This window comes from Neoaquamicrobium sediminum, assembly GCF_040970315.1.
In the GTDB taxonomy this organism is placed as follows: domain Bacteria; phylum Pseudomonadota; class Alphaproteobacteria; order Rhizobiales; family Rhizobiaceae; genus Aerobium; species Aerobium sediminum.
Map to the genome: position 1 here is coordinate 199,224 of NZ_JAZHFV010000006.1, position 55,360 is coordinate 254,583.

58 protein-coding genes and 1 pseudogene (1 of these 59 running past the window's edge) are annotated in these 55,360 nt (G+C 63.7%); 28 read left to right on the forward strand and 31 right to left on the reverse strand.

What is annotated here, in order from left to right; translation table 11 throughout:
* The 4 genes from V1479_RS17695 to V1479_RS17710 form a co-directional block, all read left to right on the forward strand.
* A protein-coding gene (locus V1479_RS17695) for an adenine phosphoribosyltransferase (protein ID WP_368804108.1) crosses the window boundary here: on the forward strand, positions 1–445 show its 3' portion. 101 nt of this gene lie to the left of the window's left edge; 445 of the gene's 546 nt are visible here — the last part of the coding sequence; its start codon lies off the left edge, out of view; its stop codon occupies positions 443–445.
* A 99-nt stretch (positions 446–544) separates the two neighbouring features.
* On the forward strand, positions 545–1,027 hold the full coding sequence (locus tag V1479_RS17700) for a DM13 domain-containing protein (RefSeq protein WP_368804109.1): 483 nt from the start codon (positions 545–547) through the stop codon (positions 1,025–1,027).
* A 157-nt stretch (positions 1,028–1,184) separates the two neighbouring features.
* Entirely contained in the window at positions 1,185–1,649 is a 465-nt protein-coding gene (locus tag V1479_RS17705; RefSeq protein WP_368804110.1) for an Rrf2 family transcriptional regulator, read from the forward strand.
* Positions 1,639–2,532 carry an NAD(P)/FAD-dependent oxidoreductase gene (locus tag V1479_RS17710; protein WP_368804111.1) on the forward strand — a complete coding sequence of 298 codons (894 nt, stop codon included), beginning with the start codon at positions 1,639–1,641 and terminating at the stop codon, positions 2,530–2,532. The genes V1479_RS17705 and V1479_RS17710 overlap by 11 nt, the downstream gene beginning before the upstream one ends.
* Here the strand turns inward: V1479_RS17710 and V1479_RS17715 are convergent.
* From V1479_RS17715 to V1479_RS17745, 7 genes are all read right to left on the reverse strand, one after another.
* Positions 2,529–2,999, reverse strand: a complete 471-nt coding sequence (locus tag V1479_RS17715; RefSeq protein WP_368804112.1) for a MaoC family dehydratase — start codon at positions 2,997–2,999, stop codon at positions 2,529–2,531. The genes V1479_RS17710 and V1479_RS17715 overlap by 4 nt on opposite strands.
* Positions 2,996–3,463, reverse strand: coding sequence for a MaoC family dehydratase (locus V1479_RS17720; protein ID WP_368804113.1), 468 nt, complete (start codon positions 3,461–3,463; stop codon positions 2,996–2,998). The genes V1479_RS17715 and V1479_RS17720 overlap by 4 nt, the downstream gene beginning before the upstream one ends.
* A 141-nt stretch (positions 3,464–3,604) precedes the next feature.
* Positions 3,605–5,212 carry a peroxidase family protein gene (locus V1479_RS17725; protein ID WP_368804114.1) on the reverse strand — a complete coding sequence of 536 codons (1,608 nt, stop codon included), beginning with the start codon at positions 5,210–5,212 and terminating at the stop codon, positions 3,605–3,607.
* Between the two features lie 294 nt (positions 5,213–5,506).
* Positions 5,507–6,610 carry a redox-regulated ATPase YchF gene (gene ychF / locus V1479_RS17730; protein ID WP_368804115.1) on the reverse strand — a complete coding sequence of 368 codons (1,104 nt, stop codon included), beginning with the start codon at positions 6,608–6,610 and terminating at the stop codon, positions 5,507–5,509.
* Positions 6,611–6,687: 77 nt separating this feature from the next.
* On the reverse strand, positions 6,688–7,284 hold the full coding sequence (locus tag V1479_RS17735; RefSeq protein ID WP_173192717.1) for an exopolysaccharide biosynthesis protein: 597 nt from the start codon (positions 7,282–7,284) through the stop codon (positions 6,688–6,690).
* 50 nt (positions 7,285–7,334) lie between these two features.
* Entirely contained in the window at positions 7,335–8,051 is a 717-nt protein-coding gene (gene pth / locus V1479_RS17740; protein WP_368804116.1) for an aminoacyl-tRNA hydrolase, read from the reverse strand.
* 23 nt (positions 8,052–8,074) lie between these two features.
* Complete coding sequence (locus V1479_RS17745) at positions 8,075–8,713, reverse strand: 50S ribosomal protein L25/general stress protein Ctc (protein WP_368804117.1); 639 nt, start codon at positions 8,711–8,713, stop codon at positions 8,075–8,077.
* 245 nt (positions 8,714–8,958) lie between these two features.
* On the opposite strand from V1479_RS17745, the gene V1479_RS17750 reads away from it, so the two are divergent.
* Positions 8,959–9,387 carry a YybH family protein gene (locus V1479_RS17750; protein ID WP_368804118.1) on the forward strand — a complete coding sequence of 143 codons (429 nt, stop codon included), beginning with the start codon at positions 8,959–8,961 and terminating at the stop codon, positions 9,385–9,387.
* Positions 9,388–9,399: 12 nt separating this feature from the next.
* On the opposite strand, the gene V1479_RS17755 is transcribed toward V1479_RS17750, so the two are convergent.
* Entirely contained in the window at positions 9,400–10,620 is a 1,221-nt protein-coding gene (locus tag V1479_RS17755) for an MFS transporter (RefSeq protein ID WP_368804119.1), read from the reverse strand.
* Between the two features lie 144 nt (positions 10,621–10,764).
* Between V1479_RS17755 and V1479_RS17760 the strand changes: the two genes are divergently transcribed.
* Positions 10,765–11,553 (forward strand): AraC family transcriptional regulator, encoded by a 789-nt coding sequence (locus V1479_RS17760; protein ID WP_173192707.1) that lies wholly within the window; start codon positions 10,765–10,767, stop codon positions 11,551–11,553.
* A gap of 94 nt (positions 11,554–11,647) precedes the next feature.
* Here the strand turns inward: V1479_RS17760 and V1479_RS17765 are convergent, their stop codons facing one another.
* Complete coding sequence (locus V1479_RS17765; RefSeq protein WP_368804120.1) at positions 11,648–11,872, reverse strand: hypothetical protein; 225 nt, start codon at positions 11,870–11,872, stop codon at positions 11,648–11,650.
* Positions 11,873–11,981: 109 nt separating this feature from the next.
* Here V1479_RS17765 and V1479_RS17770 point away from each other — a divergent pair, with 109 nt between their 5' ends.
* The 3 genes from V1479_RS17770 (at position 11,982) to chrA (ending at position 16,158) form a co-directional block, all read left to right on the forward strand.
* A complete protein-coding gene (locus V1479_RS17770) occupies positions 11,982–12,851 on the forward strand; it encodes a LysR family transcriptional regulator (protein ID WP_438620741.1) in 870 nt (289 codons plus the stop codon).
* A gap of 127 nt (positions 12,852–12,978) precedes the next feature.
* Positions 12,979–14,592, forward strand: coding sequence for an ABC-F family ATP-binding cassette domain-containing protein (locus tag V1479_RS17775; RefSeq protein WP_368804122.1), 1,614 nt, complete (start codon positions 12,979–12,981; stop codon positions 14,590–14,592).
* A 228-nt stretch (positions 14,593–14,820) separates the two neighbouring features.
* Positions 14,821–16,158 (forward strand): chromate efflux transporter, encoded by a 1,338-nt coding sequence (chrA, locus tag V1479_RS17780; RefSeq protein ID WP_368804123.1) that lies wholly within the window; start codon positions 14,821–14,823, stop codon positions 16,156–16,158.
* Between the two features lie 2 nt (positions 16,159–16,160).
* Here chrA and V1479_RS17785 read toward each other — a convergent pair whose 3' ends face one another.
* The 6 genes from V1479_RS17785 to lgt form a co-directional block, all read right to left on the reverse strand.
* Positions 16,161–17,093, reverse strand: a complete 933-nt coding sequence (locus V1479_RS17785; RefSeq protein ID WP_368804124.1) for a ribose-phosphate pyrophosphokinase — start codon at positions 17,091–17,093, stop codon at positions 16,161–16,163.
* A gap of 112 nt (positions 17,094–17,205) precedes the next feature.
* Entirely contained in the window at positions 17,206–17,787 is a 582-nt protein-coding gene (locus V1479_RS17790; RefSeq protein WP_368804125.1) for a hypothetical protein, read from the reverse strand.
* Positions 17,788–17,848: 61 nt separating this feature from the next.
* The gene (locus V1479_RS17795; protein WP_173192696.1) at positions 17,849–19,000 is read right to left on the reverse strand and encodes a M24 family metallopeptidase; all 1,152 of its coding nucleotides are present in this window, start codon (positions 18,998–19,000) and stop codon (positions 17,849–17,851) included.
* Positions 19,000–19,794 carry a peptidoglycan editing factor PgeF gene (pgeF, locus tag V1479_RS17800; protein ID WP_368804126.1) on the reverse strand — a complete coding sequence of 265 codons (795 nt, stop codon included), beginning with the start codon at positions 19,792–19,794 and terminating at the stop codon, positions 19,000–19,002. The genes V1479_RS17795 and pgeF overlap by 1 nt, the downstream gene beginning before the upstream one ends.
* A gap of 100 nt (positions 19,795–19,894) precedes the next feature.
* Positions 19,895–20,983, reverse strand: coding sequence for a class I SAM-dependent methyltransferase (locus V1479_RS17805; RefSeq protein ID WP_368804127.1), 1,089 nt, complete (start codon positions 20,981–20,983; stop codon positions 19,895–19,897).
* A complete protein-coding gene (gene lgt, locus V1479_RS17810) occupies positions 20,980–21,825 on the reverse strand; it encodes a prolipoprotein diacylglyceryl transferase (protein ID WP_368804128.1) in 846 nt (281 codons plus the stop codon). Before lgt ends, V1479_RS17805 begins: the two co-directional genes overlap by 4 nt.
* A gap of 147 nt (positions 21,826–21,972) precedes the next feature.
* Here lgt and V1479_RS17815 point away from each other — a divergent pair, with 147 nt between their 5' ends.
* The 4 genes from V1479_RS17815 (at position 21,973) to V1479_RS17830 (ending at position 24,098) form a co-directional block, all read left to right on the forward strand.
* The gene (locus V1479_RS17815) at positions 21,973–22,281 is read left to right on the forward strand and encodes an accessory factor UbiK family protein (protein ID WP_368804129.1); all 309 of its coding nucleotides are present in this window, start codon (positions 21,973–21,975) and stop codon (positions 22,279–22,281) included.
* A gap of 342 nt (positions 22,282–22,623) precedes the next feature.
* A complete protein-coding gene (locus V1479_RS17820) occupies positions 22,624–23,124 on the forward strand; it encodes a type III secretion system chaperone family protein (protein ID WP_173192689.1) in 501 nt (166 codons plus the stop codon).
* Between the two features lie 11 nt (positions 23,125–23,135).
* Positions 23,136–23,495, forward strand: coding sequence for a tRNA-binding protein (locus tag V1479_RS17825; RefSeq protein WP_368804130.1), 360 nt, complete (start codon positions 23,136–23,138; stop codon positions 23,493–23,495).
* Positions 23,496–23,513: 18 nt separating this feature from the next.
* Positions 23,514–24,098, forward strand: a complete 585-nt coding sequence (locus V1479_RS17830) for an AAA family ATPase (RefSeq protein WP_368804131.1) — start codon at positions 23,514–23,516, stop codon at positions 24,096–24,098.
* Positions 24,099–24,106: 8 nt separating this feature from the next.
* Here the strand turns inward: V1479_RS17830 and V1479_RS17835 are convergent, their stop codons facing one another.
* Genes V1479_RS17835 through V1479_RS17850 form a run of 4 tightly spaced genes read right to left on the reverse strand, consistent with a single transcriptional unit; the run spans position 24,107 to position 27,531 of the window.
* Positions 24,107–24,808, reverse strand: coding sequence for a GntR family transcriptional regulator (locus V1479_RS17835; protein ID WP_368804132.1), 702 nt, complete (start codon positions 24,806–24,808; stop codon positions 24,107–24,109).
* Positions 24,809–24,845: 37 nt separating this feature from the next.
* Complete coding sequence (locus V1479_RS17840) at positions 24,846–25,697, reverse strand: ABC transporter permease (protein WP_368804133.1); 852 nt, start codon at positions 25,695–25,697, stop codon at positions 24,846–24,848.
* Positions 25,694–26,506 (reverse strand): ABC transporter ATP-binding protein, encoded by an 813-nt coding sequence (locus tag V1479_RS17845; RefSeq protein ID WP_368804134.1) that lies wholly within the window; start codon positions 26,504–26,506, stop codon positions 25,694–25,696. The genes V1479_RS17840 and V1479_RS17845 overlap by 4 nt, the downstream gene beginning before the upstream one ends.
* Positions 26,503–27,531, reverse strand: a complete 1,029-nt coding sequence (locus V1479_RS17850; protein ID WP_368804135.1) for an ABC transporter substrate-binding protein — start codon at positions 27,529–27,531, stop codon at positions 26,503–26,505. Before V1479_RS17850 ends, V1479_RS17845 begins: the two co-directional genes overlap by 4 nt.
* 156 nt (positions 27,532–27,687) lie before the next feature.
* On the opposite strand from V1479_RS17850, the gene V1479_RS17855 reads away from it, so the two are divergent.
* A complete protein-coding gene (locus V1479_RS17855; protein ID WP_368804136.1) occupies positions 27,688–28,383 on the forward strand; it encodes a fumarylacetoacetate hydrolase family protein in 696 nt (231 codons plus the stop codon).
* Positions 28,384–28,389: 6 nt separating this feature from the next.
* On the opposite strand, the gene V1479_RS17860 is transcribed toward V1479_RS17855, so the two are convergent.
* Genes V1479_RS17860 through V1479_RS17870 form a run of 3 tightly spaced genes read right to left on the reverse strand, consistent with a single transcriptional unit; the run spans position 28,390 to position 31,129 of the window.
* Positions 28,390–29,802 (reverse strand): ATP-binding protein, encoded by a 1,413-nt coding sequence (locus V1479_RS17860; protein ID WP_368804137.1) that lies wholly within the window; start codon positions 29,800–29,802, stop codon positions 28,390–28,392.
* Positions 29,803–29,849: 47 nt separating this feature from the next.
* Positions 29,850–30,554 (reverse strand): response regulator, encoded by a 705-nt coding sequence (locus V1479_RS17865; RefSeq protein ID WP_368804138.1) that lies wholly within the window; start codon positions 30,552–30,554, stop codon positions 29,850–29,852.
* Positions 30,555–30,595: 41 nt separating this feature from the next.
* Positions 30,596–31,129: a MarR family winged helix-turn-helix transcriptional regulator gene (locus V1479_RS17870; RefSeq protein WP_173192674.1), complete on the reverse strand. Its 534-nt coding sequence runs from the start codon at positions 31,127–31,129 to the stop codon at positions 30,596–30,598.
* Positions 31,130–31,376: 247 nt separating this feature from the next.
* Between V1479_RS17870 and V1479_RS17875 the strand changes: the two genes are divergently transcribed.
* From V1479_RS17875 to V1479_RS17885, 3 genes are all read left to right on the forward strand, one after another.
* The gene (locus V1479_RS17875; protein ID WP_173192672.1) at positions 31,377–32,270 is read left to right on the forward strand and encodes a branched-chain amino acid aminotransferase; all 894 of its coding nucleotides are present in this window, start codon (positions 31,377–31,379) and stop codon (positions 32,268–32,270) included.
* 113 nt (positions 32,271–32,383) lie between these two features.
* On the forward strand, positions 32,384–32,659 hold the full coding sequence (locus V1479_RS17880; protein ID WP_368804139.1) for a hypothetical protein: 276 nt from the start codon (positions 32,384–32,386) through the stop codon (positions 32,657–32,659).
* Positions 32,660–32,755: 96 nt separating this feature from the next.
* The gene (locus V1479_RS17885; protein WP_368804140.1) at positions 32,756–33,397 is read left to right on the forward strand and encodes an MBL fold metallo-hydrolase; all 642 of its coding nucleotides are present in this window, start codon (positions 32,756–32,758) and stop codon (positions 33,395–33,397) included.
* Positions 33,398–33,429: 32 nt separating this feature from the next.
* On the opposite strand, the gene V1479_RS17890 is transcribed toward V1479_RS17885, so the two are convergent.
* The 5 genes from V1479_RS17890 to V1479_RS17910 form a co-directional block, all read right to left on the reverse strand.
* The gene (locus V1479_RS17890; protein WP_368804141.1) at positions 33,430–33,855 is read right to left on the reverse strand and encodes a BA14K family protein; all 426 of its coding nucleotides are present in this window, start codon (positions 33,853–33,855) and stop codon (positions 33,430–33,432) included.
* Between the two features lie 171 nt (positions 33,856–34,026).
* The gene (locus V1479_RS17895) at positions 34,027–34,239 is read right to left on the reverse strand and encodes a cold-shock protein (protein WP_173192664.1); all 213 of its coding nucleotides are present in this window, start codon (positions 34,237–34,239) and stop codon (positions 34,027–34,029) included.
* Positions 34,240–34,587: 348 nt separating this feature from the next.
* Positions 34,588–35,442, reverse strand: a complete 855-nt coding sequence (locus V1479_RS17900) for a hypothetical protein (RefSeq protein ID WP_368804142.1) — start codon at positions 35,440–35,442, stop codon at positions 34,588–34,590.
* Positions 35,443–35,533: 91 nt separating this feature from the next.
* The gene (locus V1479_RS17905) at positions 35,534–35,785 is read right to left on the reverse strand and encodes an acyl carrier protein (RefSeq protein ID WP_173192660.1); all 252 of its coding nucleotides are present in this window, start codon (positions 35,783–35,785) and stop codon (positions 35,534–35,536) included.
* Positions 35,782–37,395, reverse strand: a complete 1,614-nt coding sequence (locus V1479_RS17910; protein WP_368804143.1) for an AMP-binding protein — start codon at positions 37,393–37,395, stop codon at positions 35,782–35,784. Before V1479_RS17910 ends, V1479_RS17905 begins: the two co-directional genes overlap by 4 nt.
* 193 nt (positions 37,396–37,588) lie before the next feature.
* Between V1479_RS17910 and V1479_RS17915 the strand changes: the two genes are divergently transcribed.
* Entirely contained in the window at positions 37,589–38,329 is a 741-nt protein-coding gene (locus V1479_RS17915; protein WP_368804144.1) for an NIPSNAP family protein, read from the forward strand.
* Here V1479_RS17915 and V1479_RS17920 read toward each other — a convergent pair.
* Positions 38,326–39,129, reverse strand: a complete 804-nt coding sequence (locus V1479_RS17920; RefSeq protein WP_368804145.1) for a DUF2189 domain-containing protein — start codon at positions 39,127–39,129, stop codon at positions 38,326–38,328. The genes V1479_RS17915 and V1479_RS17920 overlap by 4 nt on opposite strands.
* Before the next feature lie 208 nt (positions 39,130–39,337).
* On the opposite strand from V1479_RS17920, the gene V1479_RS17925 reads away from it, so the two are divergent.
* The 6 genes and pseudogenes from V1479_RS17925 to V1479_RS17950 all read left to right on the forward strand — a co-directional run.
* A complete protein-coding gene (locus V1479_RS17925; RefSeq protein ID WP_368804146.1) occupies positions 39,338–40,441 on the forward strand; it encodes a hypothetical protein in 1,104 nt (367 codons plus the stop codon).
* A 172-nt stretch (positions 40,442–40,613) separates the two neighbouring features.
* Positions 40,614–40,826 (forward strand): cold-shock protein, encoded by a 213-nt coding sequence (locus V1479_RS17930; protein WP_148916006.1) that lies wholly within the window; start codon positions 40,614–40,616, stop codon positions 40,824–40,826.
* Positions 40,827–41,027: 201 nt separating this feature from the next.
* Positions 41,028–42,599 (forward strand): ABC transporter substrate-binding protein, encoded by a 1,572-nt coding sequence (locus V1479_RS17935; RefSeq protein ID WP_368804147.1) that lies wholly within the window; start codon positions 41,028–41,030, stop codon positions 42,597–42,599.
* 150 nt (positions 42,600–42,749) lie between these two features.
* Positions 42,750–45,623, forward strand: a complete 2,874-nt coding sequence (uvrB, locus tag V1479_RS17940; protein WP_368804148.1) for an excinuclease ABC subunit UvrB — start codon at positions 42,750–42,752, stop codon at positions 45,621–45,623.
* Positions 45,624–45,739: 116 nt separating this feature from the next.
* Positions 45,740–46,159 carry a VOC family protein gene (locus V1479_RS17945; RefSeq protein ID WP_368804149.1) on the forward strand — a complete coding sequence of 140 codons (420 nt, stop codon included), beginning with the start codon at positions 45,740–45,742 and terminating at the stop codon, positions 46,157–46,159.
* Positions 46,160–46,566: 407 nt separating this feature from the next.
* Positions 46,567–48,083: pseudogene (locus tag V1479_RS17950) on the forward strand (ABC-F family ATP-binding cassette domain-containing protein); the annotation flags it as partial.
* 126 nt (positions 48,084–48,209) lie between these two features.
* Here the strand turns inward: V1479_RS17950 and V1479_RS17955 are convergent.
* A complete protein-coding gene (locus V1479_RS17955) occupies positions 48,210–48,446 on the reverse strand; it encodes a hypothetical protein (protein ID WP_368804150.1) in 237 nt (78 codons plus the stop codon).
* Between the two features lie 359 nt (positions 48,447–48,805).
* On the opposite strand from V1479_RS17955, the gene V1479_RS17960 reads away from it, so the two are divergent.
* The 4 genes from V1479_RS17960 to V1479_RS17975 all read left to right on the forward strand — a co-directional run bounded on the left by V1479_RS17960 (position 48,806) and on the right by V1479_RS17975 (position 52,910).
* Positions 48,806–49,648 (forward strand): EamA family transporter, encoded by an 843-nt coding sequence (locus V1479_RS17960; protein WP_368804151.1) that lies wholly within the window; start codon positions 48,806–48,808, stop codon positions 49,646–49,648.
* 89 nt (positions 49,649–49,737) lie between these two features.
* Positions 49,738–50,958: an NAD-dependent epimerase/dehydratase family protein gene (locus V1479_RS17965; protein WP_368804152.1), complete on the forward strand. Its 1,221-nt coding sequence runs from the start codon at positions 49,738–49,740 to the stop codon at positions 50,956–50,958.
* A gap of 216 nt (positions 50,959–51,174) precedes the next feature.
* Entirely contained in the window at positions 51,175–51,987 is an 813-nt protein-coding gene (locus V1479_RS17970) for a glycosyltransferase (protein WP_173192637.1), read from the forward strand.
* A 2-nt stretch (positions 51,988–51,989) separates the two neighbouring features.
* Positions 51,990–52,910, forward strand: coding sequence for an NAD-dependent epimerase/dehydratase family protein (locus V1479_RS17975; protein ID WP_368804153.1), 921 nt, complete (start codon positions 51,990–51,992; stop codon positions 52,908–52,910).
* A 65-nt stretch (positions 52,911–52,975) separates the two neighbouring features.
* Here V1479_RS17975 and V1479_RS17980 read toward each other — a convergent pair whose 3' ends face one another.
* Positions 52,976–54,187, reverse strand: coding sequence for a mandelate racemase/muconate lactonizing enzyme family protein (locus tag V1479_RS17980; RefSeq protein WP_368804154.1), 1,212 nt, complete (start codon positions 54,185–54,187; stop codon positions 52,976–52,978).
* A gap of 12 nt (positions 54,188–54,199) precedes the next feature.
* Positions 54,200–55,288 carry a Zn-dependent alcohol dehydrogenase gene (locus V1479_RS17985; protein ID WP_368804155.1) on the reverse strand — a complete coding sequence of 363 codons (1,089 nt, stop codon included), beginning with the start codon at positions 55,286–55,288 and terminating at the stop codon, positions 54,200–54,202.
* Positions 55,289–55,360 lie beyond the last annotated feature (72 nt).

Consider the following 55,360-nt stretch of genomic DNA (forward strand, 5'->3'; position numbering starts at 1 on the left):
CAATGCGCGCGCCTTCCGCCGCGCGGTGGATGAGCTCGTGCATCCTTGGGCCGGCTCCAAGATCGACAAGATCGCCGGTATCGAGGCGCGCGGCTTCATCCTCGGCGGGGCGATCGCGCATCAATTGTCGGCCGGCTTCATCCCCATTCGCAAGAAGGGCAAGCTGCCGCACGAGACCGTACGGGTCGCCTATTCGCTGGAATACGGGCTGGACGAAATGGAGATGCACAAGGACGCGGTCTCCGCCGGCGAGAAAGTCATCCTCGTCGACGACCTGATCGCGACCGGTGGTACGGCTGAGGGCGCCGTCAAGCTCATCAGCCAGATGGGCGGCGAGATCGTTGCCGCCTGTTTCGTGATCGACCTGCCGGACCTCGGGGGCCGAGCCAAGCTCGAAGCGCTCGGGGTCGATGTTCGCACCCTGATCGCGTTCGAGGGTGACTAAGTCATTCCAAGTGGTCCCATTCCAGGGGGCGTGAGGGAATGCAGGTTTGACAACGCTCCGGGCTCCCATAACCTGCCCTTGACCAAAGGGGGGAGTGGTATGCGCTGGCTTCTGGCATTTCTTTTCGGGGCGGTTTTCGGCGCTGCCGGTGGCGTGGCGCTAGGGTTCTTTCTGTTTCCGTTCGTATTTCCCCCGCCGCAGGCGACCGAAACCTTGCAGGCGTCCAACGACAGCCGGCTGGTGGCAAAGGGAACGTTCATCCACGCCAATCCGAGCGACCCGATCCATTATGGAAGCGGCGGCGTTTCGGTTTATTCTGACACCGTATTTCTCAACGAGGATTTCGAGGTCGGGCCGGGGCCGAAGTATCACGTCTATCTGGTGCCAAAGGCCTCGATCCGTTCCTCCGCCGACGTGGAGGACACGATGTTCGTCGATCTTGGCCAGTTGCGTGCCTTCCAGGGCAGTCAGAATTACACGATCCCGGCCGGTGTCGATCTCAGTCTCTACCAAAGCGTCGTGATCTGGTGCGAGCACTTCTCGGTGCTGATCTCGCCGGCAGATCTCGATTTCGAAACCTGACGCGAGAGGCACGCTTCCGTCTGCCCATGGCGGTGGCTCGATGGCACACACCGCCGCGTTGCGAACGAAAGCGGGTTCCAGTGGACATTCGCGTGGCCTGGATGTGCACGCAGCGGCGCTATTGACTTGTATCGCATCGTGTAACATATGAAGTTACATGAAGCGTGACAGCAAACTTTCAGGCGTTCTGCACGTGCTGCTCCACATGGCCGAGCAGCCACGGCCGATCACATCCGAGGTACTGGCGACTGCCATGTGTACCAACCCAGTCGTAATCCGCCGGATCATGGCGGGGCTGCGGGATGAGGGCTATGTGCGCGCCGAGAAGGGGCATGGCGGCGGCTGGACGCTCGCCTGCGACCTGGAGAAGGTGACGCTTCGCGACGTCTACGACGCACTCGGAAGCCCCGTTCTGCTGGCCATGGGCAATCGGTCGGAATCGCCCGGATGTCTCGTCGAGCAGGCGGTGAATGCCGCACTCGACCAGACATTCCGGGATGCCGAGGCCTTGTTGCTTGCTCGCCTGGGCGAGGTGACGCTGGCAAGCTTGAGCGCCGATTTCCACAAACGCCTCGCCGCGCGAGGCGGAAAACACGATCTGGAGACTGCTCATGCATCATGATGCGATCATCGTCGGCGGCAGCTTCGCCGGCCTCTCGGCGGCTATGTACCTGGCACGCGCGCGCCGTTCCGTATGCATCGTCGATGCCGGCGCGCCGCGCAACCGCTTTGCCGAACACTCGCACGGCTTCTTCGCGCAGGACGGCAGCGCGCCTGGCGCGATTCTCGATACGGCACGCGCACAGGTCGCGGCTTATCCAACCGTTACCTTCGTCAAAGGAAAGGTGGCAAGCGCGCAGGCACAAGGGGATGGCTTCGGCGTGAAGCTGGAGGACGGCCAAGCGCTGGAAAGCGAGCGACTGGTGCTTGCCTATGGGCTGTCGGACGAACTGCCCGAGATTCCCGGCCTAAAGCAACGCTGGGGTCGCTCTGTGCTTCATTGTCCTTATTGCCACGGCTACGAATATGCGGGCCAGCGTCTCGGCGTGCTGGCGACCATGCCGGTATCGGTGCATCAGGCGATGCTGATCGCGGAATGGGGGCCAACCACTATCTTCGTCAACGACGTGCTGGAGCCGGAGCCCGAGGTGCTGGCCGAACTCGACCGGCGCGGCGTGGCAGTCGAGCGCGGCGCAGTCACCGCCTTGCACGGAGAGGGTGACGCCCTGTCGGCTGTCGAGCTTTCCGGCGGCCGCATGCGGGACGTCGATGCGCTTTTCGTCGGCCTGCGCTCGCATATGAACAGCGACATCGCCGGCCAACTCGGCTGCGCTATGGATGAGGCACCATTCGGCCAGATCATCCGCACGGACGGAATGCAGATGACCAGCGTGCCGAACGTCTTTGCCGCAGGCGACATCGCGCGGGGCGCGCACAGCATCGCTTTTGCTTCGGCCGATGGGGTGATGGCAGGCGTTGCCACCCACCGATCGCTGGTTTTCTAGGCGGCCTTAACGAGGACGGCACTCTCGAATTCCAGCACCTTGTCGCCGGTTGAATCGAATGCCTCGCAGGCGATCGTCAGCAGGCGCCATCCGGGCCGCGAGGCGAGGGCGCGATGGGCGAGCGCCCGGCGCGTGAAGGTGACGGTTTCGCCGGCATAGACGGGCTTCAGCCATTTGAGGTTCTGAAAACCGGGCGAGGGGCCGAATTGCGGGGCCTCGCCGGGTCCGTTCCAGGGCTGCTCGCCTGCGTCCTCGCGTCTCTTGAGGTTGTACTTCATCCAGGTCGCGGCCGTGTGCCAGCCCGACGCGCAGAGCCCGCCGAAGACGCTGTGTTTGGCTTCGTCCTCGTCCATGTGGAAGCGCTGCGGATCATATTTGGCGGCAAACGCCTTGATCTCATCGGCCTCGAAGGTGTGAGAGCCGAGCGTGATCGTCTCGCCGATGCGGAAATAGGCGTCGAGGGTCATGCCGCTTCTCCCGCAACGCGCCTAAGGAACATGCCGGTGTTCTGCAGTTCCAGCACGACCTCGCCGCGCTGGTTGACGAGTTCGTGGCGCACCGTGACGAGACCGAGATTGGGTCGCGAGGACGAGGCACGCTTTGCCGTGACCGTGCTCGTGCCGGTAAGTGTGTCGCCCGCCAGCACGGGCTTCTTCCAGCGTACGTAGTCGATGCCGGGCGAGCCCTGCGAGGTCGAGTCGAGCAGGAAGCCGTCGCACATCAGCCTCATGAACATGCAGCAGGTATGCCAGCCCGATGCCGCAAGCCCGCCGAGGATGCTCGCTTTGCCCGCTTCTTCGTCGAGATGCATCGGTTGGGCGTCGAATTCGCTCGCGAACTCGACGATCTCTTCGGCTGTGACGTGTTTCTGCCCGAGGTCGATCGTCGCCCCTTCGGCGAAATCCTCGAATGCCCAACGCTTCCCAGTCATCGGCAAATCCTGTTCATGCTTGAACAAGACTAATGCCGCCGCGCACCGCAAAAGGCAATTCCCCAAGGCATCATTTGGGTTCGGCCAGTGCCGGCGCGGCGGGGAAGCCGCGCCGGCGATCTTCAACTGCAAGCCCGCCGATCAGTCGCCAAGCGGATTGATGTCGTCGACGAGGCGCAGCAGATCGACCATGGTGAAGTCGTTCGCCTGGGCAGACGGCAGCGTCGGCTTCCAGTTGGCGCGTTGCCACAGATAGGAGGCGTGGTCGCCGTGGACGAGCCCGACGAACACCTCGGATATGATGGTCGCGCCCACGGGCCCGAGACGCTTTCCGTCATGCCGAACCTTGGCTTCCTTGAGGATGTAGTACCAGAGGGGCGTCGCCGTATGCATGCCGTGCTGTTTGGCTACGGCACCGTCGGTCGAACCACCAGAATCGGACGCGATCTCATCAGGTGTCAGCGGGTTCTTGATCCTCATCGCGGCGGCGACATCCTGGCCGGAAGGAAGACCAAGGGTAACGCCGCGCTTCAGGTTGCGGAAGGCGAGTATGGCGCTCAGGCTGTTTTCATCCTCCCCAGGCAGTTTGGCCAGGGCCGGCACGAGGTATGGATCGATCTTGCGCGACGGCGTCGTCGCTACCGGTGCGCCGCCGCTGTCACCAAGTTTGAAGAACCGCCGCCAGTCGATGATCCAGTTCGATGGCAGCGTCGACACCGGCAGCGGTCCCGTTGGTGGTACGGGTGCGAGATCACCGACGATCTGGCCTGACAGGCCGGAGAAGCCAAAGAAGAGATCGAAATCCGCGCCGGTGAAGATGCGGTTGTGCGGATAGCGCTGGCGTACCATCGAGTGCCCAAGGCGGTATGCGGCCGCGGAGAATTCGACCGGCATGTATGGCACGCGTTTGAAGCGGTAGAATTTGCGCCCGTCGTGCAGGATCTTGGCGACGATCCCGTCGCCACAGAGCCGTTCGACGAAATCGTGCAGGATCATCCACTGGTAATGCCAGGTGACCATCCTGCGCGCTTCCATGAACACATTATCCGGCGGGTTGGCGCCGCCGGCGACGATGTCGCAGACCTTGTTGTGGAACTTCAGGAACGCCAGGTGCGTCTGGGCCACCAGCAGGTTCTCGTCATTGCGATGGTCGCCGATCAGGGCGCGTCCCTCAGGATTGCGCGGCAGGTCGTTGCGGAATGCCCCTTCGCCGGTGTCGAAATTCTTGCCGATCAGGAATTTCGGCCCCGGCTTGTTCCTGTTGTCAGGATTGCGCGCATAAAGGTGCGGGCTTCCATCCGGCCCGAGCCCGTAGATGGCGTCGAGGTCGAGGCTCGGCGTGCGGAAGTTCTCGATGCCGAGAGGGTCTTTCTCCTTGTCGCCCAGCGAGGTCATGTCCAGGCTGATGTCGTGATCGACGAACTGGCCGAGATAGGTGAAGCCGGAGGGGATGTCGTCATTGTTCCCGTCGGGCGAACCCGGCGAGGAGTCGACCATCGCCCTTGCCAGGTCTTCCAGCTTCGCGTCGGAAACGCGCAAGGGTTCGAGTTTCGGGAACATCCGGCCAAACATGCCGGGGTCCTTGTGGCCCGACAGGGTATCGAGCAGCTCCCGGGTCGGATGACGACCCGCCTGGCCGTGGCCGGGCGTGGTCTTCACCGCATTTGCCTTCATCTTGAGCGAGCCGACAAGTTCGGTTGTCAGGCTCGACATGGTCTTCCTGGGTATCGTCTTGGTCTTCAGCGACATAGCCAAACTCCGTTGGCTGGAGCGCGCTACAGGCGTGCTCGGCTAACCCCCATTGCCCCCGTGGGCCGATGGCGTCGCAAAAGAATAGCGGACCGGAACGCGCTGTTCCGTCCGTCCCCGTTTACCCACCCTGTCCGTGTTTCCCTTGACTCCGCATCGGAGCCATCACGGTCCCGCGATGATATTGCCGGCCGTTGCCGGCGCAACGGCTTCCTGTTGCGTCCGGCATCATCCAAACGGAGTAGCCATTACCTCTAAGGAGGTAGTTGGGAGCGGATCAGCCGGGCTCGATGTTCAGGTGTTGAACTTGAACAGCAGCACGTCGCCGTCCTGCACGACGTACTCCTTGCCTTCGTCGCGGGCCTTGCCGGCTTCCTTGGCCGCTGTTTCGCCGCCGAGCGTGACGTAGTCGTTGAAGGCAATTGTCTGGGCGCGGATGAAGCCGCGCTCGAAGTCGGTGTGGATGACACCGGCAGCCTGCGGGGCCTTCGAACCCTTCTCCACGGTCCAGGCGCGGGTCTCCTTCGGACCGGCGGTGAAATAGGTGATGAGATTGAGCAGGTCGTAGCCGGCGCGGATCAGCCGGTCGAGGCCGGGTTCTTCCAGGCCTATGGCCTCGAGATATTCCTTTGCCTCCTCGTCGGCGAGCTGTGCGACCTCCGCTTCGATCGCCGCGGAGATGACGACCGTCTTCGCGCCCTGTTTCTCGGCCATCGCCTCGACAGCGCTGGTGTGCTCGTTGCCGCCGGCCGCGTCGCTTTCGGCGACGTTGCAAACGTACAGCACCGGCTTGGAGGTCAGCAGGTTCAGGCCCTGCAGGATCTTGAGGTCCTCGGCCGCGATGCCATCGAGCATCATGCGTACGGGCTTGCCGTCCTGAAGCAGCGCGAGCGACTGTTCCATCACCGGCAGGACCGTCATTGCTTCCTTCTCCTTGCCGGTGGCGCGCTTGCGCACCTGCACGATGCGGCGCTCGAGGCTTTCGAGATCGGCGAGCATCAACTCCGTCTCGACGGTCTCGGCGTCTGCGACCGGATCGATGCGGCCCTCGACATGGGTGATGTCGTCATCCTCGAAGCAGCGCAGCACATGCACGATGGCGTCGACCTCGCGGATGTTGGCCAGGAACTGATTGCCCAGCCCTTCGCCCTTCGAGGCGCCGCGCACCAGACCGGCAATGTCCACGAATGATATGCGGGTGGGGATGATCTCCTTGGACTTGGCGATCCCGGCGATCTGCTGCAACCGGCTGTCGGGCACAGCGACCTCGCCGGTGTTCGGCTCGATCGTGCAGAAGGGATAGTTTGCGGCCTGTGCCGCGGCCGTCTTGGTCAGTGCGTTGAACAGCGTCGACTTGCCGACGTTGGGCAACCCAACGATGCCGCATTTGAAACCCATGATGTGGTCCTATCGGGAAAGCAGAATTTGCACAGGGCTATGGGCGAAACGGTCGATGATCGTCAACCCCCGAAGGTCTAGCCAGTCGAGACAACGCCCAACGCGAGCGATGCCGCGCCACCAAGCACGAGCAGCCCCATCACTACAAGCAGCCCGTCGCGCGCGAGCATCGCCAGCGCAAACAGCGAAATCGTCGCCGCGATTATGGTGGATGACATCGGCACCAGTTCCAGCACCGGAATGACCATTGACAGCAGCAAACAGACGAGCGCCCACACGCGCGCCATGGGTGGATCGACCAGCATTGTCAGCCGCTTCCGTGTCAGGCGATCGATATAGCGGGCGGGCCGCTCTATACGGCCGATGACACGCTCCAGGCGCTGCTGCTCGATGGTGCGGTTGAGGATGAAGGCCGGCAGCCACAGCCTGTCTCGGCCAATGACCATCTGGATCGCCACCAGTGCGACGATCGTCCCGCAGAACGTCGACAGGCCGATGATTGCGCTGGCAGGGGTCACGATAATCAGGGCAGGCGCCAGAATGAGTGGCGGGAACGCGTCGTCGCCGATGCGGTGGACGATTTCGCGCACCGACACACGTTCCTCCGCAGCGCCGGCTTCCTCGACGCATTCGAGCACGTCCTCGACCGATTCGGGTTCGCAATCGTCCTTCATGATGTCAACAGACGCCTGGCAGTGCCGATTGGTTCCGGCGAAAGCCCGATTCAGCCCTTGTCGCCGAAAAGCTTCTTGAGCATCGCCGCCATCGGGCCGGTCTCGGGAACCTGCATGGCATTCGGCCGGGGACGTGCCTGCCGGATATGGCTCTTGCCGGGCGCGGCGGGCCGCTCGGCCTTGGGGGCCGGCTCTTCCTTGCCCTGTACGGCAAGGCTGGTCTTGTTCATGAAGCCGTTGTTGTCGCCGGCAACGAGCTTGTCCGCATTGTCGGCAATGGCCTCCAGCAGCGGCTCCAGCCACTCCCGATCCGACTTTGCGAAGTCGCCGAGTACGTGGTGGGTCACCATCTCCTTGACGCCGGGATGGCCGATGCCGATACGCATGCGGCGATATTCCTTGCCGCAATGGGCGTCGATGGAGCGGATGCCGTTGTGGCCGCCGGCGCCGCCGCCGGTCTTGATGCGCACCTTGCCGGGCGCAAGGTCGAGTTCGTCATACATGACCAGCAGGTCGGCCGGCGAAAGCTTGTGAAAGCGCATGGCCTCGCCGACCGACTGGCCGGATAGGTTCATGAAGGTCTGCGGCTTGATGAGAAGCACCTTCTGGCCGGCAATGCGGCCTTCGGCGATTAACCCCTGGAATTTCTTCGACCAAGGGGCGAAGGAATGGCGGCGGGCGATTTCGTCCGCCGCCATGAAGCCGACATTGTGCCGGTTGTCTTCGTATTTCGGGCCGGGATTGCCCAAACCAGCGATGAGCAGCATGGCGGGTGCTCCCGGCGCGGCGACTATTCCTCGTCGCCCTCTTCTTCGTTTTCGTCCTCGACCTCAGCCGCCTCTTCGTCGGCCTCGGACTTGAGGCTTGCCGGCGCGGCGATGGTCGCGATGGTGAAGTCGCGGTCGGTGATCGTCGGCTTCACGTCCTTCGGCAGGTTGACCGAGGAGATGTGGATCGAATCGCCCAGGTCGGTGCCTGCCAGATCGACCTCGATGAAGTCGGGAATCTCGTTGGCCGGGACATGCGCCTCGATATCGTGACGCACGACGTTCAGCACGCCGCCGCGCTTGATACCCACGGACTTCTCTTCATTGATGAAGTGGACCGGAATGTTGACGGTGACGACCGTGTTCTTGCTGACCCGCAGGAAGTCCACGTGCATCGGAAAATCGCGCACGGGATCGAGCTGGTAGTCCTTGGGCAGGACCTGGATCTTCTTGCCGTCGACGTTGATCGTGGCGATAGTGGTCATGAAACCGCCGCCATGGATCTTGTAGTAGACGTCCTTGTAGTTCAGGGCGATAGACAGCGGGGTCTGCTTGTCGCCGTAAATGACTGCTGGCACCATACCGTTGCGACGAAGTTCCCGGGCGGACCCCTTACCGACCCGTTCGCGCGCCTCGGCCTTGAGCTCGTAAGACTGGCTCATGGCATTTCCTTTCGTTTCGTAGCTGGAGCGTTCGCGGGCCTGAGCCCTCAAACGTCGAAAGCGGCTCTGCAGCCGCTCCCATCCGCGTTGCCTCCAAGGGTGTCTACGCGGGTGGCGGTCCTATAGCGGAAGAGGGGCCCCGACGCAACATTTCCGGTCGATCCGAAAAAAGTGGCCTCCGGTGTCGGGATCCACAAGGCGTCTGCGTCCTTGGAAGGAAAATAATGCAATCGATGGGGGCGACCATGACATTCGACAAAGACAAGGCAAGCATCGCGGCAGTGCTCGGTGCAGTTCGTGAAGGCCACCGCCGAAAGGATGCCGCTGCCATTGGCGCGCAGTTTGCGACTGAAGCAGTCCTTTTCGACCTGGCACCGCCGCTGGCTCACGGGTTCGATGTTCCGGGCATGGCGGCGTGGCTCGACAAGTGGGAGGGGCCTGTGGAGATCGAAGAGCGTGACCTGAAGGTCGTCGTCAGCGGTGACCTTGCTGTCTGCTACGGCCTGCAGAAGGTGGCTGCCATCACGGGGGAGGGCGAGAGTGCCGAATGGTGGCAGCGGCTGACCGTGTGTCTCGCCCGAACCGATGGAGAATGGAAGATCGTCCACGAACACACGTCAGTGCCATTCCACATGGATGGCAGTTTTCGGGCTGCGGTCGACCTTGAACCTTAACGAACAATCGCGTCAGCCGCTGGGGCTCCCGACGCGCAATTCCCGCGTTCCGGGCAGGAAAATCGTCAGCAGGCCGAGGAACGGCAGGTACGAGCAGATCTGATAGACCCATTCGATGCCGTTTGTGTCGGCCAGCACGCCGAGTACGGCGGCCGCGATGCCGCCCATGCCGAAGGCGAAGCCGAAGAAGATGCCGGCGATCATACCCACACGACCCGGCACGAGCTCCTGTGCGAAGACGACGATGGCAGGGAACGCCGACGCCATGATGACGCCGATCGCGAAGGAAAGCACACCGCTCCAGAAGAGGTCGGCATAGGGCAGGGCGAGCGTGAACGGCAACACGCCGAGGATCGAGAACCAGATCACCGTCTTGGAGCCGAACCGGTCGCCGATGGGGCCGCCCATCACGGTGCCCAGCGCCATTGCGCCCAGGAACAGGAACAGCATCATCTGCGACTGCTGCACCGTCACGTCGAACTTCTCGATCAGGAAGAAGGTGTAGTAGCTCGTCACGCTGGCCGTGTAGATGTTCTTGGTGAAGACCAGTAGCGCGAGAACGACGAGCGCGATCACGATACGCTTGCGCGGCAGCGGCAGCGTGGTGCTCAAGGGTCTGCGTCCGGCATTGGCGGCTTGGTAGCGTCCGTACCAGTTGCCGACCTGGCGCAGGATAAACATGCCCAGAAGAGCGATCAGCGAAAACCAGGCAACGCTCGTCTGCCCTCGCGGAACCACGATGAAGGCGGCGAGCAGCGGCCCGATTGCCGTGCCGAAATTGCCGCCGACCTGGAACAGCGACTGCGCTAGCCCGTAGCGGCCGCCGGATGCGAGCCGGGCGACGCGCGAGGCCTCCGGGTGGAAGATTGCCGAGCCGATGCCGATCATCGCTGCGCCGGCGAGCAGCAAAGGATAGTTCGACGCGAAAGCCAGCAGCAGCAGGCCGCACATGCTCGAAGCCATGCCGATAGGCAGTGATTGCGGCATCGGCCTGCGGTCGGTGTAGAGGCCGATTGCGGGCTGCAGCAGCGAGGCGGTCACCTGGAAGGTGAGCGTGAGCAGGCCGATCTGCCAGAAGTCGAGTGCGTAATCCGTCTTCAGCATTGGGTAGATGGCGGCCAGCAACGATTGCAGGACGTCGTTGAGCAGGTGGCACAGGCTCACCGCCAGAATGACGGGAAAGACGGTGTTTTCGGCCGCCGGCCGGGACGCGCCTGCTGCGATGTCGGACAAGATGCTCACCCTGATGATGGTTCGTCTGCTCCATAGCGCCGTTGCGAACGACCGTCCTTCGTGGTTTGGTCGACTTCTTTCGCAAGTGGGCCATGCTTGGAGGCGGAGGTTTTGAAACAAACCAGCGATGATCGGGTGGCGGCAATGTCCGACGATCTGCAGGGCCGTCTCGACTGGATCGAGACCGCGTCGGGTGCTGTCGTGGCGTCGGCCTCCGACTTTCCGGACGGGCACCGCGTGACGCCGCACCGGCACGGCCGCGCGCAACTCCTCCATGCGCTTTCCGGCGTCGTGATGATCTCGACCGGGCAAGGGCGATGGATGGTGCCGGCGGATCATGCGATGTGGATTCCGGCAGGCGTCGAGCATGCCGTCGACATGCTGGGTCTGGTGCGGATGCGCTCGGCCTATGTGCTGCAGGGTGCAGCACCCGACCTTCCCGATACGCTGCGCGTGCTGGCCATGACCGACCTGATGCGCAGCCTGATCGTGGAAGCCGTGCAGATCGGGACCGCCGAGGGCACCGCAGGGCGTGCGGCGGCGATCATGAACCTCATCCTGCTGGAAATTCCCAATCTCGAGGAGCGCCCGTTTGCCTTGCCGTTTCCCGCCGACCCTCGGCTGGCTGCGCTCTGCCGGCGGTTCGTCACCACGCCGTCACCACACGCAACCATCGATGATTGGGCCGCGGCATGCGGAATGAGCAGGCGTAGCTTCACGCGCGCCTTCTTGCGCGAGACGGGATTGAGCCTGTCCGTCTGGCGGCGGCAGGCGACGCTGTTTGCGGCGCTGCCGCGCCTGGCCGACGGCGTGCCTGTGACCACCGTCGCGCTCGATCTTGGCTATGACAGCGTACCGGCTTTCACCACCATGTTCCGGCGCATGCTCGGTGCGTCGCCTCGCCGCTACATGCGCGGACAGCCGGACGGCTGAGGTCTGCCGTTCCTGCAAAAAGAACCCGCCGACATTTCCGTCGGCGGGCGAGCGAGGTTCGTTGCGCGGCGCGGCGCGGCGGTTCGCGCGTCGTCTAAAGCGACCACAGCGTCCTTTCGCGGGACCGCTCGTGCCAGAACGCGGCTTCGACACCGAGCGCGTCCTCGCGGGTCAGCCCCGCGTCGCGCAGCAGGCGGTCGTCACGTTTGTTCAGCACGGCACGCAAAGTGGCGCCGATGCGGCCTTCGCTGGCCGTGCGCTCTTCTCTGCTACTTCTCCGCGTGTCCTCCAGGCCGGACAGGCCGATCGCCATAGCCATGACGACAACTCCTTCATTTGCTTGCCCACGAAGTAGGTGTCGCTTTGACATTTGACAAACGAATATCCATCATGGCTGGCATGAGAAATGGGAATGCCTTGTGGTGACCATGCACCTCGACAGCGACCTGCTGCGCACTTTCGTCGCGGTGGCCGACATGGAGAACTTCACCAAGGCCGCCGGTTTGGTCGGGCGTACGCAGTCGGCGGTCAGCCTCCAGATCAAGCGGCTGGAAGACATGGTCGGCGATCCGCTGTTCGAGCGCGGCCCGCGCGGCGTCGCGCTTACCCGGCGCGGCGAGGAATTGCTGGTCAACGCTAGGCGTATCGTCTCGCTGCTTGACGAGACGGCGGCGTCGCTGACGGCGCCGGCGCTCGAAGGAAGGGTGAGCATCGGCATTCCCGAGGAATACGGGACGACCGTGCTGCCGCGCGCGCTGGCCACGTTCAACAACATGCATTCCAATGTCGAGATCATGGTGCGCTATGCCAGCTCGTCGGCACAGATGGCGGCGCTGGAGCGGGGCGATCTCGACCTTGCGGTCGTCTTCGAATGGCAGGATTCGCCGCGCGGCGAGGTGCTCATGGTGGACCCGACGGTGTGGGCGACCTCCGAGACCCATCATGTCCACGAACAGTCCCCGGTGCCGATAGCGCTCTACGAGAATTCCGGCTGGTGTACCGAGTTCGCCATCCGGTCGCTGGAAAATCTCGGACTGGACTATCGCGTCGCGTATCGCAGCGACATGAGCAGCGGGCTCAAGCTTGCCGTGGCTTCTGGGCTTGCGATCGCGCCCCTGTCGCGCAGCAACATTCCGTCCGGCTGCCGTGAGTTGACGACGGAGGACGGCTTTGGCGGGATCGACGCGTCGAACGTCGTGCTCTACCAGCGCCCGACCGCGCGCGGCGCGGCCGTCAACGGCATGGCCGATGCGATCCGCGATGCGTTCAGGATGCAGCACGGAACTGCGGCAACCTGACAAGCCAGGGGTTCAAACCGCGGCTGAAAAGCCCTATATCGGCGGCGAACCGCTGAAGGAGTGACACCGATGAACGATGCAAAGCGAGCCATCTCCGCCCGTATCGCATCCATTATTCCGGTGTCGCATGCCTGTTCTTTCCATTCACGATCTTTCCTTCCGGCTTCCTGACGGCCGTCCGCTTTTCGAAAACCTCAATCTCGCCTTTGGGCCCAAACGCACCGGCCTTGTCGGGCGCAACGGCATCGGCAAGTCGTCGCTGATCGCGATCCTGGCCGGCGACCTGCGGCCGACTTCGGGCGCTGTCCGCGGGAGCGCGCGTGTCGCGCTGCTGCGGCAGATGGCTGATGCAAGCGATGACGAAACGGTGGCGAGCCTGTTCGGCGTCGTCGATCGGCTGGCATTGCTGGAGAAAATCGAAGCCGGTAGCGCCAGCGTCGAGGAGATCGCCGAAGCAGACTGGACGCTGGAAGCACGCCTCGACAAGGCGCTCGCCGATGTCGGGCTTGCAGGCATAGCGCCCGGGCGGCAGCTCGTGAGCCTCAGTGGTGGCCAGAGAACACGCGCGGCGCTGGCGGCACTCGCCTTCGACCGGCCCGACATGATCCTGCTGGATGAGCCCACGAACAACCTCGACCGCGACGGGCGGAAGATGTTGCACGGCTTCCTCGAAAGCTGGAAGGGCGGCGCGATCGTCGTCAGCCATGACAGGGAGCTGCTCAACCGGATGGACAGGATCGTGGAGCTTTCGTCGCACGGCGCGCGCAGCTATGGCGGCGGGTATGATGCCTACCGCGAGCAGCACGATGCCGAGAAGGCGTTGGCGGAACGAGAGGCCGAGGCCGCCGACCGCAACGCACGGCAGGTGGCCCGCGCCGCCCAGGCCGCACTTGAACGCCAGGCGAAACGGGATTCTGCGGGGCGCAAGGCGCGGGCGACCAGTTCCGACCCGAAAATTCTCCTCGATGCACGCCAGCAGCGAGCCGAAGCGACCGCCGCGCGCAACAGCGGGATTGCCGGGCGACTGGAGGCAGAGGCACAGGAACGGCTAAGCCGCAGCCGTGAAGCGCTCGAGCGGGCGACCCCGTTCACGGCGGGCGTCGCTTCCCGCGCCGTGCCGGCGGGCAAGCTGCTCGTCGACGCCCGCAACCTTGCGGTCGGGTTCGATGGTCGGCCGCCGGCCACGATCACGCTGAACGTCACCGGGCCAGAACGGATCGCAATCGTCGGGCCGAACGGTGCCGGCAAATCCACCTTGCTGAAAACGCTGGCGAGCATCATTCCGCCGCTCGGAGGCGAACTCCGCGTCGAGGCGAGCCTTGCCTTCTTCGACCAGCATGTCAGCCTGCTGGAACCGCGTATGTCGATCCTCGAAAACTACCGGCGCATCAACCCGGGCGCCAGCGAGTTCGAGTGTCGTTCGGCGCTGGCGCGCTACGCATTTCGCGCCGATGCCGCCTTGCAGATCGTCGGTACGCTATCGGGCGGCGAAAGGTTGCGGGCGGGGCTTGCGTGCGTGGCCGCCGGCCAGACACCGCCGGAACTGTTGATCCTCGACGAGCCGACCAACCACCTTGACCTCGATTCCGTCGCCGAGGTGGAAGACGGCCTCAACACCTTCGGCGGCGCGCTGCTGGTGGTCAGCCACGATGAAGCATTTCTGGAGGCGATCGGTATCGAGCGGCAAATTTTCCTTGAACAAGGCGGCAACGTTATCAAGCTGTCGCAGATACGCGGATAGGCAGTAGCATAAAACAGTAGTGCGCCCTTCGAGGCTCGCTGCGCTCGCACCTCAGGATGAGGGGAGGTGGGCTGATCCGGCGAACTCGCGACAGGCTCTATGAACGTCGGCAAAACGACTCTCAAGCCGATGAGTTGGCCAGATCGTTGCGCTACAGTCCTCATCCTGAGGTGCGAGCGCAGCGAGCCTCGAAGGACGCAGGGCGTTGTCACCGGAGCCTTGGATACGATGGATCAGAAAGACCGGGTGAGACCCGTTTCGGAACCCGCCATCGGAGAGCTCTTCGCCGTATTCGCCAAGATCGGCCTACTCTCGTTCGGCGGCCCGGCCGGCCAGATCGCACTGATGCACCGTGTGCTGGTGGAGGAAAAGCGCTGGCTGGACGAGCCGCGTTTCCTGCACGCGCTCAACTACTGCATGCTCCTGCCGGGGCCGGAGGCGATGCAGCTTGCCACCTATGCCGGCTGGCTCGTGCAGGGCGTGCGCGGTGGAATCGTGGCCGGGCTGCTATTCGTGCTGCCGGGCGCCGCCGTGCTCATCGCGCTGTCGACGATCTACTTGCTGGCCGGCGAGGTGACGCTGGTCCAGGGCCTGCTCTTCGGCCTCAAGGCAGCCGTGCTGGCCGTGGTGCTGGAAGCGCTAATCAAGTTGTCCACGCGCGCGCTGAAGAGCCGATGGCTGGGGGCGCTCGCCGTTGTTGCGTTCGTCGCCATCGCGTTCCTGCAGGTGCCATTCCCGCTGATCGTGCTCGGCGCCGCACTCGTGGGTGCCGCTGCGCATCTGCTTTCCGGGCGTTCGGACAGCGATACGGCGGATTTAGCCGATACCGGACAGGCCATACCGGAATGGGCAAGGCCATCGTGGTCGCGTTTCATTCGCACCAGTGCCGTCTGGCTGGCAATCTGGCTGCTGCCGCTCTTCCTGGTGCAGGCTGCGCTTGGCGTGGAGCACGTCTTTTCGCAGGAAGCGCGCTTCTTCTCCGTCATGGCGACGGTGACCTTTGGCGGCGCATATGCCGTTCTGGCCTACGTCGCCCAGCAGGCGGTCGAGGTCTACGGATGGCTTCGGCCAGACGAGATGCTGACCGGGCTGGGGCTGGCCGAGACGACGCCCGGGCCGCTGATCCTCGTTCTGCTGTTCGTGGGGTATCTCGGCGGCGCGCGCCTTGCGGCACTGGAGCCGGTCACCGGCGGGGTGCTGGGTGCGCTGGTGGCGCTGTGGTTCACCTTCGCGCCGTGCTTCCTGTGGATTTTCGCCGGCGCGCCCTATGTCGAGACGGTGCGCAACGTGCGCTGGCTGGCCGCCGCGCTTGCGGCGGTGACGGCTGCCGTTGTGGGCGTGATCGCCAATCTGGCCCTGTGGTTCGCGATCCATGTGCTTTTCGCGACGGTGGACGAGCGCGGCTTAGGCCCGTTCAGCGTCGCCGTGCCCGACCCCGCCAGCTTCGATCCGGCAGCGGCCGTCATCGGGCTGGCTGCGGCCATCGCACTCGTGCGCCTGAAAATCGGGATGATCCCGGTGCTGGCCGCGTCGGCGCTGGCCGGGATGGTCTGGCTGCTCGCCTGAGCCTAGTCGAAGAGGCTGGAAACCGATTCCTCGGTGGCCGTGCGCGAGATCGCCTCGCCGATCAGGTCGGCGATCGAGACGACGCGTATGTTGTGCGCGGCCTCGACCCCTGATGTCGGCTGGATGGAATCGGTGGTCACCAGTTCCTTGAGTTGCGAGGAGGCGATGCGCGCGACCGCGCCGCCCGACAGAACGCCGTGGGTGATATAGGCCGTGACGCTGGTGGCGCCGTTTGCCAGAAGCGCATCGGCGGCATTGCAGAGCGTGCCGCCGGAATCGACGATGTCGTCGATCAGCAGACAGTCCTTGCCGCGCACGTCGCCGATGATGTTCATGACTTCCGATTCGCCCGGCTTCTCGCGGCGCTTGTCGACGATGGCGAGAAGCGCATCGAGCCGCTTGGCGAGCGCGCGGGCGCGCACGACGCCGCCGACGTCAGGCGATACCACCATCACGTTCGGCAGTTCGTAGTTGCGCTTCACGTCGCGGGCGAGCACCGGCACCGCAAAGAGGTTGTCGGTCGGGATGTCGAAGAAGCCCTGGATCTGGCCGGCGTGAAGATCGAGCGTGAGGACACGGTCGGCGCCGGCCTGGGTGATCAGGTTGGCGACCAGCTTGGCCGAGATCGGCGTGCGGCCCGAGGCGCGGCGGTCCTGCCGGGCATAGCCGAAATAGGGAATGACCGCCGTGATGCGGCGCGCCGAGGACCGACGGAAGGCGTCGATCATGATCAGCAGTTCCATCAGGTGGTCGTTGGCCGGGTACGACGTCGACTGGAGAACGAAAACATCCTCGCCGCGCACGTTCTCCTGGATCTCGACGAATATCTCCTGGTCGGCGAAGCGCCTGACGCTGGCCTTGCCCAGCGAGATATTGAGGTAGCGGGCGACGGCTTCGGCCAGCACCCGGTTGGAGTTGCCCGCAAAAAGCTTCATGAAATTTCCCCGGCGAAGGATATGAGCGGGCTTTTACCGGTGTGAGCCGGTATTGCAAGCGCGAAGGGGACGATTTCCCCTCTATCTCGCTCGGCAAATGGCTTTTGCCGCATCAGCCGGGCCGCGCCACGAGCCAGTTGGCCAGCTCGTCGACGGTGCGGTCGGCTATCGATTCCATCGTTGCCGGGTCCACCGACGACCAGCCTTCACCGCGCGCGGCCGACGTTGCCTGCCCCTGAATACGGTGAATGCGCGTGCCCGCGGGGTCGACCACATCCCACACATAGATGACCGTCGTGCGTCCGTCGTCGGCGATCGTCGAGAAGTAGCCCTTCATCACCAGCGTGGCCGAGCTGTCGCCGGACTGCACCAGCGTGATGCCGCGCTGGGTCGCGCGTGCGGTGAGCCGTGCTGCCAAAGGCGTCGATGCCTCGCTGGCTGCACCCACAACCGGCGCGAACTGCACGCGGGCGTCGGTGCTGATCGCCGCCACGTTGGTTTGCTGGCCGGCCGCAGGCTGCGCGGCAGGTGCGGGTGTTGCCGGTTCAACCGAAGGCGAATCCGGCTGCGGCGGCAAGGTCGGCGTGTCGGCGCTGACGAGTGCCGACGGTTCGAGCACGTCCTGCGTGCTGGTGCAGGCGGAAAGCACCAGCGCGGTGCCGAACAACATTGTGTAAAGGGCCGGGCGTGACATGCCGATAGTCCTCCTGTGCGCCGGGATGCGGGCGCACCGGTTGTCGTCCCTCATAATGGAATCACTGTACGATCAAGTCGAGATCATGGCGGGACAACGGTTTTGGGTCCCCATCGGTCGTCAGATATGTCCGGCCGAGCGTCATCGCGGTTTCGCTGTCGGAATCCATGATGATCATGTGGGCGAACAGGGTCATGTCGGGCGCGATCGGCTCCGGATTGCCGCCATAGAACATCGGCATGTCCATCCAGGACGGCGTGAAGCGTGCGCCAACCGAATAGCCGCAGGCATTGAGCCGATGCCGGGTCAGGCCGTGCGCTTCCATTACCCGGGCATGTGCATCGAACACGTCGCCGAAGGTCTTGCCCGGCACCATGGCCTTTTCCACGGCAAGCAGCGCTTCCCGTGCAGCCTCGAACAGCTCCTGATGCCGTTTGGATGCCTTGCCGGTCAGGATCGTGCGCATCATCGGCGCGTGATAATGGTGGAAGACGCCGGCCCATTCGAGCGTGAGCTGGTCGTTCTTGTTGAGCTTGCGGCGGCCCGCCTTGTAGCGGCAGAGCAGCGCATCGGCGCCGGAGCCGATGATGAACTCGTTGGCGGGGTAGTCGCCGCCGCCTGCGAAGACCGCGCCCTGCATGGCGGCAAGGATCGCACCCTCGTCGCCCCCCTGCTTGATGAGCGGTAGCGCCGCATCGAGCGCATCGTCGGCGAGTGCTGCGGCCTTCTGCGCCTTGGCGATCTCGGCCGCGCTCTTGAGCAGGCGCAGCCGCTGCATGATGTCGGAGGCGTCCTCGGCGGTTGCGAACGTCTTGAGCTGCTCGTCCAGCAGCCGGCCGTTCTTCGCCGTCAGGCCGTGCGTGTCATATTCAACGCCGATGCGGCAGCCCAGCAGATCCATGTCGTTGAGCAGGTTGCGCAGTTCGGCGGCCGGATTGGCCCCGTCACGGTCCGTCCACACCACGATGTTGTCGAGGATGGAGGTGTGGCGTGCCTGACGCAGGTCGGCCGAGCGCGTCATCAGCACCATCGAGCCGTCTGCCTTTACTACAAGGCACTGGAAGAAGCAGAAGCCGAACGTGTCGTAACCCGTCAGCCAGTACATGCTCTCCTGTGCGAAGAGCAGCATGGCATCCAGCTTGCGGTCGGCCATCTCGATGATGAGACGATCACGTCGCGCGTCGAACTCGGTCTTTTCGAAATGCAGCGCCATCAGCGGTCCTCCAGAACGATCGCCGAAATCTGGCGTCCATAGTCGGGCTCCTTGCGGTGCGTTGCGCGCCGGTAGGAGAAGAAACTGGCCTCGTCGGCATAGGTGCAACGGCCGATCGCGCTCGCCGCCACGCCGGCCCGCAGCAGGCGCTCGACCGTGTAGCGGTTGAGATCGAACATCGCGTGGCCGGCCTGCTTTGAGGGTGTGAAGTAATCTTGGTTCGCCGGATCAGCCTCGACGAAACGCTGAACGAATTCCGGGCCGACCTCGTAGTTTTCCGGGCCGATCGATGGGCCAAGCACGGCGGCGATGCGCTCCCGCTTCGCGCCCAGCCCTTCCATAGCCTCGATCGTGGATTCCAGCACGCCCGTCAGCGCGCCCTTCCAGCCGGCATGGGCGGCGCCGATTACGCCGGCCTCGCTATCGGCGTAGAGCACCGGACCGCAATCGGCAGCCAGTACGCCGAGCGCAATGCCGGGCCTATCGGTGACCATGGCGTCGGCTTTGGGTCGCGGTAAGCCGAAAGGCTCGCGTACGACGAGCGCATCGGGCGAATGAACCTGATAAAGGGTCAGCAGCCGGTCGGCTCCGACGCCCATCCATGCCGCAACGCGGCGGCGATTCTCGGTGACGCTCTCTGCTGAATCCTGCGATCCGACACCGGCGTTCAAGCCCTTGTAGATGCCATCCGAGACACCGCCGGCACGGGTGAAGAACCCGTGCCTGACGCCGCTTTGCGCGAATCTCTCAAGCACCGGAGACCGGATCGGGTCCGGTCGAACAGTTTCCAGCATGCGCCGCCTTTGTCCCTTCGTGCCACCGTTGCGCAACATTGCCTGTCGTTTTCACGGTGACCGTTTGAGCGCGGATCGTGGGGCAGGCGAGGGGGAAAAGTCAATCCGTCGCGATGTCCGGCGGCAGCGCTGTGCCCTCCGGCATAATCATCAGAACCTTGAACAGCGTGCCCATTGCATCAGGGCCTGCAAGCCGGTGCACTGCGCCTTCCAGGCGCTCCCGCGTCGCGGCGTCGCAGTTTGCCCCCAGCGCCCCGGCGCGTTCCAGCAACCCCATGCCGACCAGGAAATCGCCCTGGGTCATCAGCCGCGTTTCCAGACCACGGGCCCGCGCAACGGCTGCAAGTGCCGCAAAGTCCACATGCGAGGTCAGGTCGGCTTCGCCCGGGTTGGCGAGCACGTCGTCGAACTGATGCGCGCGCATCGCCTGCAGCGTGTCGCCGGTGCCTGGCTGTAGATGGCCATAGTCGATGAAGATGCCGGCGCCGCCTCGCTTTGCAATCCGCGCCGCGATCATATCCATCAGGGCTTCGCGCGCTGGCGCCAGCTCGACGATCGCGCCATCGGGAGCGTCGGCTGCATCTGCAGGCAACAGGGCCTCGTCGAGCCCGTTCATACCGGCTGCGAACGAGAGCTGACCTTGATCGTCGAGCGCGACCATGCGCTCGCGCCAGCCGCGCGGCGTCTTGACGAACTGGCGCACGGGCAAGGCATCGAACAGCTCGTTGCCGACGATGACGAGCGGCAGGTCGGGCAGGTCCGATATGTCCCGGTACCATGTCGGCCGCGCACGTCCGGCTTCGAGCTTGCCGCGCTGGATTTCCGTCAGGCGCGGGCTCGCCTCGATCATCGCCACACGTGTGAGTGTCACGAAGGACGGGTCGAGGTGGCCGAGCGTGCGCAGCATGTCCGCCATCAGCGTGCCGCGACCCGGTCCGATCTCGGCTAGGATGGACGGCACCGGCTTGCCGTTGGCCGACCAGGCCGACCAGGTCCAGACCGCGAGCAGTTCGCCGAACATCTGGCTGATCTCCGGCGCGGTGATGAAATCGCCTGAAGCGCCGAAGGGTTCGCGCGACGTGTAGTAGCCGTCCTGCGGGTCGAACAGGCAGGCGGCCATGTACTCTGAAACAGAAATCGGGCCGCTGGCCTCAATCAGCCGGATCAGCTTTTGCCTCAGTGCCGTCATTGTGCGGCGGCGGCGGCCCGTTTCGCCCGCAGCATCGCCCATATACCGATGACGAGGAGCGGCACGGACAGCACCATGCCCATGGTCAGCCATCCGCCGACGAGGTAGCCGATATGGGCGTCGGGTTCGCGGAAGAATTCCACGAAGATGCGCGCGGCGCCGTAGCAGGCCACCATCGCGCCCGCGACGAAACCTGGTTGCTTGAGCTTCAGCGCCGAGTGGGTCAGCAGGCGCAGCACGATGAAGAGTACAAGCCCTTCAAGCAGCGCCTCGTAAAGCTGGCTCGGGTGGCGCGGCTCCGGCCCGCCATTGGGGAACACCATCGCCCAGGGAACGTCGCTCGGGCGACCCCAAAGCTCGGAATTGATGAAGTTGGTGACGCGCACCAGACCGAAGCCGACGGGCACGCCTGCAGCGATGGTGTCGAACAGGCTCCAGGGGCTGAAGCCGCGCCGGAAGGCAAACGCGATCATGGCAACGGTGACGCCTGCCAGCCCGCCATGAAACGACATGCCGCCCTGCCAGACGGCCAGTATGTCGGCTGGCCGCTCGATGTAGCGGGCGAGATCGTAGAACAGGATGTAGCCGATGCGGCCGCCGAGCACGACGCCGGCGGCAGCCCAGATCAGGAAGTCGTCGATGTCCTCGGCGGTCAGTGGCGCCTTGCCGCCGGCCCAGAGCCTGTCGGTGGCGACCAGCCTGCGCGCATACCACCAGGCGAACAGGATGCCGACCACATAGCCCAGCCCATACCAGTGTATGGCCAGCGGGCCGATCTGGACGATGACGGGGTCGATTTCGGGAAACGGCAGGGCGGCCAGCGGCAGGAGAAGTTCGGTCAAGTCTGGCACCCCGGTTGCCGGTTGCGTTGGCGACCATATGAGCCGAGGCCATGGCGAGGTCAAGGCGCGGGCGCGACGCCATGTGTCTTGCATTCGCCCGCGTCGCCCACTACTTCCTCATGTGAAGAAACAGCGAGGCCCCTGACCATGTCGACCGGACCCAACCGCATTCTCGACGAGTTCGCCAAGCTGATGACCGACGCTGCCGGCGCCGCGCAGGGCATGCGCAAGGAGGTCGAGACTGCGTTCCGTGGACAGGCCGAACGCATCCTCAACTCGATGGAAATCGTTCAGCGGGAAGAGTTTGAGGCCGTGCGCGAGATGGCGCTGAAAGCGCGCGCGGAAAACGAAAAGCTGGTGGCGCGCGTGGCGGAGCTTGAAGCGAAGCTCGGCGGAGGCGCGTCCAAGGCGGCCGAAAAGCCCGCTGCGAAGCCGCGGACCAAAAAAACTTCGTAAAATCCGCGTCAAGTTTTCCACATTCGGCCACTGCGAAAAACGCTTTGGCGAGAGTCGCTTAGACTCCGGCTTTGAATCAGCCCCTGAATCTCTATCCACATCGCAGAATGCCACTCCGCTAAAAAAAGGGGTGTTCAGGCGACTCTGCATCAATAGACTGAATTTGTTGCATGATTCGGGACGCGATTTGGCGGCCCGCATGTGCCGGGCGGTGGGGACCGGCAGAGCCTTGTATGCGTTGCTTGCCTCCCTTCCTTCCTCAGTAGCCGATTTCTCGTGCCGCGTGCTCCGTAATCAGGTGTGCGTGAATGCCGCCTCATGACCGACGGGAAGAGACTTTTGATGGACCTGCTTGAACTTGACGTAGCGCGCGACCTCCACCCGGTGGATGTCATCGAGCACGTCGCGAACATGAACGACTGGTCGTTCGAGCGAACCGGCGACGACGAGATCGCCATATCGGTCGCCGGTACATGGACCGACTATCACGTTTCCTTCTCCTGGATGGAGGACTTCGAGGCGCTGCATCTGGCCTGCGCCTTCGACATCAAGGTGCCCGAGAACCGCGCGCTCGAGGTGATGCGCCTGCTGTCGCTCATCAACGAGCAGATGCTGTTCGGCCATTTCGACCTGTGGGAGCAGGAGGGCGCGATCATGTTCCGCCAGGCGCTGCTGCTGGCCGGCGGCGCAGAGCCTACCAGCCAGCAGGTCGAGGTGCTGCTGTCGTCGGCGCTCGAAGCCTGCGAATGCTATTTCCAGGCATTCCAGTTCGTCATCTGGTCGGGATCGAGCGCCCGCGACGCGCTCTCGAACGTGCTGTTCGAGACGCAGGGCTCCTGCTGAGGGGCATCGCCATGAGCAAGGATGCCGGGCCGAGGCCCGAGATCACTTATGACGATTTCGACCGGGTCGACATCCGCGCCGGCACCATCGTGGCGGCCGAGCCGTACCCGGAGGCGCGCAAGCCGGCGATCAAGCTATGGATCGATTTCGGGCCGGAGATCGGCGAGAAGAAGACCTCGGCGCAGATCACCAGACACTATACGCCGGAAACGCTGGTTGGGCGGCAGGTGATGGCGGTGGTGAACTTCCCGCCGCGCCAGATCGGCAAGTTCATGTCGGAAGTGCTGACGGTCGGTTTCCCAGACGAGGATGGCGAGGTTGTGCTCGCCGCGATCGACAAGCCGGTGCCTAACGGCGGCAAGCTTTTCTAGCCAAGCTCTACAACCATCATGCTCGACGAAGATGCCTATCTGCCCGGCAATCCGGCGCTGGTCGCCAGCCGTCAGGCAGTGGTGCTCACAGGATGTTCCGGTGGCGGCAAGTCGACGCTCCTCGGCGCGCTGGCTGATCGTGGCTACGCGGTCTGCCCCGAGGCCGGCCGGCAGATCGTACGCGAGCAGATGCATCTGGGCGGTGACGCGCTGCCATGGACCGATGCAACGCAGTTCGTCGCCCTTGCCGCATCGCGCACTATGCACTTGTTCAACACCACAGCCCCCAGCGAACGCGCCATCTTCTTCGACCGCTCGCTTGTCGACCTCACGTCGTTTCTCGAAATGAAAGGGCTCGATGTTCCGGCACACCTGCGCCGCGCGGTCGAGACCTATCGCTACGCACCTTCCGTCTTCGTCACGCCGCCCTGGCGGAAAATCTATGTCGACGAGGCAGAGCGCTCGAAATCTTTCGAGGATGCATGCCGCGAATATGATGCGCTTGTCGACGGCTATCTCGCCGCCGGCTACGAGTTGGTGGAGGTGCCGAAAGCGTCGGTCGCCGAGCGGGCGGATTTCGTGATCGCCAATCTGCCGGCCTGAGAGGGCGGTCAGCCGCCGGCGGCGGCCACCTGTTCCTCGAGATGGCGCAGGGTGAGCCGGTACTGATCGGTCAGCCGCGTCGTCGCCAGCTCCACGTCGCCATCGAGCGCAGCCTCCATGATCAGCCGGTGCTCGACGACGGAATCGCGGCGCGGATAGGTGCTCATGGAAATGTAGCGGTAGCGCTCTGCGTGATCCATCATCTCGTTGCAGAAGCCGATCAGCCATGTCGATCCGCAGCCGGAAATCAGCGCGTTATGGAACGCCCGGTGCCTGACTTCCCATTCGGAGTTGTCGCCGCCTTCCTCCGGCGTGCGGATCGGTGTGCGGGAAAGGTGGTGGAAAGTCAGGACGATGCCATCCTCCCAGCCGGGAGTGCGGTTGGCGATTGATTCTTCCAGCGCGATCGATTCCAGCCAGCAGCGTGTCTTCACCAGTTCGCGCAGGCGCTCCATCGACAGCGGCGGCACGAAGAAGCCGCGCTGGTCGTGCCGATCGACTAGATGTTCCGACGAGAGGCGGTTGAGCGCCTCGCGCACCGGATTGGTGCCGCTGCCGTAGCGCGTTGCCACCTGGTCGATCTGCAGCTTCTGGCCGGGCTTGAAATTGCCCTTGAGAATGTCCTGGCGGAGCTGACGGTAGACGGCGGTCGCCGCCGTCGTCTTTTCCCCGCGCCCGGCGGCATCAATCTCTGTTTCGTTCAATGCCATGCAGCGTTCCGCAGTTTTCGTGCTCCCGTGCCACGCGTCAGCCGAATTTTCCAGCACCGGACCTTTGCCAGAATACGAGACGGCGCTCCAGCCAGACCACCGTCCAGAAGAGAGCGAGGCCGAGCAGGCTCAGGAAGATGATGAGAGAGAAGACACGCGGCGTGTTGAGCTGCGAGGCGGCAACGCGGATCAGCTCGCCGAAACCCTTGCCGCCACCGAGAAACTCCCCGGTAATCGCACCAGCCATGACACCGACTGCGGCGATCTTCAGGCCGGTGAACATCTGCGGCATGCCGAGCGGCAGCTTCATCTTGAACAGCGTCTGCCAGCGGCTCGCGCCCATGGTCCGGAAGAGGGCGCGCGCGTTCTCGTCGGCTGCGTGCAGGCCAGCCGCCGTGCCGACCACGATCGGGAAGGTGGCGATGAAGGCCGCGAGCGCGACCTTGGAGGAGATGCCGAAGCCGAGCCAGGCGAGGAAGATCGGCGCGAAAGCCACTTTCGGCATTGTGTCGATGGCCACGAGATACGGCAACACGGCACGCTCGCCGAAGGTGAACTCGCCGACCAGCACGCCCAGCGTGAAGCCGATCGCAAGCGCGATGGCGAAGCCGTAGATGACTTCCTTGACCGTGATCCAGAGCGCGCCCAGCATGTAGCCGCCGCTGGCGAGGTTCTTCGCGACGAAGACGATGTCCTCGCCGGTCTCCCACGGCCCCGGCAGGATGATCGGCGAAACCAGCCCGGAAATGTGGACAAGCTGCCACATCGCCAGAAAGGCGATCATGATGCCGGCCATCGCGATGGAGCGCGGTATGCGGTCGATAAAGGTTACATGCTCGGTCCAGACCGTGTCGGGACGTCGAGCCTGCGGGTCGGTCGCGATGGTCACAGGAAAGCTCCCTTGTCGAGTCGCGCACGGATGCGGCGTACGTAGTCGCCGAACTTGGCGTCGGTCATCATGTCGAGGGTGCGCGGGCGAGGCAGGTCGATCTCGACCGTCTCCACGAACGTCCCCGGGCGCGGCGACATGACGTAGACCGTATCCGACAGGATCACGGCCTCGGGAATCGAATGGGTAATGAGGAAGGCGGTGGCGTTGCGCTCCATGCAGATGCGCTGCAACTCCATGTTCATGAAGTCGCGCGAGAGCTCGTCGAGCGCACTGAAGGGCTCGTCGAGCAGCAGCACCGCCGGCTCCGTCACCAGCATCCTGCAGATGGCAGCGCGCTGGGCCATGCCGCCCGACAGCTCATGCGGCCAGCGACCTTCGAAGCCTTTAAGCCCGACCAGTTCAAGCAAGGCAAGCGCATCGCGATGCTTGGCGCGGGCTGCCGCCTTGCCGTCGCGGATCTCAATCGGCAGGACGATATTCTCCAGCACCGTGCGCCACGGAAAAAGCGTCGCCTGCTGGAACATCATGCCGATGTCCTCGCGCGTGCCTGTGACGGGGGTGCCCTCCAGATAGACGCCGCCCTCCGATGGCGGGATCAACCCCGCCATGATCTTCAGCAGCGTGGACTTGCCGCAGCCCGACGGGCCGATCACCGAGGAGAAGCTGCCTTCGCGCAACGTCAGGTCGACACGGTCGAGCGCGCGCAGATTGCCTCGCGCATAGCTCTTGGCAACGCCGGAGAGCTCGTAGACCGGCCGGCTCTGCGAGCCGGCCGTCATGGCATCTGTCCGTGGAAGGACGGTCATTCCGCGTTCCACGCTTCCACGAACTGGTTGGTGTAGGCCGCTTCGAGGTCGTCGAGCGGTGCCGACAGCGCGCCGGATTCAACCGAGCTGTCGTGCCACATCTGCCAGTGCTCCGGCGGCTGGTAGCCATAGCCGTTGGACATGTCGAGCGGCGTGATGCGGTCCTGGATGGCTGCCAGCAGCGCTTCGGCGAATTCGCGGTCCTCGCCTTCCTGCGGGTTGCCGGCCGTGGTGTGCTCCAGCACCTTGTCCTTGTTGGCGGGGTCCATGCCGAATTTGGTGCCCTTCACGAGCGCCTTGCCGAAGGCCTCGATGACGTCCGGATTTTCATCGAGATAGCTGCGGGTCACCGCCCAGCCATTGCCGAAATAGGAAAGGTAGGCTTCCGGCGTGATCTCGCGAAGGGGAATGCCACGCGATTCGATGATGGCGGCGTCGCTGACTGCGGCCGCGTAGGATGAGACCTCGTCATTGAGGAACGCCGCTGCCGCAGTACCGCCGTCGCCGATTGCCAGGAACTCGTAGTCGGTGCCTTCGGCAAGGCCGACATCGGTCAGGATCGCGCGGCTGAAGCCAACTTCCGCGCCGTCGGCCGTGCCGACGCCGACCACCGTGCCCTTGAGGTCAGCCGGGCCCTGGACCTCGGATTCCTCACGCACGACGAGCCCGAAGATCGATTTCGGGAACTGGTTGTAAATGAAGACGACATCCTCGCCGCGTGCCCTGGCACCGAGAAGCGGGCCGGGACCGGGATTGCCGATCTGCGCCTGGCCTGCCGCCATGGATTGCAGCACGGATGCCGAGCCGTTGACCGCCTCGACGGTGACGTTGATGCCTGCTTCCTCGAAGTAGCCTTCGCCGATCGCGACGTGCAGCGGGAAATTGTTGATGGCCGAGGGATTCGGCACGACGATGGTTATGTTCTTGTCCTGCGCATAGGCAGCGCCCGTGACGCCCGTCAGAGATGCGATGGAAAGCGCGAGCGCCGCCGTCGCGGCGCGGCAAAGATCCGAACCCGTTTTCATGGTCATTCCTCCCTGTTCGCCTTGCAGGATCCTCCCGACCCTGCGGCTCACATAATCTACATTTCTTACTCCGACTGTCAAAAACCTATTTTTTGATGCGCGGCCTTTCTTAATGTGCATTATGCCAGCCGACATGGCTTCACCAAGGAGGAGACGATGGCCAGCAACGGATATGTGATCGACGCGCCCGAACAGGCCAGCCTGGCTGTAGCGGGCAGCAAGGAGCGCTTCCCGGTACGACGCATCTATTGTGTCGGTCGAAACTACGTCGCGCACGTTCGCGAGATGGGCGGCGACGAGGATCGTGATCCCCCGATCTTCTTCCAGAAGCCGACGGATTCGGTGGTGGAGAGCGGTTCCACGATCGCCTATCCGACGATCACCGAGAATTTCCATCATGAGATGGAAATGGTCATTGCGCTCAAGTCGGGCGGCTACAACATCGCCGAGAGCGATGCGCTGAACCACATCTGGGGCTATGGCGCGGGTCTAGACATGACCCGCCGCGACATCCAGGGCAACGGCAAGCCGTGGGAGATCGCCAAGTCTTTCGACCAGTCCTGCCCGTGCGGACCGCTTTCGCCGGTTGAAAAGGTCGGCCACATCTCCAAGGGCGCGATCAAGCTGACCGTCAATGGCGAGACCAAGCAGGAATCCGACATCGAGCTGCTGATCTGGCGCGTGCCGGAGATCATCGCGAACCTGTCGACGCTGTTCGAGCTCAAGGCCGGCGACATTATCCTCACCGGCACGCCGCATGGCGTCGGACCCGTGCAGCCGGGCGACGAACTGGTCGGCACCATCGATGGGCTCGAGCCTCTGACGGTGAAGATCGGCGAGCGCCCGGCCTGATCGGCGTCAGGCCGGGATACGGATAACGGCACGCAGGCCGCCGAGCGGACTTTCATCGAGCGTGATGTCGCCGCCATGGCTGCGGGCGATGTCACGCGCGATGGACAGGCCGAGGCCCGTGCCGCCGGAATCCTGGTTGCGGGCGTCGTCCAGCCGGTAGAAGGGCTTGAAGACCTCCTCGCGTTTTTCCGCCGGTATGCCGGGGCCGTCATCGTCGACGATGACTAGCAGCGACCCGCGCGCGTGGGTCGCCTTGATGCTCACGGTCTTTGCGTAACGGAACGCATTCCCCACGACGTTCGACAGCAGGCGCGAGAAGGCATTGGGCCGCACATAGACGACCGGATTGCCGGTCAGGTACGTCGTCAGCGTGCGCTTGCGCAGCTTCGCTTCTTCCGACAGCTTCTCCATGAATGCGGCAATGTCGAACTGGCCGGTATCCTCGCCTGCCTCGCCGCGAGCGAAGGCGAGATAGCCCTCCAGCATCGACTGCATGTCGTCGATATCCTGGTCGAGCGCTTCGCGGTCCATCTTCGAGCCGCCCAGAGCAAGCTGCAGCTTGAAGCGGGTGAGGATGGTGCGCAGGTCGTGGCTGACGCCTGTGAGCATCGCGGTGCGTTGCTCGATCTGTCGCTCGATGCGCTCGCGCATCTGTATGAACGCAGCACCGGCGCGCCGGACCTCTTCCGCACCGCGCGGCCGGAAGTCGCTCGGCGTCGGCCGTCCCTTGCCGAAGCTCTCCGCGGCTTCTGCAAGGCGCAGGATCGGCCTGATCTGATTGCGCAGGAAAGCGACGGCGATGCCGATGAGCACCAGCGAGCTGCCGACCATCCACAACAGGAAGATGTGCGTGTTGGAGGCGTAGGTCTGGCTGCGGCGGGCGAAGACGCGCAGCACCTTGTCTTCCAGCCGGACGCGGATTTCCACGATGTTGGAGGCGCCGACCGTATCGATCCAGAAGGGCCGGTTGATCTGCTGGTTGATCTGCTGGCTCAGGAAGTAGTCGAGGATCGAGAAGAACGGCTTGGGGCCGGGGGCGGGCAGGGGATCGGGCGGCAGTATGTCGATCTTGAGCTGCAGCCGCTCTTGGGCGATGCGAATCACGTCGGCATAGTTGTCACCGGGCGGATAGGTCTCGATCATGTCGATGACGGCTGCGATGTCGCGTGTCACCGCAGCCGAAAGGCGCTGGGTCACCGTCTGCCAATGCCGCTCCATGAAGGCAAAGGCGATCACGGATTGCAGCAGGATCATCGGCGCGATCACGATGATGAGCGAACGCGCATAGAGGCGCTTGGGCAGATAGCGCGCGACGACCCGCCAGACGCGGCCGAACCCGTTCCACAGGCCGGCAAACGGACGCAGGTACCCGCCGGCCCGTTCTGACTTATCGCGCGCCGGTGTGTCGGAACTCGCCATCAGCCTTTTCCCGCGCCCGGTTTCAAGGGCACATCTGGGGCATCAGTCTATTCGACACTGAGCCTGTATCCAACACCGCGCACCGTCTGCAGCCACACCGGGTTGGACGGGTCGCGCTCGATCTTGCGTCGCAGGCGGTTGATCTGCACGTCGATGGTGCGCTCGCCGACCTCCGCGTCCGAGCCCACCAGCTCGTGCCGCGGGATGGTGTCGCCCGCCCGCTCGGCGAAGATGACCAGTATTTCCTGTTCGCGGTCGGTCAGCTTCAAGATTTCGCCGCCACGCTTGAGTTCGCGCCGGGCGATCTGGAACGTGTAGGGCCCGAAGACGATCTGCTCCACCTTCGGCGTCTGCTGCGGGCCGCCGCGACGCAGGATGTTGTTGAGCCGCAGCAGCAGCTCGCGCGGGTCGAACGGCTTGGGCAGGTAGTCGTCCGCGCCGGCTTCGAGGCCGGCCACCCGGCTGTCAGTCTCCGACAGCGCGGTCAGCATCAGGATCGGCACGTTCTTTTGCTCGCGCAGCGACTTCGTAAGCTGCACGCCGCTCTCGCCCGGCATCATCACATCGAGCACGATCAGGTCGAAATCCAGCCCTGCCAACTTGCGCCGTGCTTCGTCCGCATTGCCGGCCACGGTGATGCGATAGCCGTTTTCGCTCAGGAACTGCTTCAGCAGGGTGCGGATGCGGGTGTCGTCGTCGACCACGAGCAGATGGGGGGCATCGTCGCCCGGTACATGCGAATCCTGCGTCATAGGCAAGTCCTTCAAGTGCAATGCCCCACCCTGCGGCGATCCTAGCCTGCCTCCCTGCGCCGGTCATCCCCGGTCGCTGTCTGATCGTCGATCTGCGCGCGCTGCTCGGGATTGACCATGCCTAGGAGAAACCGCTCGATTGCGGCGCGGTCGCCAGGTGCCGCTTCCGCCAATGCAGCGGCGATGCGGCGGGATTGGGGCGCTGCCAGCGCAAGTGCAAGCCCGCGGCCCTTGGCGGTGGGGTAAAGCTCGCGCTGGCGCCTGTCGCGCGGACCCTGCACCTGCACGATGTGGCCGGTGTCGATCAGCTGCTTTAACACCCGCGCGAGGCTCTGCTTGGTGATCCTGAGCACGTCGAGAAGCTCGGCAACGGTGAGTCCCGGCCTGCGGTTGACGAAGTGCAGGACGCGATGGTGGGCACGGCCGAAAGCGTATTCGCCAAGGATCTGGTCGGGGTCGGAGGTGAAGTCGCGATAGGCGAAAAAGAACAGCTCGATGATGGCGAAGTCGATGCCGTCTTCGCCCGTCAACGCCGATTTTATCGGGTCCTCGTTTCGCTCCGGATGCTGCGTCATATCCTGCTCGTCGTTCCTGTTCGCCGAATTTATGTCAGCCTTGTTGACATAAATTCGGTCCGATGGTAATTTTTGCCAATCTTTCGGCCGGAATGCGAACGAAAAGAAAAGCCAGGGGCTGTTTGCCCGGAACTTCCTTCAACTCGCCTCGCTTTCGGCATAAAGTTGCGGTCCGGCGTATCCGGTTAGGCGATCCCGCACCGCACGTCCAATGAAAACAGGGCCTTGCGCCCCTAGGGAGACTTCTATGGCATCCGTTCCTTTCGACCAGCTTGAAGGTCACATCTGGATGAATGGCGAATTCGTCAAATGGGCGGAGGCCAAGATTCACGTACTGACCCACGGGCTGCACTATGCCAGCGCCGTGTTCGAGGGCGAGCGCGCCTATGGCGGCGAGATCTTCAAGCTGACCGAGCATACCGAGCGTCTGCACGAGTCCGCCCGCATCCTCGGATTCACCATTCCCTACTCGGTTGCCGAGATCGACGATGCCTGCCGCACTCTCCTGCGCATGCAGGGTTTCGCAGACGCCTATGTCCGCCCGATCGCGTGGCGCGGCTCGGAGATGATGGGCGTCTCGGCCCAGAACAATCGCATCAATTGCGCGATCGCCATCTGGCAGTGGCCGAGCTATTTCGATCCCGCGCAGAAGCTGAAGGGCATCCGGCTCGACATGGCGGAATACCGCCGTCCCGACCCGCGCACGGCGCCGTCACGCTCGAAGGCCGCCGGCCTCTACATGATCTGCACGCTGTCGAAACATGCAGCCGAAGCAAAGGGTTATGCCGACGCGCTGATGCTCGACTGGCGCGGGCAGGTTGCCGAGGCGACGGGTGCGAACGTCTTCTTCGTCAAGGACGGCAAGATCCATACGCCGACGCCGGACTGCTTCCTCGACGGCATCACCCGTCGCACGGTTATCGGCCTTGCAAAGGCGCGCGGCCTCGAAGTCATCGAGCGGGCTATCATGCCGGAAGAACTCGAGGGTTTCGAGCAGGCGTTCCTGACCGGAACGGCGGCAGAGGTCACGCCGGTCTCGGAGATCGGCCCCTATAATTTCGAGGTCGGCGAGATCGCCAAGACCCTGATGGAAGATTACATGGCCGAGGTGCAGCCGAAGCAGGCGGTGGCGGCCGAATAGGCCGTCATTTCTTCGCAACCACAGGTCGTCGCTCCGTTTGACTTTAGTCGAATTCGGGTTTCCACTTCCGACGCCGGCGAGACTCGCGCCGGTGTTATAGAGGGAAACTTCATATGGAAGCGCTTCTTCCTATCATCATTCAGGTCGTGACGGGGATCATCGGCGGCCAGGCGGTCGGCGCTGCGCTCAAGCAGGTCGACATGAGCCAGGTCATCAAGATCATCTCCGGCGGTGTGGGCGGTCTCGGCGGCGGCTTGCTGCTTGGCGGGATGGGCGGCGACGCCGGCGCGCTCGGCGGCATTCTGGGCGATGTGATCGGTGGCGGCGCGGGCGGTGCCGTGCTGACCGGTATCGTCGGCATGGTCATGAAGCAGATGGGCAATCGCTGATCCGGCCCGCTCTAGCTGAAATCGAGGGCGGCCTCGCGGCCGCCCTTTTCGTTGACCCGCGCCCTCTCCATGTGTGGCGTAACAGAGGAGACAACCATGGGCGAATTGAGAGCCGGCATCATTACCGTCACGCCGTTTCAGCAGAACTGCACGATCCTTTTCGACGAGAGTGAGAAGCGCGGGGTGGTGATCGATCCGGGCGGGGAGGTCGAGCGGATCCTTGCCGCGATCAACGATAACGGGCTGGCGATCGAGGCGATCTGGATCACCCATGGCCATATCGACCATGCCGGCGGTGCGATGGCGCTCAAGGAAGCGCTCGACGTCGACATCGTCGGGCCGCACGAGGCGGATGCTTCACTGCTCTCGAACCTGGAAAGCCAGGCGCAGATGTTCGGCCTGCCCGATCGGGTCCGCAACTGCACGCCCGACCGCTATTTGCAGGAAGGCGAGACCGTCTCGTTTGCCGGGCATGATTTCGAGGTGCTGCATTGCCCGGGCCATGCGCCGGGACATGTCGTGTTCTACAATCGGGCGGCGAAATTCGCCCATGTGGGCGACGTTCTCTTTCACGGCTCGATCGGTCGCACCGATCTGCCGGGCGGTGACCACGATACCCTCATTCGCTCAATCAAGGAAAAATTGCTGCCGCTGGGTGATGATGTCGGCTTCATCTGCGGTCATGGACCCGGGGGCCGCTTTGGCGACGAGCGGCGTGGAAATCCGTTCCTGGTTTGAAGAAAGGCCCGGCAATGCCGGGCCTTTTTCAATCAGTTGGCTTCGCAGAACCGGCGAACCCCGTCATATCCGACGAACGTCCCGCTGGACGGATCGAAGGAACGATAGCGGTCCGAGCAATAGCGGTACCACTCATCCGTCCACGGCTCGTATGTCGCGTAACGTTCGACATACACCCGGCGTGGCTGCTCGTAGACCCGGACCGGACGCTCATAAACCACCGGGGGAGGAGCGTAATAGCCGTCGTCGTAGTAGCGTTCACGGTAGATCGGGGCAGGTTGTGCAGCGCCTGCGATGAGTGCGCCAGTGGCGAGGCCGAGCACACCCGCGGCCAGCATATCGCCGCCGCGATCCCGGTGGCGCCACCGTTCGCCCGCCTGCGCGGCAGGCATAGCCGCAGTCATTGCCGTTGCCGCAATGAGGCCGGCAATCGCCGATTTCTTCAAGAGACTTGTCATGCCGTTCATCTCCAAAAGCCAATGCGCGTTGTTTAGCGCGTGCTTGAGGAGAAATTTAGGCTTCGCCGGCTGAACGGCACCTGAACGAGCGATCACTCTCGCTGACAGGCTGAAACAGATGCGCCGGAGACCCGGCGCATCCAATTGATCCAGGTTGCAGCTATGACCCTGCTAGAGGACCGTCAGATTGACGGCTTTGGGGCCCTTGCCGCGCTTGTCGGGCTCGGTTTCGAAGGACACTTTCTGACCGTCCTCGAGCCCGGGCAGGCCGGATGCCTGCACGGCAGAGATGTGCACGAACACATCCTTCTGGCCGTCGTCAGGCGTTATGAAGCCAAAGCCCTTGGCATGGTTGAAGAATTTCACGGTTCCGCTCTGGGGCATGGGAAGCTCCTTATCTCCCACTTGTTGTCTCTTGCGGGGGTGTCAATCCCGCTCAATCTCGCGCCTTTACTGGGGGAGAAGAAACAGCTTTCCTCGCGTCGGGGCCTTGCCGGAACCCTCTTGTTCCGCGGTCGTCCCGGGCGACATGGCAGGTGATAAGCTCGATAAACTGCACTTGCACCGGGGTATCCTATTCCAGTCTCCGGGCCGGCAAACGCCCGAACGGAAGAAACCTTCCTTCATTTTGGAGCATCGGGCAAGCAAAAGATTTGTGACCGCGCCCGTTCACCTGCGGTGCGCCGTTTTGATAACACCTTGGATTTGAAGTACTTCGCTCGCGGCAGTGTTTCAGCCGGGGCGCAGGAATACCATCTCGGAGAAGGTATGGTCGATCGCTTCGTCCGCGGTGTCTCTCGTCGACTGGACAGGCGCGACTTCCGTGCGGAAAATCGCCTCCGGAAAGCCGACTTTGGCGCGGGCGTCGAATTCGAGGAAAGCGAACCCCCGTTTCATCAGGTGCCTGGCAATGGGACCCAGGCCTTTGCGGATCAGCTGGCGATCGCGCACCAGAATGACGCGGGCGCTCGGCATGCGGCGGCGCGGCGAGGATGTGAGGATCAGCGGGTGGCACGTCCCGTGGACTTCAAGCGCAACCGCAATGCTGCCAAGCGCGGCATGTTGCTCCAGCAGCCGGATATGTGCGTCGGGCAATGCGCCCGGACGGATTGAGCCGAGCGGAAGGACCCTTGCCCCACGCCCCGCGCGCAAGGCGGCAACTGGTACCGGTATGAAGACGGACCCTTCTGAATGATCGACAAAACCGGTCTGCCGGTTGATCTTGCGCATGGATGGCGACGCCGTGAGGTCGGTGTATTCGACGCTTCGGTCGGCTGTGAGGCGACGCATGAGCAGCGGCGCCATCCATTCGCTGCCGGGCCTCAGAAAGAATGAGGCCAGATTCACGATCCTGGTCGGCTGGTCCGTATAGGCGGTGCGATATGACGGGATCGCCAGGCACAGCCCAATCTCGTCGCCTCCGGCCATGACGAACTGGCCGATGGAGGTTTCGCCGATCTCTTGCGCATGGGCGAACAGGCGTTGGACGGTTCCAGCCCATGCTTCGTGCGAATGGCTGGGAAAGCCTTCGGCCAGCAGTGCGGCGGCCTTGCCAGCGTCGCCAATTTCTATCGGCCGCAGTTTCAAAACATCCTCGACGGCATCGTCCAAAAAAAGCCGCGGCGGGAAAAGCCCGCCGCCCGAGTATTCATTATGAGCCGAAAAGGTTGACGGACAGCTACGCCGCCTTGCGGGTCGAGAGAAGAGCCTCGATATCGCGCAGCGTATCGATCTGGAGGATGTCGAAATCCTCGTCCGCGAGGTCGATGCCGAAGTCAGCCTCGAGCATCGTCAGAACCTCGGTCGCTGCCAGGGAATCGAGACGCCCCGTGGAGAACAGCGGCTCGTCCTCGGCCACCGCAGGCTGGCCACGCTGTGCCAGCACGGAAAAAATCGTTTCGCGTATGCGCGCGCTCGCCAGTTCTGTCACGACATGCCTCCCGCCGTTGCCATTTGGGGGCGCGGCTGCGCCGGCTCACCCGCCTTTTCCATTTCGTCCAGCCTCGCCACCAGAGCGCGCCGGTCGACCTTGCCATTGACGTTGACCGGCAGCGAATCGACGATATGGATCGGATCCGGCATCATATAGCGCGGCAGCGTCTTGACCATCGCACCCGCGATGGTCTCTGCGTCGAGCGGGCTGCTGCAAAAGCCGACCAGCCCCTGCGCCGAACCGTCCACGACCGGCCAGGCCACGACGGCAACCATGTCGCTGCCGGCGGCGCGGCGCAGGTGCATCTCCACCTCTTCCAGCTCGATCCGGTTGCCCTTGAGCTTGATCTGGTTGTCGGTGCGGCCGAGATGGTGGAATACACCGTCGCCGTCGCGCACGCCGAGATCCCCGGTCAGATACCAGCGCTTGCCGTCGATCTCGCGGAAGCGGTCGGCCGTCTGTTCCGGCGCATTAAAATAGCCGACCGCGAGTTGGGGGCCGGAGAGCGCGATTTCGCCGGGTTCGCCATCGGGCAGCGGGCGCATGTCGTCACCCAGGATCGCCACCTCCATGGTCTCGAACGGCGTGCCGATGGCGATTATGCCGCGGCTCGGGGTGACGACGGCCGGCTCCGTCAGGGGCTGGCGCATGCAGACGACGGTTGCCTCAGTCGGTCCGTAAATATTCTCTACCACGCCGTTGGGGGTCGCTTCCGCCCAGGCCTGCGCGGCCGCAGCCGGCAGCGGCTCGCCGCAGAACAGCGAGAGCCTCATGCTTGGGAAAATGCCGGGCTTGAGCGAACCGTTGCGGCGCATCATCGCCACGAGCGTCGGCACTGACAGCCAAACCGTGATTTCACGGGCCCGCACGAAACGCCCCGGTGCGAGCATTTCCAGCGCGGACATCACATGCAGCGACGCACCCGCCTCGACGCACAGGAACAGGTTGTGCACCGTCAGGTCGAAGGTGACGTCGCAGGTTTCGGCCAGCCGGTCATCCGGCGTGAGCTTCGTCCAGCCGCGGCTCTGCTCGAGGTAGCTGCTCAAAGAGGCGGCCGAGATCATCACGCCCTTCGGCATGCCGGTCGTGCCGGAGGTGAAGATGATGTAGGCGAGATCGTCCGGATCGACCTGAGCAGGAGCGACCAGCGGCGGGGCATCCACGGCGGCCAGCCGGACGATCTCCTGTCCGGCCCGGGGCTCGATGGCAGGCGCGCCGTCTGCAATCACGATCCTGTCGGGCGCCGCCGCCAGGACCGCTGGCGTCAACAGAGCCACCGCCTTTGCGTCGACGACCAACGCGTCAAGCGACAGCGCGTTCAACAGCGCGATGATGCGCTCTTCGGGCCATTTCAGGTTGAGCGGGACGTAGGCGGCGCCTGCAAGGCCGGCTGCCAGCATGCCCGCATAGGCTTCAAGGCTGCGCGTCGCGAGGATGCCGACACGTCGCGGGCGACCGCCACTCGAAAACCAGGAGGCCAGGCGCCGGACAATCGCGCCCATCTCGCCATAGGTCAGGTTGTGGGCCGCGTCGCAATAGAACGGGCGATCGTGATGGTCTTGCGTCGACTGAATGAAGCCGGCGGAAATGTTGTAGCTCTGGGCCATCGCTTCTGCCTGCATTCCGCGGTGAGAGTGTATGCCATCCCATAGCGCAGCGCCGCGCGGCACCGCAACTTTAGGTTATTCTTAACCTTAATCGAACGCTGACGCCGGACTTTCCGCCCAGTCTCCTGACAGGATGCCGGCCGCGCGGGGTGGTATCGGCGTGGCTCCGATAAGCACGTAGACCAGGAAACCCATGCACCTTTCCGCTACAGAACCAGCCAGCCAAACGGTTCAAACCGCCGTCGTCGAGCTGCGCCAATACACCCTGCATCCGGGTGCGCGCGATACGCTGATCGACCTGTTCGACCGCGAATTCGTCGAAACGCAGGAGGTTTGCGGCATATCCGTGCTGGGACAGTTCCGCGATCTCGACCGGCCCGACCGGTTCGTCTGGCTGCGCGGGTTTTCCGGCATGGAAAGCCGGGCCGCAGCACTTGCCTTGTTTTATGATGGGCCAGTCTGGGCCGCGCACAGTGCCGCCGCGAATGCGACGATGATCGATTTCGACGATGTGCTTCTGCTCCGTCCCTGCGGCGGAGACACTCTCGGGGCGCTCGATCCGAGGAACCGGCCACAGCAGGCGGTGTCGATGTCGCCGGCTTGCAATTTCGAGGCGCTCATATGCCCCGTGGATCCCGGTGATCTCGACGGTTTCGTGGCTTGGTACCGGGACGCGTTCGTGCCAGCGCTTAAGGCCGTCGGCGGCGAGACCGTGGCAAGCCTGGTCACGGAAACCTCCGAAAACACGTTTCCCAGACTGCCGGTGCGGGAAGACGTATCGGTGTTTGTGACGCTGATACGGGTGGCCGGCGAGAACGGGTTCGAGCGCTTGCAGGATACGCCGCCCGGCGCAGCGGTGCTGGCAGAGCTTGCGCGCCGCACTCCGGTCGCGCGGCTGAGGCTCGCCCCGACCGCGCGTTCCCTGCTGCGTTAGCCGCGTTCCTCCACCACCACCTTGCGATAGAGATGCCAGGTGGCATGGCCGAGGATCGGGATGACGACAATGAGGCCGGCAAAGAGCGGCAGGCTGCCGAGCGCGAGCAACAGCGCGACGATGAAACCCCAGGCGAGCATCTGCAGGGGATTTGCCATGACGGCCCTGGCCGAGGTGTAGATCGCCGCCCACGCGCCGACATCTCGGTCGACAAGCAGCGGGAACGCCACCACCGTCGTCGACAGCACCACCACCGCGAAGACGAAACCGATGGCATTGCCTGCGAGGATCAATGTCCACCCTTCGGACGTCGAGAAGAGCTGCGACAGGAAGTTGCCGAACGAAGCAGGCGGCTCCGGGCCGAATATCGCTGAGTAGAGTGCCTGTGCGGTCAGCAGCCAGGCGATGAACACGGCAAACAGCATGGCGCCAACCGCGGCGATCGAGGGCAGGGCCGGCGAGTGGCGCAGTTCGAGTGCATGGCGCCATGACGTGTCCATGCCCGCTTCGCGGCGGCGGCTGATCTCGTAGAGGCCGATTGCCGCGAACGGACCGAGCAGGGCAAAGCCGGACGCGAGCGGAAACAGCATCGGCAGCGCGTTTGCGCCCGAGGTCCAGGCGGCGAGCACCACGCCGATCAGCGGATACATCACGATGAGGAAGATGATGTGCGAGGGCTTCGCCATGAAATCCTCGTAGCCTGCCCGCAGGCAGTCATAGAGGTCGCCGATCTCGATTGAACGCACATCCGGATAGGCCGGGGCGCCCTCTGCTCCGGCGTAGACATGAAAGTTCGTCATGACCATTCCTCCAACCGCTTGTTTGCGGTCGTGGTCTGCGGCCAGCTTCGCGAACCCCGCCCGGGAGGATGGCCGCACGCGACCCACAACCCGTTCTTTGGTGAAGATAGCATAGTTCCCGTTGCACGTCGCGTCCGCTCTGGGCGTCACCGCTACTCACGCCGCTGTCCGGATGATATGATGAACAAGCATTGCGCGGGGCGTCACCATGAATGCCGACGAATATCTGCCTAACGCCGAAACGATCGCCGCGATAGAGAAGGACGTCGCCAACTACAATGAGCGGCGGCGCCATGCCCAGGCCGAGATCGGTCGTCGGGTGCCGATGCTGCTCGGGAGTTACGTGCTTGCCTGCGCGGTGGTCTTCTATTTCATCATCGCCAATTTCAGCTCCATGCCGGAGAAAGTCGCGTTGATCCTCCTGATCGGCGGCGGTATTGCGGCCATCGTCGGCGGGGTGGGGGTACACCGCTTCGCGCACCGGGTCGGTGTCGATACGCAGCAGGGCTTTCGCGATCACATCCTGCCGGTGATGTTCGGTTTCGTGAACGGGTTGCGGTATTCGCATGGATACGAACCGGGAAGTTTTCGGCGCCTTCCAGCCGTGCTCAAGGGCGACTACAATCACACCGAATTCGGCGACATCATCACCGGCCGGCTCGACGGCAAGCATTTCGAAATCTGCGAGATGACCCTGTCGCGCAGAAACAAGTCGTCGACGATCGTGCTTTTCAAGGGGGTGGTGCTCTGCTGCGGTGTTCGGGACAGTTTTCCGGGCACCCTTGTTGCGGTGCGCAAGCCGGAGCCAAGCCTGATGCAGCCGTTCAGCGACCTGATGCGGTCGTTGTCGGCTTTCTTTGGCGGCGACCGGCTGGAAACGGTCTTCAGCCGCACCCCGCTCGACCAGTTTTACGAATTTCGCAGCGACAGGCGTGAGGAGGCGCGGGCGCTCTTTGCCGGGGGGCTGGGCGACGTTCTGGGCTGGGTGAACGAGCGGTGGCGGCGGGGAAGCCCGCGCCTTGCCGTGCGCCAGGCCGAATTCTTCCTGATGCTGCCCAGCGACAAGGATTTCTTTGAATTGCCGCCACTGGACAGGCAGGTCGACTACAAGGCGCATCTGGAGCCGATGGCGCGCGATTTCGCTTCGCTGCTGGCCATCGTTGCCGAGGTGCAGCGCCGGCCGGCGCCTGCTTCCGCGACCGATCAGAAGCCGGCCGAGCAGGCAAGCGTGGCTGACGCCCCGCCGCCACCCGTTTCCGAGGAGCCCTTCGTTCCGCTGCTGGATGGAAATGTGCCTCCGGGCAAACGTTGAGGTGCTTGTATTTTCGTTGATTTCGTGCGAATAACGCTGACGTTCGGGCATTTGCTGACCCGGAGACTGGACCGTTTAGGACGACCTTTCCCCGACATCGTGAACTCTCGACGGCGACCCTGCGCATGTCGCGCAGACGCAGCTTACCAAAGGGAACAGGAGCTTTCCCCCCATGGCCCAGACCGGCACCGTAAAGTTTTTCAATGCAACCAAAGGCTTCGGCTTCATCACGCCTGACGACGGCGCGAAGGACGTTTTCGTCCACATTTCCGCTGTCGAGGCCTCCGGCCTGCGTACCCTCGTCGACGGTCAGAAGGTTTCCTTCGACGTCGAGCCCGACCGTATGGGCAAGGGTCCGAAGGCAGTGAACCTGTCCGCAGCCTAAGGGCATCGTGCCGGGTCACCGGCACGGCGGTTTGCAAGAGCGGCGCGAGAAATCGCGCCGCTTTTTTTATGGTCTGGCTCTATCTGACCGCGCGCTGACGCGCGCGTGATTTCCCTTTGGATTTGCCTTGGGCGACAAGATAGCTTGCAGATTGTGCGAAAGGCTCACGAAAGCGGCTGCATGTGGGCAGTGGAGGGACCAATGAATTCAAGGATTTTCACGGCTGCTGCGCTTGCGCTCGGCGTTTCATTGTCGGCGAACGCTCACGCGGAAACGTTTCGCTGGTCGGCGACCACGGACCCACAGACCATGGACCCGCATGCGGCGAATCTCGCGCCGGTGACATCGTTCCTCAACAATATCTATGAGGGCTTGGTGCGTCGTGCGCCCGACATGTCGATCGAACCCTCGCTGGCGACCGAATGGAAGCCGCTCGAAGATGAGGACGGCTGGCGCTTCGTGCTGCGGCAGGGCGTCAAGTTTCACGACGGATCGGATTTCACTGCCGACGACGTGCTCTTCTCTTACGAGCGGGGCATCTCCGAACAGTCCGATGTGCGCTCCTGGTTCGCGCCTGTGCAGGAGGTGCGCGTCGTCGACGACTACACCGTCGATTTCGTGACCAAGGCGCCGGATCCGATCTTTCCCGAGAGCATCGCGAACTGGATGATCATGGATCGCGACTGGGCCGCCGCGAACAACTCGACGATGCCCGCCAAGGACCAGCCGACATTCGCGACGCTTAACACCAATGGAACCGGACCGTTCAAGCTCGCGGCGCGCGACCCCGACGTGCAGACCCGCCTTGCCGTAAACGAAGAGTGGTGGGACGAGCCGCAGCACAATGTCACCGAAGCCGTCTTCACGCCGATCGGCAGCGCTGCCACCGCGATCGCCGCGCTTGTCTCCGGAGAGATCGACATGTTGCAGAGCGTGCCGGTGCAGGACGCCGAACGATTGCGCTCGCTCGACGGGATAAAGACGCTGGAAGGCCTCGAAGCGCGCGTGATCGTGCTCGGCTTCGCCCACGATCACGCGGCCTTGTACGGTTCCCTCGAAACCACGGGCAAGAACCCGTTCCAGGACGTGCGTGTGCGGCGGGCCGTGGCCAGCGCCATCAATGTCGATGCGATCGACCGCGTTTTGATGAACGGCATGGCGGAACCTGCCAGCCAGCTCGTCCCGGCGGGGCTATCTGGTTATTCGACCGCGCATTCTTCGCGCCCAGCCTACGACGCCGATGCGGCGCGCGCCCTGCTTGCCGAAGCCGGATATCCGGAAGGCTTCTCCTTCAGCCTGCGATGCACCAACGACCGCTACCTGAACGACGATGCCGTCTGCCAGGCGATCACCGGCATGCTGGCTGCAGTTGGGCTTAAGGCGCAGCTGGAGACGATGCCCGTGCGCACATACTGGACCGAGCTGCGCGAGGACCGTTTCGACGTGTTCCTGCTTGGCTGGTCGCCCGGCACCTTCGATGCCGAGCACCCGATCCGCTTCCTGGTCCACACGCCGTCCAATACGCTCGGAACCTGGAATTTCGGCGGCTATTCCAATGCACGGGTCGATGAACTGCTGCCCATGGTGCAGCAGGAGCTCGATGCCGCAAAACGGCAGGCAATGCTCGATGAGATCGCCGGCATCGTGCAGGACGACATGACCTATGTCCCGCTTTACGTGGAGCCCCTGGTCTGGGCCGCACGCGACGCCATCGACGTCGTCCAGCGGCCCGACAATTTCTTTATGTTGAGATGGGTGCAGGTCAAAAGGTGAGGTGAGGAAGTCGACGCTGAACACGCATCGACATCCATCGGAATATCGGCGCCGCATTCCTGACACCGCTTTGTCAGTATGGAGGGCCGATTGGCGTGCGTGTGAAAGGGGCCCCTTCCCATTGCGGCGGACTCTGCCCATATTCGCGCAATGGCCGATACCCCTGACAAGAAGAACGCCTCGCGCGCGAAGGATGCCGTTTTCGGTGCGCGCTCGCGCAAGAGTCCGCTCACCGATTATCTCGATGCTTCCGAGCCGCTGAACCCACGTGGTTTCGGCGAAGCGCCGCAAAGCGAATTCGAGGGCGCGCCGCTGAGTGGGTCGATCTCGGACTGGGCCCAGCAGATCGCCGACGAGGCCGAAAAGGCGCCCGCCAAGCCGAGGAAGAAGGTGCCTGAACGATCATCGGCGCCGACGCGCTCGGCGCGTGGAACATCGATGGGCGGTGCAGCGTCGCCTAAGGAGCGTGCGGCCGCCGGCCTCAACCCGGTGCCCGGCCTCGACATCGCGCTCGAGGATGTTGAGAAGCTGTCGTCGTCGGGTGTCACTGCCACGGTCGCGGCGCTGTCGCGCCTGATCGAGGGCGGCGATCCCAACCTGAAGAACGAGGCCTGGGTGCCGCACCGGCCCGCGCGGCCGGAAAAGTCGGAAGGCGGCATCCAAATCCGCATGGAGACGGCATTCAAGCCGTCAGGCGACCAGCCAACCGCCATTGCGGACCTTGTCGGCGGCGTGAAGGAGCAGGACCGCACGCAGGTGCTGCTGGGCGTCACCGGGTCGGGCAAGACCTTCACCATGGCCAAGGTGATCGAGGAGACGCAGCGCCCAGCACTGATCCTGGCGCCCAACAAGACGCTGGCAGCCCAGCTCTACGGCGAGTTCAAGAGCTTCTTTCCGAACAACGCCGTCGAGTATTTCGTCTCCTACTACGACTACTACCAGCCGGAGGCCTACGTGCCCCGGACGGATACCTATATCGAGAAGGAATCCTCCATCAACGAGCAGATCGACCGCATGCGCCACTCGGCCACGCGCTCGCTGCTGGAGCGCGACGACGTCATCATCGTCGCGTCGGTGTCGTGCATCTACGGTATCGGGTCGGTCGAAACCTATACGGCCATGACGTTCCAGATGGAGGTGGGCGACAGGCTCGATCAGCGTCAGCTTCTCGCAGACCTCGTTGCCCAGCAATACAAGCGGCAGGACATCAATTTCACGCGCGGCTCGTTCCGCGTGCGTGGCGATACCATCGAGCTGTTCCCCGCCCACCTTGAAGACCGCGCCTGGCGGATCACGCTGTTCGGCGACGAGATCGAGACGATTACCGAATTTGATCCGCTGACCGGCCAGAAGACCGGCGACCTCAAGAGCGTCAAGATTTACGCCAACTCGCACTATGTGACGCCACGACCAACGCTCAATCAGGCAATCAAGTCTATCAAGGAAGAGCTGCAGCACCGGCTGGTCGAGTTGGAGAGGGCAGGGCGCCTGCTGGAGGCGCAGCGATTGGAGCAGCGCACACGCTTCGATCTCGAAATGCTCGAGGCGACCGGCTCCTGTGCCGGCATCGAGAACTATTCGCGCTATCTCACTGGCCGCGCGCCGGGCGATCCACCGCCGACGCTGTTCGAATACGTGCCCGACAATGCGCTCGTCTTCATCGACGAAAGCCACGTCACCGTGCCGCAGATCGGCGGCATGTATCGGGGCGACTTCCGCCGTAAGGCGACGCTGGCCGAATACGGCTTCCGCCTCCCGTCGTGCATGGACAACCGGCCACTGCGCTTCGAGGAGTGGGACGCGATGCGCCCGCTCACGGTCGCGGTGTCGGCGACGCCGGGCGGCTGGGAGATGGAGCAGGCGGGCGGCGTGTTCGCCGAGCAGGTGATCCGTCCGACCGGTCTGATCGATCCGCCGGTCGAGGTGCGGCCGGCGCGCACGCAGGTCGACGACGTGCTGGGCGAGATCCGCGAGACGACGGCCAAGGGCTACCGCACACTGGTCACGGTGCTGACCAAGCGCATGGCCGAGGAACTGACCGAATATCTGCACGAGCAGGGCGTGCGGGTGCGCTACATGCACTCCGACATCGACACTCTCGAACGCATCGAGATCCTCCGCGATCTGCGCCTCGGCGCCTTCGATGTTCTGGTGGGCATCAACCTGCTGCGCGAGGGCCTCGACATTCCCGAATGCGGTTTCGTGGCGATCCTCGACGCCGACAAGGAAGGCTTCCTGCGCTCGGAGACGTCGCTGATCCAGACCATCGGCCGCGCGGCGCGTAACGTCGACGGCAAGGTCATTCTCTATGCCGACCAGATCACCGGCTCGATGGACCGCGCCATGGCGGAAACCAATCGCCGTCGCGAGAAGCAGCTCGAATACAACACGGCCAACGGCATCACGCCTGAATCGGTCAAGAAGAACATCGGCGACATTCTCGACTCGGTCTACGAGCGCGATCATGTCCGTCCGGACATTTCGAAGGTCGCCAAGGGCGGCCAGCTCGTCGGCGCGAACCTCAAGGCGCATCTGGAGCATCTCGAGAAGGAAATGCGGGACGCGGCCGCGGATCTCGACTTCGAGCGCGCTGCGCGGCTGCGCGACGAGGTCAAGCGCCTGCGCGATACCGAACTGGCGATCTCCGACGATCCTCTGGCGCGCGAAGTGGAGCTGGAGAGCCCGGATTCCGGGCGCCGCAAGGGCCAGCACAACAAGGGCAAGGCCCGGCACCGCACGGTCGGCGACGATGGCAGCCTTTTCCGCAAGCCCGACCTCGACGAGATGGGCACCTCCGGCGACCACGCGACCCCCGCCGCCGGTGGCATGTTCCGCAAGAACACGCTAGACGAGATGACCGTCGGCCGCACGGAGAAGCCGGTGCAAGGCAAGGTGCCGGCCAAGCCGGACAACGAAGCCAAGGCGGTCAAGCGCGAACGCGCCGGCATCGGCTCCTACGAGGATCCGGCCGATGCTCGCAAGGAGACGCGCAGGTCACGCAAGACCGGCCGGCCGGGCCGGTGACCATGACGCTTGGTGGCTTGAGGATCTGAGCGAGTCAGCTTTTTTCGGGTGGATGTCGGGACGGCTTTTCGCCGAACGTCTTGAAGGCGAGACAGCCGCAAAAAGGAGAGACGCCGATGTCCGACGAGACCCAGCAAGCCATGCCGACCCCAACCGGAGGCCTCAACGCCTACCTGCAGGTGGACGGCGCCATCAAGGCGGCCGAATTCTATGGCCGCGCCTTCGATGCAACCGAGGTCTACGCCGTGCCCGCCGACGACCAGGGCCGGACGATGCATATCCACCTTCACGTCAACGGTTCTTCGCTGATGCTCGGCGATGCCTATCCGGAGCATGGCCATCCGCATGAGCCAGCGCAGGGCTACGTCCTGCAGCTTCATCTGAGCCATGACGATATCGACTCATGGTGGCAGCGCGCCGTCGATGCCGGCTGCGAGGTGACCGTTCCGCTTCAGGTCATGTTCTGGGGCGATCGCTGGGGTCAGCTCCGCGATCCGTTCGGCGTGGTCTGGGCGATGAACGCGCCAGCCAGCTAGGCGAACGAAAGACGATGGTCCCGCGCCGGCTTGAGGCTTCGGCGCGGGTTCCGCGTGTCTGAACCCTCGAATTTTGTTTGGGCACATCGTCCGGCCAGCACAGGTGCTGAGTACGCTTGAAATATCCGACGGTTCTGATGTAACTGCTTTCCTGTGGCCACACATGTTTCGGAAAGGAGGGCTGCGTGATGATCTTCAATCAACACCGTCAGCGCGGTCCCGTCCACGCCCTGCAGGCTTGCTTGCAGGGCTGACCAGGAACGGTCCCGGGTTTCTTTTCCCGCTTTCAGTTTCTCTTGGTCCGCCCTTCGTGGCGCATGGCTGATCCAGCCGCGCCGAAGTGCACAATCCCGGTATTCGCTCGTGGCATGAATTGCCCGGCGACCGGTCGGACCCGAGAACGAACCATGTCCCTGATCAACCTGAAATCCATTGGCGTCAGCCTTAATGCGCCGCTTTTTTCCAATCTCGACCTCGTCATCGGCCGTGGTGACAGATTGGGCCTCGTTGCCGCCAACGGCCGTGGCAAGTCGACTCTGCTCAAATGCCTGACGGGACAAATGGAGCCGACGGCTGGAGAGATCACCCATTCGCGCGGCGTTGCTGTCGGGTTTGTCGAACAGGCCGTGCCCGACAGTCTCATGGATGCCAGCTTCCACGAGGCCGTCGCCAACGCGTTGCCGCAAGAACAGCGTGCCAGCGAAAGCTGGCGTGTCGACGTGGTGCTGGATTCGCTCGATGTGCCGCAGGAGCTCCGCGACAGGATGGTTCGCAGACTCTCGGGCGGTTGGCAGCGCTTGGCGTTGATCGCTCGTGTGTGGGTTGCAGAGCCGGATGTGCTGCTGCTTGACGAGCCAACCAATCATCTCGATCTCGAAAAGATCGGTCTTCTCGAAACCTGGCTCAACGCATTGCCGCACGAGGTGCCGGTGGTGATTGCCAGCCACGACCGCGCTTTTCTCGATGCCGTCACCAACCGTACGCTGTTTCTGCGTCCCGAACATTCGCCCACCTTCGCGTTGCCCTATTCGCGCGCCCGTGCTGCGCTGGACGAGATCGACGCGGCGGCTGAACGCAAGTTCGAGCGCGACGTAAAGGCGGCGGCGCAGTTGCGGCGGCAAGCGGCGAAACTCAACAATATCGGCATAAATTCCGGCAGCGACCTGCTAACCGTGAAGACCAAACAGCTTAAGGCGCGTGCCGAGCGGCTGGAGCGCGCCGCACAGTCGGCTCACAGGGAGCGCTCGGCCGGTACGATCCGGCTTGCCAATCGTGGCACCCATGCCAAGGTACTGGTCAGCTTTGACGACGTGCCGGTGGTAACGCCGGACGGCACGCTGCTGTTTCGCACGGGCAAGCGCAGCATCAATCAGGGCGACCGTATCGTGCTGCTGGGCCGCAATGGTGTCGGCAAGACGCGGCTGGTCGACATGATGCGGCGTGCCATTGGCGAACCCGGCTCGGTCGCAGGCGTCAAGGTCACGCCTTCGGGTGGTGCCGGGCTATGCCGATCAGGACCTGTCCGATGTCGATCCTAAAACAACGCCTTTTGCGCTGCTCTCCTGGCGCTTCGATATCGGAGACCAGCGGGCGCGTTCGCTGCTTGCGGGCGCTGGGCTTCCGATAGAGCTACAGGCACGCAAGATAGAAGTGCTTTCCGGGGGGGCAGAAGGCGCGCCTGATGATGTTGATGCTCAGACTGGCCTATCCCAACTTCTACCTGCTGGACGAACCGACGAACCATCTCGACATCGAAGGGCAGGAAGCGCTGGAATCAGAGCTGCTTGCACATGAGGCAACGTCGCTGCTCGTTTCGCATGATCGGTCGTTCATTCGCGCCGTGGCGAACCGTTTCTGGTTGATCAACCAAAGGAAGCTCGTGGAGGTGGATGATCCGGAGGGGTTCTTTGCGCTGGCTTTCGGCGGCTCATTATGCTGGCAAGCAATACGTCGAGAGTCGGCGGAGCCGGACAATATCCGTCCGGTTAGGGCCGTCTGCGTGTTCCAGCTTTCCATTCCCGCGCCGACGGCACGCTTCGGCGCGGGCCTCTCAGGCCCGGTGCTCTGACAGGCCGGCGCTTACCATATTGAGCGGCAGACGGGTGCCACGGCTGTAGGCTGCCATTACCCGGTCGGCGACGGCCTTGCGTCGCGACTTCTCGCGTTCGGTCACGCCCAATTCGAGGCATACCGCCTCAATGATGGGTTGCATGCTTTCGAGTTCATGCGGTTCGAAGCCCAGGTGGGCCTCGCTTCCATCCGTCCACCTTGTCGTCGCCGCAGACATCGGCCTCGCTCCTCTCGCGCACGCGGTTCATGCCGCGCAGTCTGCCCTGGCACCGCCTACCATGAGTTTATGCGCATTTCGGACCTTATCAAGGCGTGAATCGGGCGATCTGATGCTGAAATCGGCTCGAAAGATTGGAATTCGGCACCTGAAACACTATCCCGGCCCTGTCGGGAAGGTGAAACGGTCGTCTCCGCCGCAATCCTGGACCAGACGAAATCTCTTTGCCGGCTTTGCTTGCGGGCTTCCCGCTGTGCTATGCGCCGTGGCAGATTTCACACCTCAACACCCGAATTTCTCCCAATGGCCGTTTCCACCGCCTCGCCTGAGATGATGGCAGCACAACCGGACCGCGTGACGTGAGCGCGGCGGTATTTTTTGCCGTTCTGCTGGCAGCGGCGATGCATGCAACGTGGAACGCGCTGCTCAAGGTGCGGCTCGACCGCTTCGCCGCGATCTCGCTGATGGGGTTCGGCATGGGTGTCGTTTCCCTGCCGTTCCTGCCCTTCGTCGCGATGCCCACCGGCATCACCTGGTTCTGGCTCGGGCTCTCGTCCGCCTTGCACATCGGCTACAACTATTTTCTGGCCCGCGCCTACGAGACCGGCGAACTGGGGCAGGCCTATCCGCTGGCGCGCGGCACTGCTCCGCTGTTCACCACGCTGGGCGGTCTGGTTCTCATCGGCGAAGTGCCGGGCAAGATCGCGGTGCTGGGCATATTGCTTCTTTGCGCAGGCACCTTCCTGATGTCGATGCGTGGCGGCGGCATGAACGCGCTCGGCAGGCGACCGGTCATCTACGCGCTGGCGACATCGGTCTTCATCGCCGGCTACACCCTTGCGGACGGCTCCGGTGCACGCTCGGCCGCGACGGCGGCGAGCTACATCGTCTGGCTATTCGTGATCGAAGGCATCACGGCGATCGCGGCGTGCATTCTGGTGCGCGGCACGCGGGTCATCCGCGTCATGGTGCCCGAATGGAAGGTCTGCCTCGTCAGCGGGCTGCTCAGCGCCTCGGGCTATGGCATCGTCATATGGGCAATGACAAAAGCGCCGATCGCCACCGTGGCCGCGCTGCGCGAATCGTCAATCCTGTTCGCCATGGTTCTGTCGGTGGTGATGCTCGGCGAATCGATGACGCGATGGCGCGCGGCCGCCGCACTGCTGATCGTCGGCGGGGTCGTTGCGCTAAGGCTCGGATAAAGCGGGTGAAAAACTCGTTTGCGGCGGATACATTGTCGTCACGATGCGTTGCTAGAAGCTGGTTTTCATGACGAAGGGGATTGCCTGATATGAAGATTGCTGTTCTCGGCGGTGACGGATTCATCGGCTGGCCAACCTGCCTGCATCTTTCCGATGCAGGGCATGACGTCCACATCATCGACAATCTGTCGCGCCGCTGGATCGACACGGAGCTGGGCGTACAGTCGCTGACGCCGATGGACTCGATCCAGGAACGCACGCGCATCTGGTATCAGGAAACGGGCCGGCGGATTCACTTCCACCTCATCGACCTTGCCAGCGACTACGAGATCTTCAAGGGCTGGCTCCGCAAGGAGCGGCCAGACGCGATCGTGCATTTCGCCGAGCAGCGCGCCGCGCCCTATTCGATGAAGAGCGACCGGCACAAGAACTACACGGTCAACAATAACGTCAACGCGACCCACAACGTGCTCAACGCTCTGGTCGAGACCGGTGTCGATGCGCATCTGGTGCATCTGGGCACGATGGGCGTCTACGGCTATTCGACGGTTGGTGCTGCGATCCCCGAGGGCTACCTGCCGGTCGGCATCGATACGATGTCGGGGGAGACGGCGAAGCAGGAAATCCTCTATCCCGCCAATCCTGGCTCGATCTACCACATGACCAAGTGCCTGGATCAGCTTCTGTTCCAGTTCTACGCCAAGAACGACGGGCTGCGTATCACCGACCTGCATCAGGGCATCGTGTGGGGCACGCACACCGCGCAGACGCGCCGGCACGCGCAGCTCATCAACCGCTTCGATTATGATGGCGACTATGGCACCGTGCTCAACCGCTTCCTGATCCAGGCTGCCATCGGTTATCCGCTGACCGTGCACGGCACGGGCGGCCAGACCCGGGCCTTTATCCACATCCAGGATTCGGTGCGCTGCATCGAGCTGGCGCTGAAGAGCCCGCCGGCCAAGGGCGACCGGGTGAAGATCTTCAACCAGATGACCGAGACGCACCGCGTGCGCGATCTTGCCGAGCTGGTTGCGAAAATCACCGGCGCGCGGATCGCGTGGCTGCCAAATCCGCGCAAGGAAGCGGCCGAGAACGATCTCGTCGTGCGCAACGAGCAGTTCCTCGAGCTCGGTCTCAACCCGACCACGCTGGCCGAGGGGCTGCTCGAGGAGGTGATCGAGGTGGCGAAGAAATACGCCTACCGCGTCGACCGCAGCCGCATCCCTGCCGTCTCGGCGTGGACCAAGGACATCGAGCCGGTCATCGAACGCGACCCGGAAGGCAAACGCTTGAAGAGCGTGGGGTAATTCGTTCTTGCGGACGTCCGTGCCTTACGTTGCCCCCCTCTGTCCTGCCGGACATCTCCCCCGCAAGGGGGGAGATCAGCTTTCATCGCTGGCCACCCTCCCCCTTCCACGCTGGCGATGGGCGGCAGCGGATGTGAAGGCCGATCTCCCCCCACGTGGGGGAGATGTCCGGCAGGACAGAGGGGGGCAACGTAGAGCACTTGCTTTGCCGTCCCGATGATTTCTCGCGCCTATGTCACCCTCGTCACCAATGCCGACTACGTGCTCGGCGCGACGGCGCTGGTGCGTTCTCTGCGTGCCACGGCAACCACGGCCGAGATCGTCGTCATGCACACCGGCGGCGTCGAGCATGCTGCGCTCGCGCCGCTGGAAGCGCTGGGCGCGCGGCTTCACTTAGCCGAACTGCTGCCGACCTCCGATGCGTTCAATGCCCGCCATCAGCGCGAGCGCATCCATGCCGAGAACCCGTTCACCAAGGGGCGCAAGCCGGCCTTCCATACGCCGCTCGACAATTTCGCAAAGCTGCGGCTGTGGGAGTTGGAAGACTATGACAGCGTCGTCTTCATCGATGCCGACGCTGTCGTGGTGCGCAACATCGACAGGCTTTTCCTCTATCCGGAGTTCAGCGCGGCCCCGAATGTCTATGAGGGGCTGGCGGATTTCCATCGTCTCAATTCCGGCGTCTTTGTCGCCAAGCCTTCGCGCGTGACCTTCGAGAAGATGCTATCTCGCCTTGATGCGCCCGACGCGTACTGGCCCCGTACGGACCAGACGTTCCTGCAGTCGTTCTTTCCGAACTGGCACGGCCTGCCCGTGTTCTACAACATGCTGCAGTATGTTTGGTTCAACCTGCCGGAACTGTGGGACTGGAAGTCGGTGCACATCGTGCATTACCAGTATGAGAAGCCTTGGGAACGGCAACACCCCAAGGCAGACCTGCTGCGACCCCTGATAGACCTCTGGCAGAGCTATCTCGAAGGTTCCCCGCCGGACATCGACCGGCTGCCCAATCCCGAGCGTAAGGAGTAGCGATGCCGACAACGCTGGTTTCCGGCGGTGCGGGCTATGTGGGGCGTTTTATTGTCAATGTGTTGCTGGAGCGCGGCTACGACGTGGTCGTGATGGGGCGGCGCGCGCCGCCGCCGGGCACCTTTGTGGCGCCGGTGAAATTCGTGGAAGGTTCGCTCGATCCAGACCGCGACCAATCGGCGGCTTTTGCCGGCGTCGACAGCTTCGTGCACGCCGCCTTCGATCATCTCCCGGGCCGTTACCGTGGCGGCGAGGGCGACGACCCGGCGGGCTTCCGCCTGCGCAACGTCGACGGCTCGATGGCGCTTTTCGAGCAGGCGCGTGCCGCGGGTGTGCGGCGCGCCGTGTTCCTGTCCTCACGCGCGGTCTACGGCACCCAGCCGCCCGGCACGCAGCTCAATGAGGCGATGCGCCCGCATCCCGACACGCTCTACGGCGAGGTCAAGCTTGCCGTCGAGCGGCGGCTGCATGCGATGGCGGGCGAGGGGTTCGCGCCGTCTTCGCTGCGCGTGACCGGCGTCTATGGGCTGGCCGGACGCGACAGTCCGGAGGACAAATGGACCCCGCTGCTGCGGGACTGGCTCGCCGGCAGGCCTGTCGAGCCGCGGGCAGGCAGCGAAGTCCATGGCGAGGATGTCGGCGCTGCGGTGGCGGTGGTCCTCGATGCGTCCTTCGATGCCGTATCCGGGCAGGTCTTCAACGTTTCCGATCTGATGGTCGACCGGTGCGATCTGCTGGTGATGGTGCAGCAGGCGACGGGATGTTCCAACCCGCTTCCGCCCGCGTCCGATACCTCGCGATTCAATGTCATGACGACGGAGAAGATCACAAGCCTCGGCTGGAAGCCGGGCGGCGCCAGAAGCCTGCGCGAGACGGTTCGCGATCTCGTCGACCGCTTGCATGCCGGCGCAGCAGTGCGTTGAGAAACTGATTCAACGACTTGCGGAATTGAATCGCGTTTCGGCGTTAAGGGATTGAAATCTATGCGCTACGGAAACAGCGGTTCCTGCGCCATCTGAAGGTGCAGGTGCTCGCCGTCGTAGGGATGCGCCTCGCAGACGGCTTCGTCGAGCTCGACGCCGATGCCGGGTTCCGTGGACGGGATGACGTGGCCGTCCTGCCATTCGATCTTCTTTTTCAGCAGTTTCGCGTGGAAGCCGTCCCACTGCTTCAGCGATTCCAGGATCAGGAAGTTCGGCAGCGTCACCGCGAGCTGGATGTTGGCCGCGCCGACCAGCGGTCCGCAATAGCAGTGCGGCGCCACCTGGATGTGGAACGCTTCCGCCATCGCGGCGATCTTCTTGGTCTCGAGGATGCCGCCCGAGCGGCCGAGATCGGGCTGGATGATCGATGCGGCGCGGTTCTCGATGACCCGGGCAAACTCCCACTTTGTCGTCAGCCGCTCGCCGGTCGCCACCGGAATCGAGGTTCCGCGCGCCACCTGCGCCATCACCTCGGGCATGTCCGGCGGTACCGGCTCCTCGAACCATAGCGGATCGTAGGGTTCGATCGCGCGCGCCATGCGCAGCGCGCCGGAAGCGGTGAACTGGCCGTGGGTGCCGAAGAGGATGTCGGCTTTCATGCCGACGGCCTCGCGGATCGCCGCGACCATTCGGGTCGAGGTGTCGATGTCGACGAGGCGCGGCTGGTGCCCGTCAAAGGCGGTGTAAGGGCCGGCGGGGTCCAGCTTCACGGCGTTGAAGCCCTGACGCACATATTCGGCAGCGCATTCTGCGGCGAGGTCAGGGTCGTTGTAGACGTTCCTTCCCCGGGCATCCTCGGAGTGCACGCTGCCTTCGTGCGGATAAAGGTAGGTGTAGGAGCGCAGCGTCTCGTGCACGCGGCCGCCGAGCAGCACATAGACCGGCTTGCCAGCTTCCTTGCCGATGATGTCCCAGCACGCCATTTCGAGCGCGGAGACGCAGCCCATCATCGAGACGTCGGGGCGCTGCGTGAAGCCGGACGAATAGGCCCGGCGAAAGAAGGTCTCGATGTCGTGCGGGTCGCGACCGACGAGGTAGCGTTCGGCGCAATCCTCGATCATTGCGGCGGTCAGATGCGGGCCGAAGGTGGCGTTGTAGGCCTCGCCATAGCCGGTCACGCCGCCATCGGTCGTCAGCCGAACGAAGATGAAATATTTGCCACCGATGCCCGGGGGCGGGTTCCCCACGACCCAGGTTTTGACGTCGGTGATTTTCATGAGGACTCCAGCCTAGAATACGATCACGTTGCGTAGCGCCTTGCCCGCGTTGACCGCGGCGATCGCCTCGTTGATTTCGTGCAGAGGGTAGCGGGCGCTCACCAGTTCGTCGAGTTTCAGCCTGCCGGCGCGGTAGTGCTCGACCAGCATCGGGATGTCGCGCGAGACGTCCGTCTCGCCCATCTTGGACCCGAGTATGCGCTGGTTCCATGCGGCGATGGTGCCGGGGTCGTAGGCGGCCATCACGCCCGATGGGGGCATGCCGACGATGACCACCGCGCCGTTTTTGGTGAGATATGAGAAAGCGCCGTCGAAGGCAGCTTTCGCGCCCACGGTCACGAACACATAATCGACACCCCTGCCGGCTGTCAGCGCCATGATCTCTGCGGCCGCATCGGTAGTGATGGGGTTCAACGCGTGGGTCGCTCCGAACGCGCGTGCCGCCGTGAGCTTGTCTTCAGAAAGATCGAGCGCGATCACCATGGATGCGCCGGCCAGCGCCGCACCCTGAACGCTGTTGAGGCCGACGCCGCCGCAGCCGACCACGGCGACCGCCTGTCCCGGCCGCACTTTCGCAGTGTTGACCACCGCGCCGAAGCCAGTGATGACGCCACAGGCGAGCAGGGAAGCCGGTTCGAACGCCATATCGTCGGGGAGCTTGGCAAGCTGGCTTTTATGCACGACCACCTTCTCGGCAAAGGCTCCGGTGCGCATGGATTGCACGTATGGTGTCCCGTCCGTTCCGGTCAGCGGGCTTTTTGCGTCGAGCGGAAACACCTCCTCGCACATCACCAGGCTGCCCTGTCCGCAATAATGGCAGCCGCCGCATGAGCGTATCAGCGTGACGACGACACGGTCGCCGAGCGCGACGCCGTCGACCTCATCGCCGATCGCCGACACGATGCCGGCGGCCTCGTGTCCGTAGACTGCGGGCAGGCCGCCGCCCCATGCGCCTTCGGCGTAGAAGATGTCGGAATGGCAGATGGCGCAGGCTTTCACGTCGACCATAACCTCGCCGGGACCGGGATCGGCGATGTCGATCTCCTCGATCGAAAGCGGCTCTCCGAAACGATGGCAGATGGCGGCCTTTATGCGTGTCACAGTCTACTCCGGGTTCGCTGCGGGCCGCAGCCTAGGACAGCTCCCCGTGCGGACGCGAGAAAAAGGCGACGC

Bases quoted from the DNA above. Each gene is read 5' to 3' on its own strand.
- V1479_RS17965 (WP_368804152.1), top strand. From the start codon at position 49,738: ATGAAGATTGCTGTTCTCGGCGGTGACGGATTCATCGGCTGGCCAACC.
- V1479_RS17785 (WP_368804124.1), bottom strand. From the start codon at position 17,093: ATGAAGCTTTTTGCGGGCAACTCCAACCGGGTGCTGGCCGAAGCCGTC.
- V1479_RS17825 (WP_368804130.1), top strand. From the start codon at position 23,136: ATGAGCAAGGATGCCGGGCCGAGGCCCGAGATCACTTATGACGATTTC.
- V1479_RS17815 (WP_368804129.1), top strand. From the start codon at position 21,973: ATGTCGACCGGACCCAACCGCATTCTCGACGAGTTCGCCAAGCTGATG.
- V1479_RS17745 (WP_368804117.1), bottom strand. From the start codon at position 8,713: ATGAGCCAGTCTTACGAGCTCAAGGCCGAGGCGCGCGAACGGGTCGGT.
- V1479_RS17915 (WP_368804144.1), top strand. From the start codon at position 37,589: ATGCACCTTTCCGCTACAGAACCAGCCAGCCAAACGGTTCAAACCGCC.
- V1479_RS17725 (WP_368804114.1), bottom strand. From the start codon at position 5,212: ATGTCGCTGAAGACCAAGACGATACCCAGGAAGACCATGTCGAGCCTG.
- V1479_RS17930 (WP_148916006.1), top strand. From the start codon at position 40,614: ATGGCCCAGACCGGCACCGTAAAGTTTTTCAATGCAACCAAAGGCTTC.
- V1479_RS17910 (WP_368804143.1), bottom strand. From the start codon at position 37,395: ATGGCCCAGAGCTACAACATTTCCGCCGGCTTCATTCAGTCGACGCAA.
- V1479_RS17875 (WP_173192672.1), top strand. From the start codon at position 31,377: ATGGCATCCGTTCCTTTCGACCAGCTTGAAGGTCACATCTGGATGAAT.
- V1479_RS17885 (WP_368804140.1), top strand. From the start codon at position 32,756: ATGGGCGAATTGAGAGCCGGCATCATTACCGTCACGCCGTTTCAGCAG.
- V1479_RS17935 (WP_368804147.1), top strand. From the start codon at position 41,028: ATGAATTCAAGGATTTTCACGGCTGCTGCGCTTGCGCTCGGCGTTTCA.
- V1479_RS17720 (WP_368804113.1), bottom strand. From the start codon at position 3,463: ATGACTGGGAAGCGTTGGGCATTCGAGGATTTCGCCGAAGGGGCGACG.
- V1479_RS17790 (WP_368804125.1), bottom strand. From the start codon at position 17,787: ATGTCACGCCCGGCCCTTTACACAATGTTGTTCGGCACCGCGCTGGTG.
- pgeF (WP_368804126.1), bottom strand. From the start codon at position 19,794: ATGCTGGAAACTGTTCGACCGGACCCGATCCGGTCTCCGGTGCTTGAG.
- V1479_RS17980 (WP_368804154.1), bottom strand. From the start codon at position 54,187: ATGAAAATCACCGACGTCAAAACCTGGGTCGTGGGGAACCCGCCCCCG.
- V1479_RS17870 (WP_173192674.1), bottom strand. From the start codon at position 31,129: ATGACGCAGCATCCGGAGCGAAACGAGGACCCGATAAAATCGGCGTTG.
- V1479_RS17895 (WP_173192664.1), bottom strand. From the start codon at position 34,239: ATGCCCCAGAGCGGAACCGTGAAATTCTTCAACCATGCCAAGGGCTTT.
- V1479_RS17970 (WP_173192637.1), top strand. From the start codon at position 51,175: ATGATTTCTCGCGCCTATGTCACCCTCGTCACCAATGCCGACTACGTG.
- V1479_RS17845 (WP_368804134.1), bottom strand. From the start codon at position 26,506: ATGACCGTCCTTCCACGGACAGATGCCATGACGGCCGGCTCGCAGAGC.
- V1479_RS17735 (WP_173192717.1), bottom strand. From the start codon at position 7,284: ATGAAGGACGATTGCGAACCCGAATCGGTCGAGGACGTGCTCGAATGC.
- V1479_RS17975 (WP_368804153.1), top strand. From the start codon at position 51,990: ATGCCGACAACGCTGGTTTCCGGCGGTGCGGGCTATGTGGGGCGTTTT.
- V1479_RS17880 (WP_368804139.1), top strand. From the start codon at position 32,384: ATGGAAGCGCTTCTTCCTATCATCATTCAGGTCGTGACGGGGATCATC.
- V1479_RS17925 (WP_368804146.1), top strand. From the start codon at position 39,338: ATGAATGCCGACGAATATCTGCCTAACGCCGAAACGATCGCCGCGATA.
- V1479_RS17890 (WP_368804141.1), bottom strand. From the start codon at position 33,855: ATGACAAGTCTCTTGAAGAAATCGGCGATTGCCGGCCTCATTGCGGCA.
- uvrB (WP_368804148.1), top strand. From the start codon at position 42,750: ATGGCCGATACCCCTGACAAGAAGAACGCCTCGCGCGCGAAGGATGCC.
- V1479_RS17700 (WP_368804109.1), top strand. From the start codon at position 545: ATGCGCTGGCTTCTGGCATTTCTTTTCGGGGCGGTTTTCGGCGCTGCC.
- V1479_RS17865 (WP_368804138.1), bottom strand. From the start codon at position 30,554: ATGACGCAGGATTCGCATGTACCGGGCGACGATGCCCCCCATCTGCTC.
- V1479_RS17860 (WP_368804137.1), bottom strand. From the start codon at position 29,802: ATGGCGAGTTCCGACACACCGGCGCGCGATAAGTCAGAACGGGCCGGC.
- V1479_RS17795 (WP_173192696.1), bottom strand. From the start codon at position 19,000: ATGGCGCTGCATTTCGAAAAGACCGAGTTCGACGCGCGACGTGATCGT.
- V1479_RS17920 (WP_368804145.1), bottom strand. From the start codon at position 39,129: ATGACGAACTTTCATGTCTACGCCGGAGCAGAGGGCGCCCCGGCCTAT.
- V1479_RS17805 (WP_368804127.1), bottom strand. From the start codon at position 20,983: ATGACGGCACTGAGGCAAAAGCTGATCCGGCTGATTGAGGCCAGCGGC.
- chrA (WP_368804123.1), top strand. From the start codon at position 14,821: ATGGATCAGAAAGACCGGGTGAGACCCGTTTCGGAACCCGCCATCGGA.
- V1479_RS17945 (WP_368804149.1), top strand. From the start codon at position 45,740: ATGTCCGACGAGACCCAGCAAGCCATGCCGACCCCAACCGGAGGCCTC.
- V1479_RS17705 (WP_368804110.1), top strand. From the start codon at position 1,185: ATGAAGCGTGACAGCAAACTTTCAGGCGTTCTGCACGTGCTGCTCCAC.
- V1479_RS17850 (WP_368804135.1), bottom strand. From the start codon at position 27,531: ATGAAAACGGGTTCGGATCTTTGCCGCGCCGCGACGGCGGCGCTCGCG.
- V1479_RS17750 (WP_368804118.1), top strand. From the start codon at position 8,959: ATGACATTCGACAAAGACAAGGCAAGCATCGCGGCAGTGCTCGGTGCA.
- V1479_RS17855 (WP_368804136.1), top strand. From the start codon at position 27,688: ATGGCCAGCAACGGATATGTGATCGACGCGCCCGAACAGGCCAGCCTG.
- V1479_RS17710 (WP_368804111.1), top strand. From the start codon at position 1,639: ATGCATCATGATGCGATCATCGTCGGCGGCAGCTTCGCCGGCCTCTCG.
- pth (WP_368804116.1), bottom strand. From the start codon at position 8,051: ATGCTGCTCATCGCTGGTTTGGGCAATCCCGGCCCGAAATACGAAGAC.
- V1479_RS17820 (WP_173192689.1), top strand. From the start codon at position 22,624: ATGGACCTGCTTGAACTTGACGTAGCGCGCGACCTCCACCCGGTGGAT.
- V1479_RS17835 (WP_368804132.1), bottom strand. From the start codon at position 24,808: ATGGCATTGAACGAAACAGAGATTGATGCCGCCGGGCGCGGGGAAAAG.
- V1479_RS17760 (WP_173192707.1), top strand. From the start codon at position 10,765: ATGTCCGACGATCTGCAGGGCCGTCTCGACTGGATCGAGACCGCGTCG.
- V1479_RS17765 (WP_368804120.1), bottom strand. From the start codon at position 11,872: ATGGCTATGGCGATCGGCCTGTCCGGCCTGGAGGACACGCGGAGAAGT.
- V1479_RS17775 (WP_368804122.1), top strand. From the start codon at position 12,979: ATGCCTGTTCTTTCCATTCACGATCTTTCCTTCCGGCTTCCTGACGGC.
- V1479_RS17770 (WP_438620741.1), top strand. From the start codon at position 11,982: ATGCACCTCGACAGCGACCTGCTGCGCACTTTCGTCGCGGTGGCCGAC.
- V1479_RS17955 (WP_368804150.1), bottom strand. From the start codon at position 48,446: ATGTCTGCGGCGACGACAAGGTGGACGGATGGAAGCGAGGCCCACCTG.
- V1479_RS17715 (WP_368804112.1), bottom strand. From the start codon at position 2,999: ATGACCCTCGACGCCTATTTCCGCATCGGCGAGACGATCACGCTCGGC.
- ychF (WP_368804115.1), bottom strand. From the start codon at position 6,610: ATGGGTTTCAAATGCGGCATCGTTGGGTTGCCCAACGTCGGCAAGTCG.
- V1479_RS17830 (WP_368804131.1), top strand. From the start codon at position 23,514: ATGCTCGACGAAGATGCCTATCTGCCCGGCAATCCGGCGCTGGTCGCC.